General features: G+C 45.4%; 22 protein-coding genes and 1 pseudogene. 8 read left to right on the top strand and 15 right to left on the bottom strand.

The genetic code is table 11. The features are described from left to right. The 3 genes from QUB08_RS23170 to ppsA form a co-directional block, all read right to left on the bottom strand. Positions 1-4,037, bottom strand: a 4,037-nt coding sequence (locus QUB08_RS23170; protein WP_333227494.1) for a DUF4347 domain-containing protein, incomplete at its 3' end; no start/stop codon positions are given. A 1,615-nt stretch (positions 4,038-5,652) separates the two neighbouring features. Further along, positions 5,653-5,973 (bottom strand): DUF6464 family protein, encoded by a 321-nt coding sequence (locus tag QUB08_RS23165; protein ID WP_333227492.1) that lies wholly within the window; start codon positions 5,971-5,973, stop codon positions 5,653-5,655. 552 nt (positions 5,974-6,525) lie between these two features. Continuing rightward, positions 6,526-9,003 (bottom strand): phosphoenolpyruvate synthase, encoded by a 2,478-nt coding sequence (ppsA, locus tag QUB08_RS23160; RefSeq protein WP_333227490.1) that lies wholly within the window; start codon positions 9,001-9,003, stop codon positions 6,526-6,528. A gap of 262 nt (positions 9,004-9,265) precedes the next feature. Here ppsA and QUB08_RS23155 point away from each other — a divergent pair, with 262 nt between their 5' ends. The 4 genes from QUB08_RS23155 (at position 9,266) to QUB08_RS23140 (ending at position 23,575) form a co-directional block, all read left to right on the top strand. Then, positions 9,266-9,397, top strand: a complete 132-nt coding sequence (locus QUB08_RS23155; RefSeq protein ID WP_333227488.1) for a hypothetical protein — start codon at positions 9,266-9,268, stop codon at positions 9,395-9,397. 510 nt (positions 9,398-9,907) lie between these two features. Beyond that, positions 9,908-16,399, top strand: coding sequence for a PAS domain S-box protein (locus QUB08_RS23150; protein WP_333227486.1), 6,492 nt, complete (start codon positions 9,908-9,910; stop codon positions 16,397-16,399). 266 nt (positions 16,400-16,665) lie between these two features. Then, on the top strand, positions 16,666-17,871 hold the full coding sequence (locus QUB08_RS23145; protein ID WP_445300949.1) for a hybrid sensor histidine kinase/response regulator: 1,206 nt from the start codon (positions 16,666-16,668) through the stop codon (positions 17,869-17,871). A gap of 682 nt (positions 17,872-18,553) precedes the next feature. Further along, on the top strand, positions 18,554-23,575 hold the full coding sequence (locus QUB08_RS23140; RefSeq protein WP_333227482.1) for a PAS domain S-box protein: 5,022 nt from the start codon (positions 18,554-18,556) through the stop codon (positions 23,573-23,575). A gap of 362 nt (positions 23,576-23,937) precedes the next feature. Here QUB08_RS23140 and QUB08_RS23135 read toward each other — a convergent pair whose 3' ends face one another. The 9 genes from QUB08_RS23135 to QUB08_RS32205 form a co-directional block, all read right to left on the bottom strand. After that, positions 23,938-25,599, bottom strand: coding sequence for a diguanylate cyclase domain-containing protein (locus tag QUB08_RS23135; RefSeq protein WP_333227480.1), 1,662 nt, complete (start codon positions 25,597-25,599; stop codon positions 23,938-23,940). A 128-nt stretch (positions 25,600-25,727) separates the two neighbouring features. Next, positions 25,728-26,180: a response regulator gene (locus QUB08_RS23130; RefSeq protein WP_333227478.1), complete on the bottom strand. Its 453-nt coding sequence runs from the start codon at positions 26,178-26,180 to the stop codon at positions 25,728-25,730. Further along, positions 26,177-26,347 carry a hypothetical protein gene (locus QUB08_RS23125; RefSeq protein WP_333227476.1) on the bottom strand — a complete coding sequence of 57 codons (171 nt, stop codon included), beginning with the start codon at positions 26,345-26,347 and terminating at the stop codon, positions 26,177-26,179. The genes QUB08_RS23130 and QUB08_RS23125 overlap by 4 nt, the downstream gene beginning before the upstream one ends. 319 nt (positions 26,348-26,666) lie before the next feature. Then, positions 26,667-28,574 carry a PAS domain S-box protein gene (locus tag QUB08_RS23120; RefSeq protein WP_333227475.1) on the bottom strand — a complete coding sequence of 636 codons (1,908 nt, stop codon included), beginning with the start codon at positions 28,572-28,574 and terminating at the stop codon, positions 26,667-26,669. Then, positions 28,575-30,515 carry a response regulator gene (locus tag QUB08_RS23115; protein WP_333227473.1) on the bottom strand — a complete coding sequence of 647 codons (1,941 nt, stop codon included), beginning with the start codon at positions 30,513-30,515 and terminating at the stop codon, positions 28,575-28,577. It abuts the gene before it with no gap. Between the two features lie 289 nt (positions 30,516-30,804). Further along, positions 30,805-33,963: a PAS domain S-box protein gene (locus tag QUB08_RS23110; protein WP_333227471.1), complete on the bottom strand. Its 3,159-nt coding sequence runs from the start codon at positions 33,961-33,963 to the stop codon at positions 30,805-30,807. Next, a complete protein-coding gene (locus QUB08_RS23105; RefSeq protein WP_333154485.1) occupies positions 33,960-34,358 on the bottom strand; it encodes a response regulator in 399 nt (132 codons plus the stop codon). Before QUB08_RS23105 ends, QUB08_RS23110 begins: the two co-directional genes overlap by 4 nt. Before the next feature lie 60 nt (positions 34,359-34,418). Next, positions 34,419-36,983, bottom strand: a complete 2,565-nt coding sequence (locus QUB08_RS23100; RefSeq protein ID WP_333227469.1) for a CBS domain-containing protein — start codon at positions 36,981-36,983, stop codon at positions 34,419-34,421. A 158-nt stretch (positions 36,984-37,141) separates the two neighbouring features. Further along, entirely contained in the window at positions 37,142-37,312 is a 171-nt protein-coding gene (locus tag QUB08_RS32205; protein WP_445300948.1) for an ATP-binding protein, read from the bottom strand. A gap of 1,768 nt (positions 37,313-39,080) precedes the next feature. On the opposite strand from QUB08_RS32205, the gene sds reads away from it, so the two are divergent. Next, complete coding sequence (gene sds / locus QUB08_RS23095; RefSeq protein ID WP_333154483.1) at positions 39,081-40,052, top strand: solanesyl diphosphate synthase; 972 nt, start codon at positions 39,081-39,083, stop codon at positions 40,050-40,052. A gap of 100 nt (positions 40,053-40,152) precedes the next feature. Here sds and QUB08_RS23090 read toward each other — a convergent pair whose 3' ends face one another. Beyond that, positions 40,153-40,617 carry a hypothetical protein gene (locus QUB08_RS23090; RefSeq protein ID WP_333227467.1) on the bottom strand — a complete coding sequence of 155 codons (465 nt, stop codon included), beginning with the start codon at positions 40,615-40,617 and terminating at the stop codon, positions 40,153-40,155. Between the two features lie 553 nt (positions 40,618-41,170). On the opposite strand from QUB08_RS23090, the gene QUB08_RS23085 reads away from it, so the two are divergent. The 3 genes from QUB08_RS23085 (at position 41,171) to QUB08_RS23075 (ending at position 43,633) form a co-directional block, all read left to right on the top strand. Next, positions 41,171-41,521 (top strand): hypothetical protein, encoded by a 351-nt coding sequence (locus QUB08_RS23085; protein ID WP_006635783.1) that lies wholly within the window; start codon positions 41,171-41,173, stop codon positions 41,519-41,521. 107 nt (positions 41,522-41,628) lie between these two features. Continuing rightward, entirely contained in the window at positions 41,629-43,149 is a 1,521-nt protein-coding gene (gene ycf46, locus QUB08_RS23080) for a stress-responsive protein Ycf46 (RefSeq protein WP_333227465.1), read from the top strand. 130 nt (positions 43,150-43,279) lie between these two features. Beyond that, positions 43,280-43,633 (top strand): DUF1257 domain-containing protein, encoded by a 354-nt coding sequence (locus tag QUB08_RS23075; RefSeq protein ID WP_006635781.1) that lies wholly within the window; start codon positions 43,280-43,282, stop codon positions 43,631-43,633. Between the two features lie 170 nt (positions 43,634-43,803). On the opposite strand, the gene QUB08_RS23070 is transcribed toward QUB08_RS23075, so the two are convergent. Together QUB08_RS23070 and QUB08_RS23065 are read right to left on the bottom strand one after the other, a co-directional pair. Beyond that, the gene (locus QUB08_RS23070) at positions 43,804-45,054 is read right to left on the bottom strand and encodes a glycosyltransferase family 4 protein (RefSeq protein WP_333227463.1); all 1,251 of its coding nucleotides are present in this window, start codon (positions 45,052-45,054) and stop codon (positions 43,804-43,806) included. Between the two features lie 346 nt (positions 45,055-45,400). Beyond that, positions 45,401-45,541 (bottom strand): annotated as a pseudogene (locus tag QUB08_RS23065) (IS630 family transposase); the annotation flags it as partial.

Raw genomic sequence — 45,541 nt, 5'->3', positions numbered from 1 at the left:
GCCGGTGTTGGTGGTGTGGGTGTTGGTTCCGGCGCGGGTGTTGGAGTTGGCGCCGGTGTTGGTGGTGTGGGTGTTGGTTCCGGCGCGGGTGTTGGAGTTGGCGCCGGTGTTGGTGGTGTGGGTGTTGGCGCGGGTGTCGGCGTCGGTATCGGTTCATTAAGGGGAATGAGAGAGACAGTGGCGACTGCCGCACTGGTGGCGCCGAGGTTATCTGTAGCGCTATATGTGAAGTTTGCCCCTGTGAAATTGCCGGATGCCTGGAAGAACAACTGGGTAATTTGCTCGGCTGTCAGGGTTTGACCTGCCGTGACCCGCACTCCCTGGCTGGGGTCGGCCAAGAACAGCGTGCCTTCATTGGCTGGCGGCAGGGTGCTGATGGTGAATGTAACCACTGTGCCGTCTGAGTCTCTGCCTCCGAGCCCGCTAATTTGGACAACGCTGTTGGGCGCTAGCGCTGCGTTGCTGCTGTAGGCTGATGGAGGTTGGTTGGGTGTGGGCGGCGCGAGTAAAATGGCGGTGGTGACAGTGGCTCTGGACTCGGAACCGTTGTTATTGCTGGGTTGGGGATCAAAAGTGGTCGATCGACTCTGGGAAGTATTGCTAATGCTGTCCGTCGCTGGAACGACTACTGTTACCTCGCGGTTGATGTTGCTGCCGCTAGTCAAACTGGGAATTGTTGGGAAGGTGACAACCCCTGTCACGGGGTCGTAAGTGCCGCCGTCCGATGCGCTGACTCCCGTTAAACCGGGAATGATGCTGTCTGTAATCACTACGTTTTCCGCAGCATTCGGCCCATTGTTTGCGGTAGTTATAGTATAAGTAACGGAACTACCAGCCAAAGCAGATGTGAGACCGCTCTTGGACGTAACCAGGTCGGCGCGGGCTGCCTCGATCAAGGTGATTACTCGCCCCCCCGCCTGACCGGGCACTGCGACTGTCGAGCCGTTGTTATTCGTCAAGTCCGGGTCAAAAGTGTCCGATCGACTTAATACAATATTGGTGATGCTCGTCAGGGTAGGCGGCGGTACAAAAATCAGGGTGCGGGTGACGCTGCTGCCGCTGGCTAAAGTCGCGATCGCTGGGAACTCGATCGCCCCTGTGTCTGGATTGTAGGTTCCGTCATCGGACACGCTGACATTAGTTAAGCCGGGAATCAAGCTGTCAGTAATGACTACGTTGGTCGCAGGACTCGGCCCGTTGTTGGTAGTAGTAATTGTATAAAGTAGCGTGTCGCCCACCTGGATGCTGGCCGGAGCTGTTTTTTGGGTGACAACATCGGCCACAGCCTCGATCGAGGTGGTGACGGTGGCGTTGGGGTTTGTACCGTTGTTGTTGGCCGGAGTGGAGTCGGGAGTGATGGAGGTACTTCTGGCCGTGTTGCTGATGGAAGTTAGAGTAGGCGGTACTGTGAAGTCGATCGTCCGGGTGACTGTCTCCGCGTTGCCTATTGCCACGGGCGCGAAGGTGACAATCCCCGTCACTGGATCGTAAACGCCACCGTTAGATGCCGTGACTCCGGTTAACCCCGGAACTATGCTGTCAGTGATGGTTACGGCTTCTGCAGGACTCGGCCCTAAGTTGACTGTGGCGATCGTATAGCTGACCGAACTACCGGCCGTAGCACTCGTAGAACCCGTTTTCGTGGTAACAATATCCGCGTTGGGCGCAATACTTGTCGTAACCGTAGAGTTAGTGGGAGTGCCGTCTTTGTTGGTTGTCGAGCCGTTGTTGTTAGTGGCGATCGGATCGAAAGTCGCCGAGCGGCTCCGGGCCGTGTTGCTGATGTCGGTACGGGTGGCTGGGGCAATGAAACTGACGGTGTGGGTCGCAGTAGCCGCATTGGCCAGCACCGTCAGTGCTGGGAAGGTGACAATGCCCGAAACTGGGTCGTAACTCCCCCCGTCCGATAGGCTGACTCCTGTTAAACCCGGAATAATGCTGTCCGTGATGGTCACATCGGCAGCGGGGTCTGGCCCCATGTTAGTCGTAGTCAATGTGTAGGCGACGCTTGACCCAGCCGAGGTAGTCACAGGCCCACTTTTGGTAGTAACTAAATCCGCGACTGTATCGACAACTGTGGTAAACACTACACCAGGCCCCTCGATTTGCCCTGGCGCGAGTATACCGCTGTTGTTGCTGAGGTCGGGGTCGAAAGTCGAGCTAGTGCTGAATGCAACGTTGGCAAAACTGCTACCGCTGGTTAAACCGGGCGGCAAATCAATAGTCAGGGTGTAAGTCAGAGTCTCACCCGCATTGAGAACCGGAATTAACGGCCAGGTGACAGCCTTGGTTTGGTTCACGTAAGTGCCGTTGTTGGAGGCACTGAGAACCGGGGGCAATCCGCCCGGAAGCAGCAGTTCAAAAGGTATTTCATCTTGAATCAGAACATTTGTAGCCGGCGCTGGCCCCTTGTTTACAGTAGTAATCGTGTAGGTAATGCTGCCTCCAGGCTTGACGAACTGCGGGCCAGTCTTGATAGTGGCAACCTCAGCGGCGATAGTGGGAGGATTGATAGTTTCAACTACCACGTTTTGAAGTTCGTGAATGTTGTTGGCGCCTCCTGTGGAACTGCCAAAACCAAATTTAAAAATTGGCGGTACTGGGCCGTTTTCGGTTGCCAAGTTGGGGATGTCGATCAATGTAGTTTCGTAGATGCCGTCGAATTCTTTATCGAAGGCAACGGTGAGGCGAGAGGGATTGACCGGATCGTTAGATGGATTCAGCGTAATTTGAACGGCTCTTTTGGCTAAATTGCGATCGCTCGTGAACGTATTGCTGAAATTAAAATTGTTGCCGGCAACAGGGCCACTAAAGTCAATGCTCGTAGGAATGTTATCGATGCCGAAGGGAACGATCGCATTTGTTAAAAACCGATAACCATTTGCTTGATTTCCTCTAACAGTCACCGAATCAGGTCTGAAAGAACCAATAGAAGAACCCGGAATCGGAGGTGGCTCAGGGCCAGAGCGCCCTTCTGTAGACGTTGAAAAATTGCCAAACTCGTCAAGCCCAATGCCTAAATAACCTCCCTCAATACCGGGTATATTCGTTCGTGGAGCGTAAGCCAGAGAACCGCCATAACCCCCAGTCCTTGTTGGGCTAACAGTGCCGTCAATCAAGAAGAAACCCAGCCCGTCCCCTGGCTGAGGGCTAATAAATGGTTGCGGAGAATTAAATTGCTGGCTTGAACCGTAAGAATAAAAATCAAACTGGACTCTGAGACCGTCCGTTGAAGGAATAGGATTGTTGTAGATAACAAAAGCTTCCCGAAGATTTACCGCAGGAGTTAATCGCAGAGCGCCATCGCCGGGACTCGAACCGCCCAAAGCCGGAAGTAAGCCGGATACAGTGCCTCCGGTAATGCCGGGGATACGTTGATTGGCTGCTGCAACCCCGTTGCTCGGATTGAACAGTGCCCCGTTGTTTCCCCCGTAAATCCAAGGCCCCCTAACTGTGGAGTTTTTGAAAGTTTCGTTAACTAATGTGCCGAGCGCGTAAGGGTAGGCTTCGAGCACTTCTTTTTCAATGGCGATTTTCGCCTTTATTTCCCCGGTCGCAAATTTTAATTCCCAGTCGCCACCGAGTGCCGCACTCCCCGTTAAGTTGTCGGAAGCTGCAATATCTGCACCGACCATCAAGCTCAGCCGCCGCACGAAGGCCTCGCCGCTTTCCCCCGCTGCGACGCTGCACCCGAATAACAAGATATCTCCTCTCTCGCTGAGGGCTTTTCCCCACTGCTGTAACAAATGGCTGTAGGTTTGTAAGTTGTCGCTGCAAAGTTCGATCGACCCTAGCTGCACCAGAGCTTCTCGACCGTGAGAAATTATCTGAAGGCTGTCTAAATCGCTGTAATTAGCCAAAATTCTAGTAATTTGCTCGACTCCATCCCGCGTCGAGTCCAGTACAAATACCTCTGTATCGGCTGTTGCTCCTCTTGCCAAGCTGTCACCGTTCTCTACTCTGGCATCGAGGAACAGTACATTTTTTATAGTCCGAGGGGGCAACCACGGGGGGTTTTCCCTTACGGTTGCTCGCAAAACTTCTCTGTGGGAATCCCCAATTCTCGTGCCGCCACGAAGTTTCTGGGACAGGAAACACTCCTCTATTTTTACTTGTTTTATTGATTTTTTATGATAATAAGTTGCTGTTGTTCGGGAGTTTGTGTCCGCAATCATTTCAGTGGAATCACATATTTGTGGGTTGAGAAAAATTGGTTTGTTGCAGATGCTTTGCATGGTCAAATTGGCTCACGAATTGTAGATGATGTACCCACTTCAAGATGATAACTATCACCTATTGACAAGGTTTAATTGCAGAGTAAGAGGCTCTGCTGCTTGACTTGGATCAAGAGCAAAAAGCAAATTTTACTCAGCACAAAGCAGTGCTATATAGATATTTGATAGCATTGCAAATATCGCCGGCAGAAGCGCTGAGGATTTGGGGTTTCAATCCCAATAATCTCTCTATCGGGTGATATTTTGCCTTCGGCTTTTTTCTTTTCTTTTAGGGAGTGTATCTGTTACACGCCTACAGCATTTCTCAATCTTGGTGAGGTATGCCCACGGAGGCCACGGAGGCCTATTCCCACGGAGGCCACGGAGGCCGCTTATCAAGCGTGCACCTCATGTTACTGAGAAAGGCTATATCTCTTACATCGCGCAGTAGATAATAACAGGAGTTCTCAAAAATTTACTTTATGAGGTTTTCTGTACATCGTCTAATGCACTTTATTTGCAGAGAAAATTCACTATTTCTGGACGTATAAACCTGGTTTGAGGGACTAAAAGACTTCTTTGTAGCCTTCGCTCCCGGTAAAAAACTCGGTTTCTTTGGTTTTGGCGCGCAAACCCTGTTCACAATAGCAACTAGACATTAATTAGGGAGTGATAGCCGTCACATAATTATGTCGGCCGTGCCCGAAGTGTCATTCAACTGAGATCTTTTACCATTCTCAATAACTCTTCTATGGGGGGTTCTCCTGCCCAGCCCATAAGCAAATTCACTTGTTGTGGAACAGGTCGGAAAGCCTATTCTTGAGAATGGTGCAACATATGAGATTCAATTGAAATTGGCATACCCTGTATCGACGAGGCGTCTTAAAAATTCATGACTTGGAGTCTGGAGATAGCAATCTAGGTTTGAGACTGTTTTGCTACGATCGCAAAAACAGATTATTGCCGCCCACAAGCAACTTCTCAAGTTGTCAACAACCGAGTCTTCGAGCTGGTTTCTGTTTAAGATAAATGCTCGGGACAATGTTTCGTGCAGAATTTTTCATGATGTTTTGGAGAAACTGATTTGGAGATTTGCCCCTGGGCTACTTACGATTTTTGTTGGCTAATTTTCTGAACGGCAGAGGTTACGCCCAGGAGACTATAAACCCAATTTATGCCTAGATTCCTCGCCGCCCAACCAAAATTTATCATCTAAACTTCGTTTCTGCTCGTAAGTCTTCAACTAGAAAAACACCTAACGCAATTCGCGTGTTATAGCAACTGTAACCAAGCAATAATGCTCGATTAGGTTTTAATTGCTGAGTTTGGGCGTGGGTCGTCCAAAACAAGCTTCAACAATAATCCTTACACTTAAGTACATCTTAACTCATTGATGATTACATCCGCAAATAGGCGTAGATACAAGCACCAATATAAGCTATATCTTTTCACCGCTAGCGTCAAGAGTTCTGGCTTGGTAGTACCTACAATCTTGACAGGGCCCAGAAGGATTGACAGCACAGCGAATGTAATTTGAGCGGGCGTTGTACTCGCAAGTGATATCGCCGATCGCATAACCGAGGCTTTGTATGTAAGTGCGATCAGCAGTTGGTAGTTGAGTTGGCATGGGTCTATTCGCTACCGCAAGTCGGGCCGCTGCAATTCTGTCGCTGGCTTGTCCCTGGGCAGAGCGCATCACCCACAAAGACAGTAGCGACGGAGCTAAACCTATGAAAATAATCAGGAGAGCAGTTAGCACTTTTTCAGAGCTTATGTGGAGAATATTAGTTTTGATTTAGGCGATGGCCAGAAAAAAATCCTCCTCGAAAAGACGGTTTTAAATAAGAAAAGTTCCCGATCAAGTCTCAAACTAGGCCGCCCCTGTGTTAACCGTTAGCTGGCGGCTGAGGATGGCGATCGCTGTTGGCGACACTTTTTTCGTAAAGCGCAGCGCCAGGGTTCAACAAAGCCAGAAGCGCAGATAGGATGTGATATTATAGCAATCCTAAATCATTTGTGAATTTCTTACTCCCTCCCCGCGAGTTCGGGGAGGGTTGGGGTGGGGTAAAAAATTTACGACTCCTGCAAGGATTGCTATATGTCAGGTCAATTACTAGCAATCAAATAGATTTGTAGTGACGAATGCAAGTCCTGATAAAAATTAGAGGACTTGGATTCATCACTACAAACGCGATATGGGTTATTTGACAGGACTAGATATGAGAAACCGGGTCTAGTTCAAAAACAACCAAGCCAGAACATGGGGCAGCTATTGTTTGAGAAACCCCGTTGCTCTCCAAAACCAAAACTGTTAAACCTTAGCAATATCCCCCGCTAAATCCATCAACGAACCCGCACCTTCCACCTTAGCAACATCTAACAAAGTCTTCAAAACCGAATCGGGATTCAAACTAATCGAATCAATTCCCAACTCAACCAAGAATCGAGCAAACTCAGGATAATCGCTGGGCGCTTGACCGCAAATTCCAATCTTGCGATCGTACTTCTTGGCGGCTTTAATGGCAATTGCTACCATGCGCTTGACAGCTTCATTCCGTTCGTCAAAAATGTGTGCGACTAAAGCAGAATCCCGGTCTAATCCTAATGTTAGCTGAGTTAAATCGTTAGAGCCGATCGAGAATCCGTCAAAAACTTGGGCAAATTCGTCAGCAAATATGACATTGCTTGGCAATTCGCACATCACATACACTTGCAAGCCGTTTTCGCCCTTGACTAAACCGTGTTTTGCCATCTCGGCTAACACTTTTCGCCCTTCCTCCGGGGTGCGACAAAATGGAATCATCGGAATCACATTTGTCAAGCCCATATCGTCGCGAACTCGCTTTAATGCTTTGCATTCCAAAGCGTAAGCTTCGCGGTAATTCGGGTCGTAATAACGAGAGGCGCCGCGCCACCCGATCATCGGGTTTTCTTCCTTGGGTTCAAACTGCCGCCCGCCCAAAAGATTAGCATATTCGTTGCTCTTGAAATCGCTCATCCGCACGATAACTGGATTTGGATAAAATGCGGCGGCAATTGTGGCAATTCCGTGGGCGAGTTTGTCGGTGAAGAAATCGGGTTTGTGTTGGTAAAGTGCTGTCAGTGCTGCAATTTCTTCCTTGACTGATTCATCCACCAATTCGTCAAAGTGAATCAGTGCCAGCGGGTGTGCTTTAATGTGATTGGCAATGATGAATTCCAACCGCGCTAAGCCTACGCCGTCGCAAGGAATGGCTGATAAACCAAAGGCTTCTTCTGGGTTCCCGACATTCATTAAAATTTGAGTGCGGGTGCGGGGTAAATTCTCGATCGCAGTTTCTTGAATTTCAAAAGGAAGCAAACCGGAATAAACTTTTCCTTCATCTCCTTCGGAACAAGAAACAGTGATTTCTTGCCCGTTTTTCAAGATTTGGGTGGCATCGCCGGTGCCGACAATGGCGGGAATTCCCATTTCTCTGGCGATGATGGCGGCGTGACAAGTGCGGCCACCGGAATTGGTGACGATCGCACTTGCTTTTTTCATGATCGGTTCCCAATCCGGGTCGGTTTTGTTGGTAACTAAAACTTCTCCTGATTGAAATTCAGCAATTCTGTGAACGTCTAAAATCACGCGGGCTTTTCCTTGTCCGATTGATTCGCCAACGGCGCGTCCTTTTGCCAAAATTGCACTGCTGCCTTGCAATTTGTAGTTTCGCAAAACTTTAGCAGACTTTTGAGATTGTACTGTTTCGGGTCGCGCTTGGACAATAAACAATTCGCCCGTATTGCCGTCTTTTGCCCACTCAATGTCCATCGGGGTATAAGTCCCGCGCACTTTAGAGTAGTGTTCTTCTATGATAACTGCCCATTTTGCTAGTTGGATAATTTCATCATCTTGTATGGCAAATTTATTTTTTTCTGCTGCGATTACGGAGACGTTTTTGGTGTATTTAGAACCGCCGATATCGTACACCATTTTGAGTGTTTTGCTGCCGAGGCGTTTGTCTAAAATCGGGCGAAAACCTTGTTTTAATGTTGGTTTAAAGACGAAGTATTCGTCGGGGTTGACGGTGCCTTGGACGACGTTTTCGCCTAATCCGTAGGCGGCGGTGACTAATACGGCGTTTTTGAATCCGGTTTCGGTGTCGATGCTGAACATGACGCCGGAGGATGCTAAGTCCGATCGCACCATTTTTTGGACGCCGACTGATAGGGCGACTTCAAAGTGGTCGAAACCCCGCTGTTGGCGGTAGGAAATTGCGCGATCTGTGAATATGGAAGCAAAGCATTTGTGACAGCATTCGAGGACGCCAGCGCAAGCTTGGACGTTGAGGTAGGTTTCTTGCTGTCCCGCGAAACTGGCGTCTGGTAAGTCTTCGGCGGTGGCGGAGGAACGCACTGCTACGTCTGTACTGTCGCCGTAGCGATCGCACAATTTTTCGTAAGCATCGGCGATCGCCGCTTGGAGTTCTCGCGGAAATGGTGTGTCGAGAATCAGTGCCCGCGCTTGCTTGCCTTTTTGTCGCAGGTTCTGCAGATCTTCTACGTCTAAATCGGCAAAAATTTCGCGCAATTTAGCTTCTAAGCCCGCTGACTGGATGAAGTATCGGTAAGCGTGTGCTGTAGTTGCAAATCCGTTGGGAACTCTGACTCCTTGGCCAGTTAATTGTTGAATCATTTCGCCCAAAGAAGCATTTTTACCGCCTACTAATGGGATGTCGGCGATGCCGACTTCATCAAACAACAATACTAAGGCTTTTTCTTTGGGAATTAAACCGGCTTTTTGATCAATTGCTAAATTTTCGATCATTGCTTTTTTCCTCTCCACTTCATCTCAGTTCGGTCAAAGGACAGTAAACAAAAGACAGTTTATTGGAAATTGTAATTTTGTTACAAAAATTCTCAAATTTTTTCCTAGGCTGTATCAACCGAGTTTTCGATTGCCTCTATTTCAATATTATCACTTTTTGGCTAAATAGCAAGACCTGTGGAGATATTTTATTTGATTGCAAAAAGTAAAGAAATCGCAGTAATGAGTTTATGTAAGGTATTATAAAAGAAGTGGTAAAAATATGAATAACGAAGATAGTTCCCACCGCTTTTTTTGCGTTGAGCGCTCATTGGTGTTGGGATATCGCTCGGATTGTGTTGGTAGCGGAATTGAAGGGCAACAAAGGGTGGGGTTCGATCGCGCGATCGGCTGAACCCGCCCAAAAAGCCGATACTTACTTTCCGATAGGAGTCGTGAGTCACCAAAAATAGGAGATTCTAGTTCAATCTCCCCGATTCATCTGTGGACTAAATCTAAAATCTAAAATCTAAAATCTAAAATCGGGTGACAGGGGCGATCTCCTCAAAAAATACTATGCAGCTTAGTTTCCTCCTGACACCGAGATTCTAAAAACCTTAAAAAATTTACCCCTGATTGCGTTAGCCTACTTAGAGGAAAAACACAATCGCATAGATATCAGATATTATATCATTTTCAATAAGCCTTTTAAGAGCTGGTTAGAAGAAACCCTCCCAAGAAAATTTACTCTTTCTGAAATGGGCCAGAAAGCCAGTTATTGAGAACCGTTCAACATCTAAGATAGAGTGCATTGTAATTGTTGAACCAAATAGTTTTCAACTGGGAACGGCGGATTTTGTGGCTATACAATTGTTTATATGCTATAATAGGTGGCTAAACTGCCTTATGACAAAAAACAAGGTATATGATATCAGTTTTGAGCCCACCCGCAAAGCGAAACGGCTTTAAAGTTCTTCTGGTCGAAGACAATCAAGCAGAAGCCGATCTGATTGAAGAATTATTATTAGAAACAAACGTCAGTAGAGCCGAACCCCAAAGGCTATCAGTAAGTTGTACAGACCGTCTCAGCAAAGCGCAGGAACTTTTGGTCAGCGAACATTTTGATGTGATTTTACTAGATCTTTCGCTGCCCGACAGCCAAGACTTAAGTACAATTGTCAAAATACAAGAATACAGCCTAAATACTCCGATTGTCGTATTGACCGGACGCAACGATGAAGAGCTTGCCCTGCAGTCAATCCAAGCCGGAGCTCAAGATTATCTAGTCAAGCGAAAAATTGACAGCGAAGTGTTAATTAGATCGCTTCGCTACGCAGTCGAGCGACAGCACAACCAAGAAGCTTTACGAAAAAGCGAAGAAAAATATCGCTCGGTAGTCGAGAATTCTCTCGTCGGAATTGCCATTCTCGCTCCTCCTATTTCCCCCTCAGCACCAGAAAAATGCGAGTGGTTGGAAGTGAACGATGCTTTGTGCGATTTACTGGGATACGAGCGCCAGGATTTTTGGCATGAGAATTGGGAAATGTGGGTTTTTCCTGAAGACTTGCAGCCTAGTTTAGAGCAGTTAAATAGAATTTTGGCAGGGCAGAGTGAAGGCTATGTTTTAGACCAAAGGTGGCGCAGAAAAGATGGAAGAACCGTTTATACTAGAGTTTACCTTCGCTGTATCCGCGCCCTAGACGGCTCGATAGACCGCCTGATTAAAGTAGTCTTGGACGTGAGCGATCGCTACCGTTACGAAGCTCAATTAAAAGCATCAGAAGAGTTTTTAAATCACACGATAAATTCAACTCCTGATCCAATTTTTGTCAAAGATGATCAGCACAAATGGATCGTTGTAAACGATGCTTTTTGCAATTTGATAGGAAAAAGGCGATCGGAACTGATTGGCAAGTCAGGATACGATTTTTTACCCCCAGCACAAGCGGCTTTTTTTTGGCAACAAGACGAGCAAGTATTGCAAAGAAGTCTGGCTCAGAAAACAGAAGAAATTTTTACCGATGGCGACGGTCAAGAACGCATTATTTCTACTAAAAAAACAGTATTTAGCAACGCAGATAATCGTCAAATGTTGGTGGGAACAATGCGAGATGTGACCGAATACAAACGCCAGCAAATTGCGTTGCAGGAAAGCGAAGCTCGATTTCAAATAATGACCGACAACGTGCCGGGAATGATTTATCAATATCGGCTTTATGTAGATGGTAAAACATCTTTTACTTACGTTTCTTCCGGCAGTTGGCAGCTCTACAATTTAAAGCCAGAACAAATAGAAGAAAATGCCACTTTGGCTTTTGCAACAGTTCACCCAGACGACATCTCAGGCTTGCAGCGATCGATGGCAACTTCAGCGGCGACTCAGCAAGCTTGGCAACACCAGTGGCGGCAAGTTATGGGAGATCGAGTGAAATGGCTTCAAGGCGCGTCGAAGCCAGAAAAGCAAGCCAACGGCGATATAGTTTGGGACGGTTTGGTGATGGATGTTACCGAATTGAAACAAACCCAGCAAGACCGCGATCGATTTTTTAATCTCTCGCTGGATTTACTTTGCATTGCAGGTTTTGACGGCTATTTCAAACGCTTAAACCCCGCTTGGTCTACTGTATTAGGTTATAGCAGTGATGAAATCTTAGCCAAACCTTTGATAGAATTCGTCCATCCAGAAGACCTAGAAATTACTGTAGCGGAATTAGAAAAACTTAAAAAAAGCCACCCCGTTATTAGCTTAGAAAACCGCTATCTTTGCCAAGATGGTACTTATAAATGGCTGTCGTGGACAGCATCGCCGTTTGCAGAAGAAGGTTTGATTTATGCAGTGGCCCGCGACGTTACATTTAGCAAGCAAGCTGAAGCTGAATTGCGTAAGAGCGAAGCCACTAACCGCGCTCTTTTAAATGCGATACCAGACATGATATTTCGCTGTCGGGCAGACGGCACTTTTGTAGATTTCAAGCCTGCCAAAGATTTCGATAATATCCTATCACAAAAATCACTAATTGGCAAAAAAGCACAAGACATATTGCCGGCTGCTTTTGCTGAGAAAATCTTGTCGGGCAATCAACAAGCGATCGACACTGGCGAGATTCAAGTCGTAGAATATCAAATGCCAGTTAATGGTGAACTGTACGATTTTGAAGCGAGAATTGTCTTCTGCACGGATGACGAAATTATCGCGATCGTCCGCGACATCACTCAACGCAAACGATCCGAGTCAGTCCTCCACAGGCAAGCAGCAGCAATGGCCCAAGCTTCCGAAGGTATCGCCATATTCAATGCCGCCAGAGAGGTGATTTATTGCAACGCAGCACGACTAAAAATCTACGGTTACGACTCTCTCGAAGAAATCTTAGATAAAAGTTGGAAAATGTTCTACCAAGGTGCAGAACTGCAAAGGTTCGAGCAAGAAGTCCTGCCGACTTTAGTGAATAAAGGTTCTTACAGCACCGAAGCAGTAGGATGCCGCCGCGACGGATCGAAAGTCCCTATAGATGTCTCGCTGACAATGCTGCCCGACGGGGAAATCATTTGCATTGTTCGCGATATTTCCCACAGAAAAAAAACAGAAGCAGCACTGCGGGAAAGCCAGCGGTTCGCTCAGCAAATTGCTGGGGCCAGTCCTAATATTTTGTATGTTTGTGACTTAATTGAAAAAAAAAATATCTATGGGAACGCTTCTATCTACCACATTCTTGGCTATACAGTAGAGGAGATTCAGGCAATGGGGCCGTGGATGATGTCAACTTTAATCCACCCCGAAGATTCAATCAAAATGCCTGATTATTTACAGCAAGTTGAAACAGGCAGCGAAGGGGATATCTTTGAAATTGAATACAGAATTAGGCACAAGGATGGTTCTTGGCGCTGGATGGTTAGCCGAGATACTGTATTTGCGAAAACAGCAGACGGTAAGTTAAAACAAATTCTCGGCACGGCAACTGATATTACAGAAAGCAAGCAAGCAGAAGATGAAATAAAGCTGTTGCTGGCAGCAACTCAAGCCATTAGTCAGTCGGCAGATTTTCACAGCGCCCTCCCAGAGATTCTGCGGTTGCTGTGCAATGCGATCGGCTGGAATTTTGCAGAAGCTTGGATACCGAGTGCGAATGGTACTTTTTTGGAACACAGCGAAACTTGGTACGCTAGCGATCGCGATTTAGATATGTTCGGCCGCGAAAGTAAAAAAATTAGATTCGCCGCCGGAGTGGCAGTACCTGGACGGATTTGGTCCACCAGAAGTGTAGAATGGATTGAAGATATTTCTTTAGCCAAAAATCATCTTTTTGCCCGATCGCAAATGGCGAAATCAGTAGGATTGAAAGCTTGTTTCGGAGTGCCAATTCACACTCGTTCAAAGGTGCTGGCAGTTTTAGTATTCTGCAAGCGCGATCGCTCGATTATGGAACCGCGTATTGTAGAGTTGGTCAAGGCTGTAGCGACTCAGTTGGGCGATCATATTCAGCGCAAACAAGCCGAAGAAGAATTGCGTAAAAGTGAAGAACGCTGGCAGTTAGTTCTCAAAGGCAATCAAGACGGAATTTGGGATCTGAATCTTCAAACAAATGAAGCTTTTCGATCGGCCCGCTGGCAAGAAATTATCGGTTACACAGACGGTGAAATCGACAGCACCAACAGCGCATGGATCGATCGCATCCATCCAGACGATCGCTCACGAGTGCAAGCAGCGATCCAAGGTTATCTCGATCGGCAAACACCCAATTACGCCGCCGAATACCGCTTGCAGTGCAAAGACGGTAGCTATAAGTGGGTGCTCGCCCGTGCTCAAGCAGTGTGGGACGCAGCCGGAAACCCTCTGCGGATGGTGGGTTCGATGACGGATATTAGCGATCGCAAAGCAGCAGAATTAGCTTTACTGCAGGTCACTCAAGCCGTCGAAAGTACCAGCGACGCGATCGTGATAGCCGACTTGAAAGGGCGGTCTATTTACCACAATCAAGCCTTCATTCAGCGCTACGGCTACACGGTGGAAGAACTCAATGATATTGGCGATATGACCGCGTTTTATGTCCGGCATAAAAATTACAAACAAATCTATAAAAGCCTTCGCCAAGGTCGCTCTTGGTGTGGCGAAGTTGCGCTGCAAACTAAAAGCTACGAAGCAGTAACTGCTCTGGTGCGAGCCGACAGTATTCAAGATATTAATGGTAATTCCATCGGCTTAATTGGAGTAATTACCGACATCACAAAACGCAAAGAAGCTGAACTGATTTTGCGGCAGAAGTTAAAGCGCGAACAGTTGGCTGTAGCCATGCTGGAACGCATTAGGTCTTCTCTCAATCTGGAAGAAATTCTTACCAAAAGTGTCGAAGAAGTGCGACATTTTTTGCAAGTAGATCGCACTATTATTTACCAATTTAATCCGGATTGGAGCGGGTTTATCGCTGTTGAGTCGGTTGCCGAAAATGTCCGACCAATTGTAGGAATGGAAATTTATGACCCCTGTTTCGGGGCAGCCTACGTTCCTCTTTACCAAGACGGCAGAATTAAAGCTATAGAAGATGTTCACAATGCCGGCCTGGCAGACTGCCACTTAGCTTTGTTGACTCGGCTCGATGTCAGAGCGAATCTGGTAGTGCCTATTTTGCAAGGCGAAAACTTGTGGGGGCTGTTAATTGCCCACCACTGCACGGGCCCGCGTCCCTGGCAGCAATTGGAGGGAGAGTGCCTAAAACAATTGGGGGTGCAGTTGGCGATCGCCATTCAGCAATCGATGCTATTTGAACAAGCACAAACCGAAATTGCCGATCGCAAACTTGCAGAAGCCGCCCTGCAATTAGCTAAAGAAGCCGCCGAATCCGCCAACCGCGCTAAAAGCGACTTTCTCGCTAACATGAGCCACGAATTGCGGACGCCTTTGAACGGCATTTTGGGATACATCCAACTGCTCAAAGTCGATAAAAACTTTACCGTCGATCAGCAGGAAAGTCTTAACAACATTCACCAGTGCGGCAACCACCTGCTGATGCTGATTAATGACGTTTTAGATCTCTCAAAAATCGAAGCTAGTAAAATGGATCTGTCGCTGACCAACGTGCATTTTTCCAGTTTTGTGAAAAGTATTATTGATTTGTTCCAGATGCGATCTGCTCAAAAAGGAATTGCCTTTAATTATGAGCAGATTTCAGCGCTTCCAGACGGCATTTTGGCAGACGAAAAAAGGTTGCGTCAAGTTTTGATTAATTTGCTCAGCAATGCCGTTAAGTTTACGAACAGCGGCAGCGTTACCTTCAAAGTCGGTTATGCAGAAAATTTCCCCAATAACTATCCTCCAACCAACTGCGAAAGTTCTAGTTTGACAGCGGAAATTGCCAATCCAACAATCAATTTGACCGCGAATATAGACGCGCAGCAAATGTCTAACCCGCCGCTGGGAACAACAGAAGCGCGCGATGTGATAACCGCAGACAATATCGGCCGTACCCCTACCCCTAAAATTCGCTTTCAAATCGAAGATACGGGCATTGGCATCGGGCAGAATAAATTAGAAGAAATATTTTTGCCTTTTCATCAAGTGGGCGATCAGAACAATTTCGTCGAAGGTACGGGACTGGGACTTTCCATCAGCCAAAAATTAGCCAAAATGATGGGCAGCCAAATTCGCGTCCAAAGTACCTCCGGCAAAGGCAGCATATTTTGGTTGGATCTAGACTTACCCGCAGTCGCGCAGTGTTCGGAACTTCCCTCCCGACAAGAAAAAAGGCGGCTTGTAGGTTTTATCGGCCCCCAGCGGAAAGTGCTAATCGTGGACGATCACGAAGTAAATCGCGCCATGTTGCACAGGCTGCTTTTTCATTTAGGCTTTGAAATTGCAGAAGCTACAGACGGCGAAGACTGCTTGCATAAAGCACAGGAATTTCTACCGGATATAATTTTAATGGATTTGCTGATGCCCGTAATGAACGGTTGGGAAGCTACCAAGAGGCTGCGACAGTTGCCGGAATTAAAAGATACGGTTATCCTTGCTTTGTCCGCTAACGTTTACGAGACTACCAAGCAAGAGAGCATACTTGCAGGTTGCGATAATTTTCTCACCAAGCCGATTCAAACTAACGAGCTTTTAGAATTATTGCGCCTGCATTTGAGACTAGAATGGGTTTACGAAGAAGGATCGCAAACCAGAAAGCGGACAGATCAAACTGCCAAAGCATCTTCTGAGATTGCGGCTGCTGACTCAACGATGGTGTCTCCGGCCTCAGAGTCAGTCTTGGCGTTGTTAAGATTGGCTGCAATGGGCGATATTGAAGCTATTCTGGAAGAAACTGCTAAACTCGAACATTCTGACCCGACATTAGTGCCTTTCGTTCATCACCTGCGCCAACTTGCTAAAGGATTTCAGCTCAAGCAAATTCGAGATTTTTTGAAGCAACATTTGTCCTAAAATTGACGGTAGCTAACAGACCACTCAAAATCAGTTAAATCTCGCGCCCTGGGTACCATTCTCAATCTGGGGTTCTGGCCTCCCGCGAAGCGACAACTTAATTCGCTTGGGCGGCCCGGACTCGCAGCCGGCTCCTCAAACGGTTATTGCAAATAGAAGCATCTAGGAAGCAACCGGGTTTCTAGAGCCGGCAAAAATTCATTGAATCCGATTTAACGTCACAACCCACAACTCAAAAATCAAAAATTTGAATGTTTCCATTGAATATGAACGATAAGAATTCCGAAAGAAGCATCATACTAATTGTCGATGACAACCAAACAAATCTTGACGTACTTTTCGAGTTGTTAAGGAATTACGGCTTTAAAGTATTAGTGGCTCTAGACGGCGAAAGTGCGATCGAGCAAATTGACTACATCCATCCAGACTTGATTCTTTTGGATATCATGATGCCAGGAATTGACGGTTTTGAAACTTGCCGACGCTTGAAAGCAGACCCGTCAACGCAAGATATTCCCATCATATTTATGAGCGCCCTTTCCGATACGCCTGATAAAGTAAAAGGCTTTCAGACAGGAGCCGTTGACTACATCACTAAGCCTTTCCAGCACGAAGAAGTTTTGAGCCGGATTCAAACCCACTTGACAATCCGCAGCTTGCAAAAAAAACTCGAAGAAAAAAACCTCGAACTTGCCCACCTCAACCAAAACCTTGAAAGACTTGTTGAACAAAAAACCAAGCAATTAATAAACCAGGAAAAAACAGCCATCATCGGACGTTTGACTCAGGGCATGGTTCACAATCTCAAAAGTCCGCTGCAAGTGATCCAGACTAGCGTCGATTTGATTGAAACAAAAGCCACACAAATTCAAGAAGACTCTCTGTTTAATTATACTAAGTATATTTTTCAAGCTGTCACAAAAATCAATCAGATCATGGATACTCTGATGATGAAAAGCCGAAACGAGCAAAAGCAAGATTTGCACCCGGTGAATATCAACGATTTAGTGCAGCGAGAAATTCAGCTATTGGAAGGCAACCTGTATTTTAAAAATAAGATTAGAAAAAAATACTTTTATGACGAAGAAATTGCCAGCATTCCCTTAATTTATTCCTATCTTTCTCAAGTATTTTATAATTTAATCAATAATGCAATGGATGCTATGTGGGAAAAGAAAAGCAGAGAAATAACTATCGTGACTCGGCAAGACGACTCGAACATATACATGGATATTGCAGATACGGGATGCGGCATATCATCTGAAGATTTGTCAAAACTTTTTGACCCTTTTTACACATCAAAGCCACCTAAAGGCGAGGAAAAAACCGAAGGCGAACCGACAGGAACGGGTCTAGGACTTTATACTTGTATTGAACTTTTAAAACCTTTTAACGGTGAAATTGCTATTAGCAGCAATGTCGGTCAAGGCAGCGTGTTTACAGTTGTGCTGCCCAAGCCGCAGCAAAATTGAGCGACTCAACTGAGTAAAATTGTGTCCGGTTAGACAACCGTAATTAAGTTTGTAATTAGGTTTGTAGCAAAAAATGCAAGTCTTGGTTCCTCGATCGAGAGAGGACTTGTATTGCTCAAAACAAACAGGCGCTAATTACGCGCAATTAACCGGACACAATCTCAGGCCGTATCTTGTAAATCAACGGTAATTCTCCTAGCTTAGTAGTAATACCATTTTAAAAAAATAATGCAACTTTAGGCAAGCTTTAAACGGCAATTTATAATCTAAAGTTTCAAAGGCTATCAGCAATGCAAATCCTGATTACTCCGCGCTCTTTTGACTTGCCTCTTGCTATTCCCCTGCCAAAGGTTGTAAATTAAAATAGAGTTGAGTTGCAATATGGGTAAGAGGATAATAGTTTTGGGCCACTAGGTTTGGGGCGAGGCGGAAAACTTGCAGCGAACAACTCAATTCTACAAATAAATCTGCGGGGTTTGCAAGCACACAGCGCACTCTAAAGGCTGCGCTTCAAGTTCCCCAATCATGAGCTAGGTAGCTGCATCCGCTGCTGAGATTTTATAATTACTAAAAAATAGCAAAAGGATACCAGTAAAAAAAATGCCACTGTACGCAAGAACCAAACCGCGATAGTCATCAGTCATTCCAAATCTCCAATCTCAAATCTAAAATATAAAATGGTATGACATCTGTTTTTGAGTCCACTTTAACGCCTGGTTTAAAAATTCTTTTAGTAGAAGACTGTGCAGAAGATGCAGAACTCATTCAAGAACTGCTGTCTGAGGGCCAACTAGGACAATCAATTGATGTCACCAATGTAGTCCGCCTCCGGGAAGCGATAGAAATTTTAAGCGACAAAATTTTTGATGTAATTTTATTAGATCTTTCACTTCCTGACAGCCCAAAATTTAATACTTTTTTCCGACTTCAAGATTGCGGTATAAATATTCCGATCGTCATTCTGACAGCGGCCGATGAGGAAGAACTGGCTGTCGAGTTAATTGCCGCCGGCGCCCAAGATTATCTGGTGAAAAGACAGGTAGACAGTCGGCTGCTGGTACGGACGCTCAGGTGCGCGATCGCCCGCCAGAAACGGCAAGCAGAATGGCAAAAAAGTCAAGAAAAATACCAGCAGGTTGTTGGCAATATCAAAGAAGTAGTTTTTGAAACAAATACTGCGGGCAATTGGACTTTTCTCAATCCGGCTTGGACGGAAATTACCGGATTTACCGTGGATGAAAGCTTAGGAACTTCCTGTTTGAGTTACATTCATTCTGAGGATCAATACCAATATTTAAATTCGTTGACAGGTTTGAGCGAAAATCAAGAAACATCCAATTGCTATCAAATTCGATATCTTACAAAAAATGGCGAAATTCGGTGGGTAGAAGTGCAAGAATTTTTTATTTGGGGCGGGAACGGCGAGGCGCAGGGGACGACAGGAACTATCAACGATATTACAGATAAAATTTTAGCACTTTCCGAACTCGAAGCTAGTAAAAAGTTTTTAAATCATACAATCGATGCAGTTGCAGACCCACTTTTTGTCAAGGATGAACAGCACCGCTGGATACTGTTAAATGATGCTTTTTGCAAGCTAATCGGAAAGCAGCGCAAGGAACTCCTGGGCAAATCGGATTATGACTTTTTCCCAAAACAAGAAGCTGAGATTTTTTGGTATACTGACCAACAAGTGTTTAGGACGGGGAAAGAAAACGAAACCGAGGAAATATTTACAGACGGCAGCGGTACAAAGCACATTCTGTCTACTAAAAAAACTGTCTTTGAAAATACCGACGGCCGTAAAATTCTCGTGGGGATAATTCGAGATATCACTGAGGATAGGCGCAAACAATTAGCGCAGCAAGAAAGCGAAGCTAGACTTCGGCAACTTGCTGCCAATTTACCGGGAATAATTTATCAATTTCGTCTCTCAACCGACGGCCAAAAAAGTTTTCCTTATATTTCTTCTGGCAGCCGCTATTTATTTGAATTGGAACCAGAAAATATTCAGCAGAATCCTCAACTACTTTTTGATTTTATTCATCCAGATGATCGTCAAAAATTTGAAGAATCTATTGCTGTTTCTGCAGCAGATATGCAGCCCTGGCAGCAGGAATGGCGCGCGATTGTACCGTCGGGAAAACTTAAGTGGATGCAAGGCGGTTCGTCGAGACCGGAACGAGTTGATTGTCCGACGGAAATAGGGCAGGAAGGGGATATAGTTTGGGAAGGCATGGTGCTGGATATTACTGATTTAAAACAGGCAGAAGCAGCTTTGCGGGAGAGCGAATCCAGATTTCGATCGCTCGTTGAGAATATCCCCGGCGCTATCTGCCGCAGCTTGTACGATGCTGATGGGACGATGGTATTTATTAGCGATGAAATTGAGGTAATTAGTGGGTATCCTGCTGGGGATTTTATTGGCAACAACCGCTTGAGTTTTGCGACAATTGTCCACGATGCCGACAAGGAAATGGTCGATCGACAAATCAGCGCAGCAGTAGAGTCGAAACAGCCGTACAATCTAGAATACCGGATTGTTCGCGATGACGGGGCGGTGCGGTGGATGTCGGAAAGAGGTAGGCCAACTTACAATCTAGAAGGGCTAGTTTTGTGGCTCGACAGAGCGATTTTTGATATTACCGATCGCAAACAAGCCGAACTGACTCTATGCCTAGTAACTCAAGCTGTAGACAGTGCTAGTGATGCGATCGCGATCGCAGATTTGGATGGTTATTCCGTTTATCACAATCAAGCATTTATTCAGCGCTACGGCTATACAGTTGAGGAACTAAATAATGCCGGCGGTCCAGCAGTAATGTACCCCAAATCTCAAGATTTGAGAAAGTTATTTAAGGTGCTGCGGAAAGGTTTTTCCTGGGAAAATGAAATTGAAATAAAGAGTAAAAATGGCGATATCATAGAAACTTTTTTGCGAGCTAACTGCATTAAAGATAGCGCTAGTCAACCGATAGGAATGATAGCCATAATTGCCGACCTCACAGAAATAAAACGCACCGAATCGGCATTAAAACTAAGTCAAGAGCGATTGCAGTTGGCGGTTTCAGGCAGCTCTTTGGGGCTGTGGGATTGGAATATAGCTACTGGCGAAACTTATTTCGACTTTCATTGGAAATCAATGCTAGGCTATGCAGAAACCGAAGTTGAAAACAACCTCAAAGGTTGGGAAAGTTTGCTGCATCCCGAAGACCGAGGGAAGGTAATGGAATGTTTAAATTCCTATTTGGAAGGTGAGACTGATATCTATGAATTTGAATTTAGGATGCTCAACAAAGCGGGCAATTGGCAGTGGATTCTGGCGATGGGCAAGGTAGTCGAGTACGACGAATGGGGTGCGCCGTTGCGGATAACAGGCACTCACAAAGATATCAGTGCCCGCGTTGCAGCAGAAGCCGAAAAAACGCAGTTGATCGCATCTCTGCAACTACTTGCCGAACAGTTGCAAGCAGCGCAAAAAATAGCCCGCATCGGCAATTGGGAATTCGATAGGGAGGCAGGAGTTATTACTTGGTCGGAAGAACTGTTTCGAGTTTACGGCCGAGAATTGAATCGACCGCCGACAATGGAAGAACTTTTAGAGCAAATTCATGCCGATGACAAAGAAAAGTTTGCAGAAGTTGTACAAGAAGCAGTGACTGAAGGGACAGCTTACGATATCGACCACCGCATCTATTTTCCATCAGGAGAAATTAGGCACGTTAACGCTAAAGGACAAGCTATTAAAAATGAGTTTGGTCAGGTGGTGCGGCTGTTTGGCACGGCAATGGACATTAGCCATCGCAAAAAAGTAGAAATTGCTTTACAAGAAAGCGAACAGCGATTTCGCGCTGTATTTGAACAAGCGGCAATCGGCATTGTTAAAGTGTGGCGCGATGGTCAATTTTTGAATGCAAATCAAGGGTTTTGCAATATTGTCGGATACTCTGACTTAGAGCTAAAATCGCGAAATGTTGGGGATATTTCTCACCCTGAAGATGTAGCGGCAGATGTCGAGTCGCGCGACAGACTGTTAGCTGGGGAAATTTTTAATTATTCCATTGAAAAACGCTTTATTCGCAAAGACGGTTCATTTGTTTGGACTAATATGACTGTATCTTTAGTGCGGGATGGGTTTGGGGAACCTAGCTATGTAATTGCTGTGATTGAAGATATTAGCACTCGCAAACTTGCCGAGGCTATCTTGCGCCAGCAATTAAAGCGCGAACGCCTGGTGGTAAAAATGCTGGAACGCATTCGCTCTTCTCTCAATTTAGAAGAAATTTTGACAAAAGCTGTTGCTGAAGTACGGCAATTTTTGCAAACAGACCGGACAGTTATTTATCGATTTAATCCCGATTGGAGCGGTTTTATAACTGTCGAGTCGGTGGGCGAAAATTGGCAGTCGATTCAGGGAATAACTATTAAAGATTCCTGTTTTGAAGACAGCCATGCTTCTGCTTACGAAGACGGTCGCGCTGTACCTGTAGATGATATTTACAAAGCTGGTCTTTCCCAGTGCTACATTAATTTATTAGGTCAATTTCAGGTGCGAGCTAATTTGGTAGTGCCGATTTTGCAAGGCGAGAAGTTGTGGGGGCTATTGATTGCCCACGAGTGCGCGGGCCCCCGCCTCTGGCTGGAAATTGAGGTCGAGTGTCTCAAACAAATTAGCGTGCAGTTGGCGATCGCGATCCAGCAATCAATGCTGTTTGAGCAAGCACAAAGTGAAATTGCCGATCGCAAACAAGCCGAGTCAGCTTTGCAGGAATCGGAAGCGCGAGAACGTTCAAAAGCGCTAGAGTTAGAAGCGGCTATTAACAAACTCCGAACGACTCAAGCTCAGCTCGTTCAAAATGAAAAAATGGTGAGTTTGGGTCAGTTAGTTGCTGGTGTTGCTCACGAAATTAATAATCCTGTTAGTTTTATTCACGGTAATCTCAATCCGGCTCGCAATTACACTTTAGATTTGCTGGAATTGATTAAAGTTTACCAGCATTACTGTCCTAATCCTCCCGCCAAAGTCTTGGAGAAAATTAATGAAATAGACTTGGATTATATTGCTGAGGATTTCCCGAAATTGTTTAATTCGATGCAAGTAGGAACCGAGCGAATTGTCGAGATTGTGAAATCGTTGCGTAATTTTTCCCGATTGGACGAGTCGGCTGGGAAGTCGGTTAACATTCACGAGGGAATTGATAGCACTTTGATGATTTTGCAAAATCGGTTAAAATCTCACAGTAGTCATGGAGAAATTAAGATAGTTAAAAATTACCAAGTATTGCCACAAATTGAATGTTTTCCAGGCGAGTTAAATCAGGTATTTATGAATATTTTAATTAATGCGATCGATGCTTTGGAAGAACGGGACAAGCAGCGTTCGATCGAGGAGTGCGATCGACATCCCAGCACGATCGCTATTCGCAGTTATCAGGTGGCTGCCGGCTTCGTAGCGGTATCGATTGCCGACAACGGGGGGGGGATACCAGAGTCAGTGCGATCGAGGCTGTTTGACCCGTTTTTCACGACTAAGCCTGTGGGCAAGGGTACGGGTTTGGGATTGTCGATTGCTCACTCGATTATTGTCGATCGCCACGGCGGCAGATTGAGTTGTATTTCGACACCGGGAGAGGGAGCGGAGTTTTTGATTGAAATTCCAGTGCTGCCGAATTTAACAGGTAGGAATTCAAAGTTGGGGCAATAAATTAGCAATTGGTAATTAGAAATTGGGAAGGGGAAATGGGTAATCTCTCACATTTTGCACCATTCTCCGGAACAGGCAAGATGCCTGTTCCACAAAGACTGAATTTTCTTGTGGAACAGGCATCTTGCCTGTTCCTAAACAACTAATTGAGAAGGCTGCAACATCTCAGTAATATCAAATACCGTAATATCTGAATTATACTCTGCAAGTGAGAATTCTCCTTACTCCAGGTCACTCGATCGCATTCCGCTGGCAGTGCAGTCAGAAAATTATTATTACGATGCAAAGGTCAACAATATGAGCTGGGAGTTGTGAGTGGTGAGTGAAAAATCAAACACGATCTTACAAATTACCTTCAACTTTTACATAAAAATCGGGGAAGATTCCGAGTTATTGCTAGCGTGACAAATGCGATTTTTGCCTTCGGTTTTGGCTTGAAAAAGGGCGCTGTCAGCACTGCGAATTAGGGTGTGGGGAGATTCCTGGGCAGAAGGAATCGCTGTCGCAATGCCGCAACTGAGGGTAACGTAGGGGCCGATCGACGATCGCGCGTGGGGCAGTTTCAAGCTGGCGATGCCGTCGGAAATTTTCCGGGCGACAGCATTTGCCCCTTCGGCGCTGGTGTTGGGCAGCACTAGGGCAAATTCTTCGCCACCGTAGCGGGCAGTCAAATCCCCAGCCCGGTTGGTGACTCTGGCTATCGCCCCGGCAACTTGGCGCAAACAATCGTCCCCGCCGAGGTGCCCATAAAACTCGTTGTAAAGTTTAAAAAAGTCGATGTCAAACATAATTAAAGACAGCGGTAGTTCCTCTCTGGCCAATCTGCGCCACTCTAAGCTCAAAACCCGATCGAACTGGCGGCGATTGGCAATGCCAGTCAGTCCGTCAGTAGTGGCCAGTTGCTGCAATTTTTGATTGGCTATTGCTAGCTTGCGGTAAAGTTGAGATTGTTCGATCGCGATCGCCACTTGATTTGCCAAGTGCTGTAAAAAATCTATTTCCCACTGCTGCCATTCCCTGACACCGCTGCAATTGTATGCTGTCAGCATTCCCCACAAACTATTGCCATTTTCTGCGATCGAATCCGGCAAACTTTTCCCCTGCGCCTGCGGTTTGCCACTCGCCTGGTGCCAGATATCATTTTCCGCTGCATCTTGATTGTTCTCGACTTCCCAAACAGTGGCTTCTTGTGTTTCTTTTGCCGTTTCCCAGTCGCCTGATTGCCAAATTGGTACGCTGATAACTGCTGCAATTTCACAATCTGCCAGCAATTCTTTGCAACTGCCAGCCAAGGGGGCAGTGCTGACATCTGCTATTGCTTGTACCGACTGGGATTCTACCAAAACAAAGCATGACACCGCCAAAGCAGCACTAATATTTTGGTTTTCAATATAACCTTCTGGCAAACCGTCACCGGCGACAATCCCACCTTTTTTCTCTTCCCCGTCCAATTCAGACACCCAATCCTGACAGCGATAAATTAAAACGCGGTCTGTTTGGAGAAATTGGCGCACTTCTGCGACGGTACTTTGGAGAATGCTTGCCGGATCTATTGACGATCGAATATGTTCGATCATTTTGCCCAACAGCCGCTGTCGGAGAGCCTGCTGCCGCAATTGTTCTTCGATTTGCTGGCGTTCGATCGCATAATGGATTGCCCGCACCAGCAGAGTTCTGTGAAATCTTCCCTTTACCAAACAATCTTGAGCGCCCCAGCGCAATACTGAGCGGGCAATATTTTCATCGCTGATATCTGTCAGCACCACAATTGGCAATGTGGGCCATCGCCCTTTCAAAACTGCGATCGCCTCGCTTCCCTTCAAACTGTCTGACACTGACAAATCTAATAGTACGGCGTCAAACTTGTCTACTTCCAGACGCCCAACTCCTATCTCCAGAGACTTAACTGTTTGGAGGAGAAATAGAGACTCGCTGAATGACCCTAGAAGGTCTTCGATCATTGTCGGATCTCCGAGGTCATCCTCAACCAACAAAATTTTCAGACATTGGTGACGTGTTAACACAACTATAGCGTTCGGAGCGGGTCGAAGGCAACTTTTTTGTTTTGAGAGCGATACTTGCGATCGGCAAATATTTCGGCTTATCAAATTCACTATACACTCAAACTATCGATTTAGCCCTACATTAAAGTTTACATATCCGGCGGAAGTGAAACGATTTCAAACCAATACTCACATAAAGTCTTCATTACTTCAAGCAATCCTTCAAAAGTGACTGGTTTGGATATGAAAGAATTGGCTCCCAAGCGGTAGCAAAGCAAGATATCTCCTCTGCGGTGGGAAGTTGTGAGCATTACAACCGGAATTTGTTGCAAATGGGGGTCAGATCTGATCAAAGTTAGTGTTTCGCGCCCGTCCAGCCTCGGCATATTCAGATCCAAAAGTATCAAGTCGGGCTGATGCCAATTGCTGCTAGCAAAATATTGACCACGACGGTACAAGTAGTCTAGCACTTGTTCTCCATTTTCCACAAATTCGCTCGTAATTGCTAATCCAACTTCTCGCAGTGCTTCCTCCATCAAAAAGCGCGTATCCTCGTCATCGTTTGCTATTAAAAGAGTAAATTTTTTCTTTTTATAATTCACCGCTTTGCCTCACTACGAACGTCTTTTGTGAGGTTGCGGGACTTTGAGCCGTGTCTGAGTACCTGCAAAGCATCTCTTGCCATCATCCGGTAAATCTGGCTGAGAACACTGAAATTGTGTTGCAGCAATTTACCGTTTTTCTCCATTTGCAAAGGTTTGCGAATCATGCTTGTTTCACTTGGCAGTCTGTCCGAGAACCTGCAAACTGCAAACACATCACAAATCCTTCTCCGCGAACTACTAGGGAAACTATTGCATCCCAAAGCAAGATGCTCTGGATACAGTTGAAAAAAATTAACAAGTCTTGCGCGCACCGCTGATTTATAAGTTGTATAAGAATAGAGCTAATAGATTTATATTGATAGATTTTTAGCTCCATGTCATCAGTGAATATGCTACACTTTATAAGCATTTTTGTAAAGAAGACATAAAGATATTTAAAGCTTAAGTAAAGGACGGGTGAGTGCTTCAGGCGGAATGCTGACTTCACTTTGGTATAGGAATAGAAAAATAAAAAGTTGAGCCTTGATTCGGTTCTGATTCTACCCAAAGGCTGCCGCCGTGCCGATCGACAATTCTTTGACAAATAGCTAAACCGATACCAGTTCCCGAATACTGTTTTTGGGTGTGCAAGCGCTGAAAAATCTGAAAAATTCGCGGATGGTACTGTGAGGCAATCCCAATACCGTTATCCTGCACTGAAAACACCCAGCTATCCCCCTGATGCGAAGCGTCCACCTGCACCACCGGCGTCTCACTGCTGCGGTACTTAATAGCGTTACCAATTAAATTTTGAAACAGTTGCAGCAGTTGAAAACAGTCACCTTTTACCCTTGGCAAATTCCCCCTAGTAACTGAAGCTTGATTCTCACGGATTGCCAAATGCAAATTAGCACAAGCATCCTCAAAAACCCGATTGCAATCTATCATCTCAAAAGGTTTCTGACTGCGACCGACGCGCGAATACTCCAGCAAGTCATCAATCAGCGCCTGCATCCGCTCGCAAGAATTAACAATATTGCGGATAAATTTATTCCCTTGGGCATCAAGTTGGTTGGAAAAGCGTTTTTCTAAGAGTTGAGCGTAGCCGGCAATCGTGCTCAAAGGCGCTTGCAAATCGTGAGAAGCCACGTAAGCAAACTGTTCTAGTTCGGCATTAGAACGAGTTAATTCTTGAGCGTAGCGGGTTTGAGTGTCTAAACTCTCTTGCAGCAATTCTTGTACCAGCTTGCGTTCGGAAATATCCTCGATCGCACAAATCAAATACTGCAGCGTCCCCTTGACATCGCGCATTGCCGAAACAGTAACATTTGCCCAGCGCACCGCCTCATCTTTGCATAGCAAACGCTTTTCCACAGAAAAAGTTTGAATCTTCCCGGATAACAGCGATCGCAGGTATTCTCTGTCCGCTTCTCTGTCCTCTGGGTGAGTAATTGCCTCCCAATTTTGCTGTAACAATTCAGATTGTGCATAGCGGACAATTTGACAAAAGCCGGGATTTACCCGCATAAATTTACCGCAAAGCGCGGTTTTAGCTATGCCGACCGCAGCTTGCTCGAATATCGCGCGGAAGCGTTCTTCGCTGTCTCGTAGGGCAATTTCTGCTCGTTTGCGATCGGTAATGTTGCGAAATGTTACTGCCAGACCATCGTTTAATTTGACCGCCACAATGTGCAGCCAAACAATTGTATCTCGCTCCTGTTCGTAATAAAATTCTTGGTCTACAGTTTCTCCTGTTTCTACTACAGAAACATACAAATCAAATAACCCCTTATTGCTAACTTGGGAAACTTGGGCTAACAAATTTTTGCCAACTATCTCATTTAATAGCAGACCATAAAATTTTTCGGCTGCAGGGTTGATCAACAGCCACTGGAAATCTACAATATTTCCCTCACTGTTGCGGACGGCAGAATAAGCCACCACACAGTCTAAGGAACTATTTAATATGCTAGCAAGCAGCGACTGCGACTGTTGCAGTTGATAATTTTGCTCTTTTAATTGCTGTTGCAGTTTTTGCAAGCGGACTTGCTTGTCGATGCGCGCTAAAACTTCTTCTACTTGAAATGGTTTAGTAATATAGTCGGCGCCTCCTACTCGAAAAGCTTGTAATTTATCGTTCATTTCATCTAATACGCTTAAAAAAATTACCGGAATTTCTTCGGTTTCTGGTGTCGCTTTCAGTCTCCGACAAACTTCATAACCGTTCATTTCCGGCATTCTAATGTCGAGCAAAATTAAATCCGGGCAATGGGCGATCGCAACATTCAACGCCAGTTGACCGGAAATAGCTCGGTAAACTTGATACCCCTGGGATGTTAGCAGTTTGGATAAGAACCGCAGATTGCTCGGTTGGTCATCAACCACCAATACTTTAATTTCGCTATTATCCATTTATTTTAAACTCGATTGAGTTAAATCCATTATCTTGTCGAGTCGGTAATCGGCAAGCAAATCTTTTAAAGCCTCAGCTAAAGTTGGATGACTTTCCCAAATGCGATCGACAAGTTGAATCGCCAGCTCTTCATTAACATCATTAGCTGCGTCATAGAGCTCCTGCACCCAGCTTTGAGGCATCTGAGCCAGCAGCCCTCCGAAAAATGAATCGGGTTTTTCGTTCACACAATAACGCCGTAAAGCCCCGACAGGGAGCCGGGGCAACTCTTGATAAAGATAGCGCACTCCCAAGTAGCAAGCCATCTTATCAAAAAGGATTTGTTCTTGAAAAGGTTTCCGCACAAAATCGTCGCAACCTGCGGCGAGAATTTCGCCTTTTTTTTCCTCAAAAGTGCTAGCAGTCAGAGCAATAATTATAGTTCGCCAGTGAGTTTGTTTCTCTTTCGCTCTAATTTGTCGGACAGCTTCAAAACCGTCCATTACTGGCATTCGCGTATCCAGCCAAATTAAATGAGGCTGCCAACTTTCCCAAAGTTCAACCGCTTGGTAGCCATTTTCCGCTTCTCGGACTTCAAAACCAATTGGTTGCAACATTTTAACCAGCAGCAGCCGATTTTCTTGATTGTCGTCAACTGCTAAAATCCGATAAACCGGTTGATCTGCTTCTAGTCCGATCGCCCGCTGCAATGTCGCCACGGTTATTTCAGACGAAATAGCCGCAAATACTCGGATATTAAATTTAAAACTGGTTCCCTCACCTAAAACACTTTTTACCCAAATATCCCCGCCCATTATCTGCACGTATTTTTTAGTAATTGTCAAACCCAATCCCGTACCATCACCCGCTTTTCTCCCCGCTTGTGTTTGCACGAAAGCATCAAATAAAGTATCAATTTCTGCTGTTGCTATGCCAATTCCCGTGTCTTCAACTTCAAACAAAATTAACAAGGGTTCGACCGAGGTAGAGTTAGGATGACTTTCCGATTCTGCCGGCTGCTTCTGGTTACTTTCCACGCTCACCCGCAGCCAAATACTGCCCCCGTTGTGAGTAAATTTCATGGCATTTCCCAGCAGGTTAATTAAGCAGACGCGCAGCTTTTTTTCGTCACTTTTTATATATTGGGGAACATTAGACTCGACGGAAAAATTCAGTTGCAAATTCTTAGTTTCAGCTTTGATTTGAAACATTTCCTCGATAGAATCGAGGAGTTGATAAAGGTCAAAGCTGCGTTCATCTAAGCCAATTATCCCGGCTTCTATTTTCGACAAGTCTAAAACATCGTTAATTAGTTCCAGCAAATGTTGACCACTGCGGTTAATAATTCGGAGATTTTCGAGATTTTCGTGGCTGAGCAAAGAGTCGCGGCTCATGACTTGGGTAAAACCCAGGATGGCGTTCAGGGGAGTCCGCAATTCGTGGCTCATGTTGGCAACGAATTGACTTTTTGCGAGCGATGCAGCGGCCGCTGCTTCTTCGGCTTTTTTGCGTTCTATTATTTCTTCTTGCAGTTCTTTATTGCGAGCGAGCAATTGTTTTTTCAGTCTCTGGATAGTCAGTTGGTGTTCGATTCGCGCTAAAACTTCTGCTACATGAAACGGTTTTGTGACATAATCAACCCCTCCCACTTGAAATGCGGTTAGTTTGTCCAATACTTCATCTAAAGCGCTGATAAAAATAACCGGAATTTCGGATGTCTTCGGATCTTCCTTGAGCTGTGTGCAGACTTCGTAGCCGTCCATTTCTGGCATTTTGATGTCGAGCAAAATCAAATCTGGAGAACCAGAGCGCGCCGCTCTGATTGCCATTTTGCCGTTAATTACGCCGCGGACTTTGTAGCCCCGATCGCACAGCGTTGCTGATAAAACTTGCAAATTTTCTGGAGTATCGTCAACAATTAATATGTTGCCTTTATTTTCTTCTATTTGATTGTTGGTCATCGCTGGCTATTTTTTGTTAATTTAATAATTATTGAAATTATGAAAACTGGTTAAATATTAATTATAGCACTCCCTCCTCAATCAACTCCTTTTATATTTACAGAACTTATCCTAGTTAAGATTTGAGATGTGAGATTAAAGAATTGGGAATGACTGATGATTACCAGGGTGTGGAGCTGGGCTACAAGTAAATTAGCCGATCGCCCGCAGGCGAGTTTACAAATAGGCGATCGACCTACATCATCAATAATCCTGAACCTGCCCCTATTATCTCTTCTTCTTTCATCCTTCAACAATTTCTAAACTCCTCAATCAAATCGATAATACGATCACATCGGAAGTTATTCGCCAAATCAGCGATCGCGCTGCGGAAACTAGAATTAATAGGAGGAATCGACAACAACAGCCGAAAAATTTCCTCGTTATCAACCGCATCCGCCGCAGAATATAATTCATCAATCCATTCAGCAGGCATAGCTTCCAAAAATGAAGTATTGAGCGTAAAAGCCAAATCAGCCGTTTCAGTTGCCGTGGAAACCTCGGCGGACACCGCAGCATCAGAACTTAGCGAAGCTTCTCGATCGTAAACATAGCGGACTCCCAGATACTTAGCCATCTTTTCCAGAATCACTTGCTCCCGAAAAGGCTTCGCTACAAAATCATCGCAACCAGCAGACAAAATCAGCGATCGCTCCTCATCAAAAGCACTTGCAGTCAGAGCGATAATCACCGTTGCTTGACCTTTTAAATGCGCTTTAATCTGTTTAGTAGCTTCGTAACCGTCCATCACCGGCATCCGCATATCCATCCAAATCAAATGAGGTTCCCAACTCGACCACATTTCCACAGCTTGAACGCCATTTTCAGCTTCCTGCACCGCAAAGCCGAGGGATGCCAGCATTCTGACCAACAGCAAGCGACTTTCCAGGCGATCGTCAACAGCTAAAATCCGGTATTCTGGCTGTCCGGGTTCCAGGCCCACCACTCGGCGAGCTGTTTGAGCCACCTGAATTTCCACTGCATTAGGGAGCGAAACTTTAACATCAAATCTAAAAATGCTGCCGCGACCGAGGGTGCTTGTTACCGTCATCTTGCCTCCCATTAACTGAACGAACTGTTTGCTGATTGGCAAGCCTAAACCGGTTCCTTCTTGAGCTTTTTTCCCGCTTTCTGTTTGCGCGAAAGGTTTAAACAAATTCTCCATTTCTTCCGCAGAAATTCCTGAACCAGTATCTTCCACTTCAAATAGCAAAGAGCAACAGTCACTTGCCGGAATCTCTCCATGAGTTTTAGTTTTTAACAACTCATGTTTGATTCTCAAATTAACACCACCTTCAACCGTAAACTTAATAGCATTTCCGACGACATTTATCAATACTTGTCGCAACTTGCTTTCGTCAGTTTCTATATATTGAGGTAGAGCGGGTGGGCAATCAAAAATTAACTGCAACCCTTTTTTTTTGGCTTGCAGCTTCAGCATATTTTCAGTATTTTTTAGCAGTTTGTGCAAGTCGAAGGTGCTGTTATTAAGTGTCACCAGCCCGACTTCGATTTTTGACATTTGCAGAATATTGTTGATCAGAACGAGCAAATGTTCCCCGCTCTGGGTAATAATTCCTAAGTATTGCTGTTGGTCGGCACCGAGGTCTGGGTCGCGGGCCAGCAGTTGGCTGAAACCGAGAATTGCGTTGAGGGGAGTTCGCAATTCGTGGCTCATATTCGAGAGAAATTCGCTTTTGGCCCTGTTCGCTCTGTCGGCTTCTTCTTTGGCTTTTTGCAGGACTATTTCAGCTTGTTTGCGTTCGGTAATATCGCTAGCAGTGCCTGTTGTGCCGATGATGTTTCCTTCAGCGTCCATGCGCGCGATCGCCTTGGTATTTACATCAATCTTTCTGCCGTCTTTTCCTAATACTATATTTTCGTACTGAAACACAGTTTTTCCCGTCAGCAAGCGCTGCTGAAGTTCCCATTTCCAGTCTATTTCTCCTGGAGCCAAGAAATCGCTAAAAGAACAGCCGAGCATTTCTTCAGGGTCGTAACCGTAGATTTGTTTAACGGCTTGGTTCACAAAAGTAATGTGCCCTTCAGCATTGCAAGACCAGATAATATCTTGGGAAGTTTCAACTAAATGACGGTATTTTTCTTCGCTCTCTGCTAGGGCTATTTCTGCCACCTTGCGTGGGGTAATGTCCATCAAAGTTGTGAAGAGTTTTGTCACTTGCCCTTGTTGGTTGACAACTACTTCTCCTCTGGCTTCGATGTAGCGGATGAAGCCGGTTTCACTTATTTGTGACGGGCAATTATCCGCAGTAATTTTCGGTTCCGGTCGCAGAATTCTATATTCCAAAGTGTAAGATTGCCCGGTAGCAATAGCAGTGTCGATCGTTGTTTGCCACTTTTGTCGATCGTCCGGATGCACGTATTGCGAAAACTCAGTTAGTGTTGGCGCAGGTTGGGTTGGATCGAACCCAAAAATCCGAGATAACTCTTCCGACCAAGTAGTTGTGTTGGCAGAGAAATCGCATTCCCAATTACCGACACGGGCGATTCTTTGCGCTGCTGCTAAAGAAGCCGCTACAGCTCGGAGTTTTTCTTCGGCTAATTTGCGATCGCTAATATCTTGAATCACAGAAATCACGCAGGTTTCGCCATGAATGTCAATGATTTCAGCAGACAGCAGCCCTGTTCTGAGTTCCCCTTTTTTAGTGCGAAAATCAAATTCGTAGTTGAGAACAATTTTTTTTTCATCTAACATTTTAAACAACTCGGCGCGGGCTTGTATATTTTGCCAATGATTCAAATCAAGCGCCGTGCGATCGAGAATTTCTGCGGCTGAATAACCGATTGTCTGGCAAAAAGCCTCATTAATTTCTAAATAACGACCGTCATTAAATCTGGTAATAGTAATCGGGTTGGGAGAAGAACGAAAAGCTTTAGCAAACTTTTCCTCAGACAAACGCAGTTGTGCAGTCCGCTCCTCGACTAAAGTTTCCAGTTCTTGATTCAGCTTTTGGAGTTGAGCATTTTGTTCCGCTAATTGCTTCTCCATAAAATAGCTGTTGATCGCTTCTTTTACCGTCAACTTCAAATCTTCTGACTGCCAAGGCTTCGATATGTATCGGTACAATTTAGCATATTTAATAGTATTCGCCACTGCTTCTAGGTCTGCTTGCCCCGTCAGCATAATTTTGATAGTTTTTGGCGAAATTATGTGAATCTGCTTCAGCAATTCGTCACCTTTGATATTCGGCATCAGATAGTCGGAAATTACTGCAACGATTTCGCAGCCCTCTGCCAGTAATTCCTCGATTAACTCTAAAGCATCTTCGCCGCCTTCAGCCGTTTCTAATAAGTGTTCTTCCCCCAGGGTTTTTTTTAACTCAATTTTCAAACTTTCAAGAATTATCGGTTCGTCATCCACGCAAATAATCACAGGTTTATTGTTCATATTTTTGTCAAACCAGATTTTATAGTTTCTACTAATTCTTTGCGTTCCCAGGGCTTGTACAAACAACGGTGCAAGTTTGCTTGCTCTTTCACCCGTGCTATTGCTACTTCGTCTGCTTGCCCGGTCAGCATGACTTTCACAATCTTAGGATATTTTTGGTGAACCATAATCAAAAATTCATCTCCTTTAATCCCTGGCATTAACCAGTCAGACACTATGACCAAAATATCACTTTCATCTTCTTTTTGAATTTCCTCCATAATTTCCAGAGCTTCATCTGCATTTTCTGCTACTTCATAGAGGTAAGCATCCCCAAATTCTTTTTTAAGTTGAATTTTTAAACTATTTAAGACCACAACTTCATCGTCAACGCACAAAATTACTGGTTTCGGCATAAAACTTTACTTCTATTAAATTTTAAGACTGGGTGCATTTACCTATTTCTTTAAGTGCTATCAAGGGATTCCGACAGGCAAGGATATAGTAAATTTTGTTTGACCAGGCACGCTTTCTACTTGCAGTTCACCTTGGTGTTTTTCCAGAATTTTTTGAACTATATCCAATCCCAAACCGCTGCCTTCCCCTGGAGGTTTAGTTGTGAAAAACGGTTCAAAAATTCTCGGCATAATCTCTGGAGGAATGCCGGGCCCACTGTCGGTAATACTGACTGATATTGCGTTCGCTTCGTGTTTGATATCAATTTTTAACACGCCTTTGTTGCCCATCGCTTGTAAAGCATTGTGAACTAAATTTGTCCAAACTTGATTTAGTTCATCAGGATAGCATAGCACAGAGGGCAAATTAGTACCATAGTTTCTGACTACTTCCACACCGTGTTTGATTTGGTAGTGGTAAAGCGTTAAAACAGTATCAATACCGTCGGTAATATTAGCGATTACTTTGGAACCCGACTGGTCGTAACGAGAGTAGCTTTTCAAAGCAAAAACGATTTTTGCTGCCCTATCGGTGGCAGTAGAAATATTTTTAGTGCTTTTTTGTACCGTAGCAAATTGGTAGGCTGTTTGTACAATATTTCGACTTTTACTGTCTTTCAACAAAGGTAAAAAAGGTTCTAAATTATTGCCGATGCCGATATCTAATAAAGTACAGGCAAGACTGGCGGCGTCGTCAATCTTTTCTGATTCTAGTTGCCCCTGCAAAACTTTTTTTAACTGACGTTTTTCTTTACTAGATAATGTATCTGTTTCTTGGCTGGACTTGTGTAGCAAAGCAAAGAAATCCTGCCGCCGTTCCGGGGATAGTTGTTGAAAAAATATCGGCAACTGCTGCAATTGTTCCGTCCAGAAGTCGGCGATGTTCTGCACAGAAGAGCGAATCGCCCCTAAAGGAGAATTGATTTCATGAGCAACTCCGGCAATTAACTGTCCGAGGGCTGCCATTTTTTCTGATTGAATAAGTTCTTTTTGAGTCCGCTTCAGTTCTTCTAAGGTATGAGATAACTCTGCATTTTTTTGGCACAGCGCTGACTCGGCTATTTTGCGGTCGTTGATGTTGCGGGCTACCCAAATAACTGCATCTTTTGAGAACAGAGAAATGCAGGCCGAAAACCAAATTTCGCGACCACAAACTGTTAAGCTGTAGTCAAAATTGAGAGTTTGTTGTGTTTCTAACACTTGCTCAACTAACACCCACCAATCATCCGGGTGGTCGTCGTCAAAAAAATGTTCGATGGTCAAGCTGACTATATCACAATCAGGCTCAGAAACCGCTGCCACATTTGTTGGAAGAATTTCTATGTTCCGCTGACTGTCTAGCACGAGAACGATGTCTGTCATCGCTTCAAAAACGGCGCGGACTTTCCTTTCAGAAAAGTGCAATTTTTCTTCGAGCAATTTTATATCGCTAATTTGTTGCTGCAATTCTTCGTTACTGGCTGCTAGTTGAACCGTGCGGTCTAGAACTCGCTGTTCGAGTTCAGTGTTGAGGCGGCGAACTTCAGCTTCAGCGGTGGTGCGGTCTTGTATTTCCTTTTTTAACTGACTGTTGGCATTAATTAATTCTAAAGTTCGCTGTTTGATTTGTTCTTCCAAATTATCATTTAAGAGTCGCAACTTTTCTTCTATTTCTGTTCTCCGTAACGCTTCTTTTTGCAATTCTTCGTTCATTTTGTTCAACTCCTGAATTTTGTCAGCAACTGTTTCCTGCAAAAGCTCGACATTTGCGTGCATTTCTACCGGATCTAATGCCCGCAGCAGGCTCATTTCAGTCACAATTCCAGCTAAATATCCTTCCTCGTCCACCACCACCAAGCGCCGGATGCGGTGCTGCAGCATTAACTGGTGAGCCTGCCACAAGGTGGCTTTTACCTGCAACGGTATCAGCGGAAAACTCATCGCGGCGGTGACGGGAGTACGTGCGAAATCTAGCCCCGAAGCTTGGAATTTAACAATATCGCGTTCTGTAATTATGCCCACAGGTTTCTGATTTTTGTTGTCGCTGTCAGTGCAAATGACTATGCAGCTTTTTCGCTGGGTTCTCATCTGTTTAGCGACTTCTAAAACTGAGGCGCTGCTTGAGGTAACTATTAATTCTGTAGTTATAATTTCTTCGGCACGCCACATTTTCAGCAAGTCGGCCGGTTTGAGGATTTGACGGATGCTTTCGCAGGTGATAGCGCCTAGCAAGTTCCCACCTTCGTCTAGGAGGGGTAAATGACGGATTCTTTTCGTTAGCGCAGCCCTCGAAGAGGATCGCAATATGCTCAATACCTTGAAGATATTCCCCCCTTGATCGAGGTTCAGGGCGATCGGGTTTTCAGTCATCACCTCAGAAATTGCCACCCCTGCTAGCGGTATTTCGCTAGCAGTTATTTTCACAACATCGCGTTCTGTAAAAATTCCGAGCAATTGCTGCTCAAACGCGATTAAAATGCAACTGGCACTCGCCTGAGTCATGGCAGCAATTGCGACTTTCAACGGTGTGTCTGGAGGCAGCACCGGCGGTTTGGGGTCGATCGCCTGTTTTAGCAAGCTTTGGGTATCAGAAACTGTTGTTGACATGGGCAAATCAAGGGGGATAGATGCAGGCGGAACCGCCAATTCATACCATTTTAGATTTCCGATTTTACAGTCGCGGTACGCTCACCGCAATCGAGATTTGACATCGGTCTAAAGTTGCATTTTAGTCGCGCAGTGGTATGATTTTTACTGCGCTCGCGCTAAACGGCGATCGGAATTGACACAATACACGTCCTTTGACCGATAACTGATGTTACTTCTATTTTACCCGAATGTTTTTCCACACTTTTTTTAACAATCTCCTGTCCCAACCCGCTGCCTTCGTCGGCGGGTTTTGTGGTAAAGAACCGATCAAATATTCGTGGTAAAATTCCCGGCTAATTCAGTTGCCACTGACGAGCAGGCTCTGATTTTCTGCTCTCACCTCTACTTTTAAAACTAGGCAATTCTCTATCGCTTGTAAAGCCTTGTGCATCAGATTTATCGAAACTTGTTTTAGTTTGTCGGGTTCAGACAACAATTTAGGCAGTGGATCTTGATAATTTCTGACAACTTCTACTCTGTGTTTTTCTTCTTTTAATCCAAAGTTAATATAGTTTTAATGCGATAAGTAATATTGGCAATTACTTTTCTTCCCTACAGTTATAGCGAGAATATTTTTTTAAATCACGAATTACTTTGGCGGCTCTATGTGTAGCAGATGAGCTTCTTGGCAAGCGGTGAATAAATTGCAGAGACTATCTGCCTGACCAGGAATTTCAAAGGTGGTACCCGCCACGTGATTTATCCGTGGAATCAATCCCAAATCTCAAATCAAAAATCCTCAAGAAAGAGCATTTATCCGTGGGGTCGCCTCTAAAATCTAAAATCTAAAATCGATTGACTCAGCAATTTAAGCACCCTTTGATGAAATATTTGATTGCAGTTCAAGTTTATGGATTCCTTCTGTTAATCAAGCTGGTGGCTAGATTCAGAAATTTCGCGTTTTATTTCTGTAAGTTCTTGACCTACCAAATAGGAATATTGAGATTTTTGGCACAATAACCGACAACTTCCTACTCAGCTTTTTGGAGAGTAATTTAATAGCTTTATTGGAACATTGGCAGGGTTTCCCTGACATGAAACTTGCTGTGAGCAATACAAGCTGGTACTAAATATAATATCCCGCCTCAGAGGCTGTGGGCATTGAACATCGATAACTGTAGCTACGTGTTGCAGTAACTAGCAGCCCAGAAAATCACGGTACCCGCAATTGTAAATAATAACCCTGCCTTGGCGCGCAAGCATTCAAGGCAGGGTTATTATTGAGTATTCCGAATTCTCAAGGGTGAAGCGAGGACGCTGCTGCCGACTTCGGCTGCCCAGCAGTACACTACTCGCCTAATCGAGTTATTTTAGCGCTGCGTTGGGCCAACATCAGCAGTACATAAATAGTCATTACATAGCCGGCTGCCAGAATGGGAATAATTAGAGGAATATCGCGATAAATCATAATTAGAACCAAAAGTCAAGGACGATGAGGAGGAGGACAAGTTCAAGACCTACTACATTAAGTCAGCACGCAAGACCATGCCTTGGTTCTGAAGGCTGTTTTTCCATATCAAGCCTGCGGGAACATTTAGGCGTTCCCGGTCATCAATAATGATTTACTGCTTTACAGATGCTTAAACAGCCTAAAACCATCCACTTTAGCTGCTTTGAGCTACCGTGCACATAAGATGCGCTACTCTTAACTTCTGAAAACTTTTAGTCGCGAGGAACTAAAAATCTGTCCCAGAAATTTTGGCTGCGATCGACTAACAAGGCTGGCTCTACGAAACTTTTACAGGCACCTAAAAGCTACCTGCCAGTCTGGCTGTACTTAATGTATAGAATTGTTTAAATCCTTAATACCCATAATAACACAGGGTTTCTGAGATTTAGAGATTTTTTGGCAGTGTCCTTAACAATTCGATACAATAGGGGCAACCCCTCTGGCAGCCGGCTACTGGCCTCTGGCAGGCGGGTGACTCCCATCGGGGGCAGATGACAAATAACTGCCGATCGCCTAGATTTTTCTTTTCTATTGCAGAGAATTACCTTAAAATAAAGATATGATATGTAAAATTTTGTTACTTTACGGCTTGAGTCGGCGTATCCATGATCTCTAGCACTCTCCTATTTTCCTCGGTTGAAGAAGACCTGCGACTGTTGACAGAAAACTTAAAACAGTTAGTGGGTGCCCGTCATCCCATCTTATACGCGGCTGCAGAATACTTATTCGGCACAAAGGGAAAACGAGTGAGACCCGCGATCGTTCTGTTGATGGCCAAGGCGACTATGCCCGATCGGGAAATCACGGAAAAACACCGTCGCCTCGCTGAAATCACGGAAATGATCCACACAGCTAGTCTAGTCCACGACGACGTGGTGGACGAGTCGGATCTGCGGCGGGGAGTGCCGACGGTTCACAGTCGGTTTAACAACCGAGTGGCAGTATTGGCGGGAGACTTTCTGTTTGCTCAATCTTCCTGGCATTTGGCAAATCTCGACAACCTGCCAGTAGTCAAACTGCTTTCAGAAGTGATTATGGATTTAGCTGAGGGGGAAATTCAACAGGGACTAAATGGATTTGACACCAGCTTGTCGATCGAAGCGTACCTCGAAAAAAGTTATTACAAAACAGCGTCTTTAATTGCCAACAGTTCCAAAGCAGCGGGCTGTTTGAGCGAGGTTTCAGCGGAAATAGCAGACGATTTGTACAACTACGGTCGCAACATTGGTTTGGCATTCCAAATAGTAGATGATATATTAGATTTCACCGCTTCAACGGAAACTTTGGGGAAACCTGCAGGCTCGGATCTCAGAAGCGGTAATCTGACAGCACCCGCACTATTCGCCCTAGAAGAAAAACCTTACTTGGAAGTTCTCATAGAACGCGAATTTGCCCAAGAAGGAGATCTAGAGCAGGCCCTGGCACTGGTAGAAGATTCTAGAGGCATAGATCGATCGCGAGAACTAGCCACAAATCACGCACAGAAAGCCGTCGAATACTTAGCGGCGCTGCCCCATTCAGAGTCCCGTCAAGCTTTGATTGATTTGGCTGAATACGTTTTGAGTAGACTTTATTAGAGGCTAAAAAGTTACACTTTATTGGTAATGGGGAATGGGTAATGGGGAATTCCCCATGCCTAATGCCCTGTTACCAATAAATAATAGAAAATGGAGTTGTTTAGGCAATATCCGGCGGTGGAGCCGATCGATACTGTTGCAAGTAAACGTTAATTAAACTCTGTACTTGCTCGCGAGGGATTTCCGTCCCGACTTCCTGATTTCCGGGACTTTCAAAAAAAACAATGCTGTCAAGACCTTCCAGAGCTATCATCTGAAATAAAATGTGAGTGACAGGCAAAAGCACCGGTCTGAGACGATCGCCCCCAGCAGCCGCAGCCTGCGACGCATCTTTAAGACTGGTCCAAGCATAAATCACCCTCTTTTCCCGTCCCGGTTGCTTGAGATTGCTCAAAACCACGATCGCCCAACTTTGGTCTACCGCTTGCAGGATCGAGTATTCGAGGTGCTGTAGCTGTTGGGCAATTAACACCAGGGCCGGGGCGATCGCCTTTAAGATTTGTGGCGTCGAACCGTCGGGCGGAGCTTTTTCGATCAATGCTTGAATCTGTTGATCTAAATCCATCAGTCAGTTCTTTGATATCTAAAATTAAAAATTTCAGGTTAGCAGGTTGGCATCCAAGTATATATTACCCAGCACTGACCATCAGCAGCCAGCCCGCTCATGAATGCAATCAAGGTGTTTGCGTCATTGTAGCCGTTGGGGATGGGCAATAGATATTATTTATTGCGATTAATCTATCTTATGAAGAAGATTTATCGATCGCCCGCTAGGACATTTCAAGCCTTTGGGGGCATTCTTCACCACTCATGAGCGGGCTGGGTGCTGATGGCACACCTTACCCCAGATGGCGACTCAAAGAATTTGTTGGCCCTACTCCTATATATCTATTGTTCATATTTATAGTTGGTCGATCGTCCTTGACGCTACCCATACCTGCCGCTACACCTCGGCCTCATCAGCTACACCCCTAACTTTTTCGTTGTTAAGTGCCCCAGAGTCACCTCAAATGTAACGAAATATTACAAGATGACGCTAAAGCAGCATAGAGGCTTGACAGCAAAGAATTTAGCGGCTAATCTGATATACATACCCGGGTAAGTCAATTCACTGTCATATGCAAGAAAAGCAAAAAGTTACATTGTATCTTCCACCAGAACTGCATCGCCAGCTCAAAATCCGAGCCGCAGTCGAAACTGAACCGATGTCATCAATTGCAGAAAGGGCAATTGTCTTCTACCTAGGAAATCCCGAACTGGTTGACGAAGTAGAAGCCTCCTACGGACAAACCCATCGGGTATACAACTGTCCAGAATGCACGGGTTCAGTAGTAATGCGAGATGGAGAACTGGCATCCGTAACAAGTCAGCCGAGCGTATTGGCTGAACAGGATCTTCCAGTAAAGCAGGTGTCGGGCGTCAGTGCCAGCACCGCCAAACCGGGAGAGGAAGAATTGGTTCCCTGCTAAGAATGCCTTGCTTCCCCAAAAAGCTAAAACTGAAATTTTCAGTAAGAGGGCTAATGGCAGCATTGAGATTCAGCAAAGATAGCACCGTCTCTAGTGGGTCGAGGACTATGCAAGAAGAGATCAGTATTCTAATCCAAGCTCAATATCCTCTGATCTACCTCGTGACATCCGAGGAAGAGCGGTGTGAGCAAGCAATTTCGACAATAGCTCAAGCAAAACCACAGCGACGAGTATTTATCTGGACTGTAACTCACGGCATTGTGGAGTATGGTCAACCCCGCACCACCACCCAACACAACACCGTCTCGCCAGAGGCAGCAATTGAATGGGTGATCAGGCAGCGAGAACCCAACAGTAACGCTAGCATCTACATTTTCAAAGATTTGCATCCTTTTATAGATTCTCCTCCGGTAACAAGGTGGTTGCGCGATGCGATCGCCAACTTCAAAGGAACGCAAAAGACAATTATACTGATGTCTCCTTTGCAGCAAATTCCGATCGAGCTAGAAAAGGAAGTAGTGGTATTAGACTTCGCGTTGCCAGACATGAAAGAACTAAACCAAGTCTTGTCTGGTCAGTTGGAGCAAACGAAATCGCGACGAATTACCACAGAAGGGCGAGAAAAACTTTTAAAAGCAGCCTTGGGATTGACCAAGGACGAAGCTGAAAAAGTTTATCGCAAAGCCCAAGTTTCGACTGGGCGCCTCACAGAAGAAGAAGTAGACATAGTTCTTTCGGAGAAAAAGCAATTAATTCGCCGCAACGGCATTCTAGAGTTCATTGAAGAAGACGAAACCCTGGATGCAGTCGGCGGTTTAGAAGAGCTGAAGCGGTGGCTGAGACAGCGTTCCAACGCCTTTACAGAAAGGGCGAGAGAATACGGTCTGCCCCAACCAAAAGGGATGTTAATTCTCGGCGTACCGGGATGCGGAAAATCGCTGATTGCCAAGACAACCTCCCGCCTATGGGGACTGCCCCTGCTGAGGCTAGATATGGGTAGAGTCTACGACGGCTCGATGGTGGGTCGATCGGAAGCCAACCTCCGCAATGCCCTCAAAACCGCAGAATCCATCTCTCCAGCCCTCCTCTTCATCGACGAACTAGACAAAGCCTTTGCAGGAGGCACTGGTTCTGCCGACTCAGACGGAGGAACATCCAGCCGGATTTTCGGTTCCTTCCTCACTTGGATGCAAGAAAAGACTTCCCCAGTCTTCGTAATGGCAACAGCCAACCGAATCGAGCGGTTGCCGGGAGAATTCTTGAGGAAAGGTCGATTCGACGAACTCTTCTTTGTTGATCTGCCTACCAAAGAAGAACGCCAAGATATATTTAAGATTCACCTGTCAAAGCGCCGTCGGGAAATTACTCGCTTCGATTTAGAGCAACTTTCCAATGTTTCCGAGGGCTTTTCAGGTGCAGAGATTGAGCAAGCGCTAGTAGCCGCAATGTACGAAGCCTTCGCTCAAGATCGAGAGTTTACGCAGCTAGACATCATCGCGGCCATTAAATCCACAATGCCACTGTCTAAAACAATGACCGAACAGGTCACCGCCCTGCGAGATTGGGCTAGACAGCGTGCACGGCCCGCTGCGTCTTCCGTCGCTGAATACCAGCGAATGGAATTCTAAAAGCTTTCTCCTGGTCCAAACAGGAGCAAAGGCTAGCAACAGCTAGCAGTTCGATTCAAGAGCCGCCCAGCGGCACCGTTAAATCCAGACCGTTGTTGTTTCTCTCTCAGTTTTATTAGGAGGAAATCCAATGTCTCACTTTAGCACTCTGCGTACCAAAATCACCGACGCCGAAATCCTGAAAGCTTCCCTGCGTGACTTGGGCATTTCAGTCAAGTCAGAAGCTGATGTTCGTGGCTATAATGGTCAGCGCGTTCGCTCCGACATCGTGGCGATTCTCGAAGGCGAATATGACCTAGGTTGGTCTCGCAATAGCGATGGTTCTTTTGATCTGATTGCCGACCTCTGGGGCGTCGCCAAAAAGCACAATCAAACTGAGTTAATCAACTCCATCAACCAGAAGTACGCAGTTAACAAGACCTTGGCTGCAGTCAAGCAGCGCGGTTTGCAAAATGCCAACGTTAAGCTGGTAGTGCAAAACTAATTGATCTGCATGTTTCCAAGCTCGCGGGTTAACCAAACAAACGGGTTAACCCGTTTTTAGCTAGCTAGGATGTAGAGGGGGGTCTTTGGGCCGCCACATACTTTTTTAGCACCCCCAAGCAGCAGCTTTCAGGTTGAAAGCTGCTGCTTTATGCTTTAATTCTCGGCTACCTAATGCTTGGGGCAATCGTCGATCGTTTGTTGATAAATTTCAAGTATTCGATCGACTTTGCGTTCCCAATCAAAATGCTGCCTGACTCGTTCCCGTCCCGCACAACCCATACTCTGCCGTAATTCTGGTGACTGAGCGAGCTTGAGCATCGCATCTGTCAGTCCTTGGACAAATCCTTCTTTAGAAGTCGGTTCTACTAAAATACCGCAAGTGGAATTCAGATAATCTGCGGGGCCGCCCCAGTTCGTTGCTATGACGGGCAAGCCCACTGCCATTGCCTCCAGCACCACTGCTCCCCCAGGCTCCCGCAAACTCGGGAACACCATTGAATCAGCTTGTTTCATTTTGAGAGCGCACTGCTCCTGAGACAGCCAGCCGCTGAATACAACGCTACTCTCGATACCTAAACGAGCTGTTTGAGCTTCGAGTTCCCCTCGCATCTCCCCATCGCCGATGATTTCCAAAACCGCATCAGTTTGAGTGGCGACAGCGGCGAAGGCTTCCAGCAGCAAGTCTACACCTTTCCAGTCTGCCAGTCGCCCCAAGAAAACAAAGTGAACTTGTTTATTTGGCTCCTTTGATGCGGTCGAGTCCGATCGCCACACCGAGAAATCCACGCCGTTTTCCACAAGTTCAATAATTTTACCACGCACTCCTGATGGAAGTGCCTGCTTCGTGCGATCGTTTGCCACTAACAGCGTCTCGGCTTTGATTTTACCGGGAAAAAGACGATTGAAGAAATCGACAAACTGGTGGCCGATCGCGATTAAAATATCAATCGTAGGATTTTGGCGCGATCGAAAAGCCAGAGGAAATTTAACCGACGTGTTCATCGGCCCGATAACTACCGGCACTCCCAATCCGAACATCAACGAAGGAACTGTTGCCGAGACAGGTGTCGGTTCGTGTACAATATCAATCTCGTGTTCGCTCACCAGCCGCCGGACAATACGACGCTGTAGCACTTGGGTGTACAGGTGAGAGAGCAGCCCAAAAGTAAATTCATTCACTCTTACAGGAATAAATCGCGCGCAATTGTTAAGCAGCCGGTGCAGCCAAGTGTCGGGTACAAAGTGCATTCGATCGCCCTCTTCTGGAAACAGCGTGGTGAGTTCTGCCTGGGTGCGCGCGTGCACCACTAACCATGTCTCTATTTGGCGCGATCGAAGTATCCGGAAGTAGTTGACCGGCAGCAATGACTCGCCGCCGAATTTAGTTGAGGCATTCTGAGCAACAATTAGAATTCGCATAACTTCTTTTGGGCCCAACTGGATTTATATAATTTTAGATTAAATTTGTTCTGTGGAATAACTAAGGAATGAAAAATCAATAACTTGATGAATTATCAGATACAAGGAAGAACAAGGCAACAATGAACAAGGCTAGAGCGCTGAGTTTACCAAAACACCAGAGCAACTTGCAACAGTTTTTTTATTACCGTACACTATTTTACCTTTAAACCCATGTTTTACTCGATTTCAATTGAGTCGGAAATGAAGAAGTTTTATAACTCTTTCTCAGAGAAGGATAAAAGAAGGTATAGCCTTTCTCATAAAGATGAGGTACAATAACAGCAGTGAGTAAGCTGTTGCACATTTAAACTGTGATACAAGCATTGCCCTTATTTTTGATTTTGCGAACCCATTTAATTATTAATTGCCCTTCATTTAAGAGGCGGTGCAATAAATACTCTAACTCTTCAATAGATGCAAAAAGTCGATTGGCAATATATTCTTT

The organism is Microcoleus sp. BR0-C5, from assembly GCF_036705045.1.
Taxonomy (GTDB): domain Bacteria; phylum Cyanobacteriota; class Cyanobacteriia; order Cyanobacteriales; family Microcoleaceae; genus Microcoleus.
Note: the sequence above shows the minus strand (reverse complement) of the source record. Positions and strands in the feature narration are given on the sequence as shown.

What these genes read in the sequence shown, in the direction of transcription:
- QUB08_RS23145 (WP_445300949.1), top strand. Translation starts at nt 16,666, where the DNA reads ATGAACGATAAGAATTCCGAAAGAAGCATCATACTAATTGTCGATGAC.
- QUB08_RS23125 (WP_333227476.1), bottom strand. Translation starts at nt 26,347, where the DNA reads ATGATTCGCAAACCTTTGCAAATGGAGAAAAACGGTAAATTGCTGCAA.
- QUB08_RS23070 (WP_333227463.1), bottom strand. Translation starts at nt 45,054, where the DNA reads ATGCGAATTCTAATTGTTGCTCAGAATGCCTCAACTAAATTCGGCGGC.
- QUB08_RS23105 (WP_333154485.1), bottom strand. Translation starts at nt 34,358, where the DNA reads ATGCCGAAACCAGTAATTTTGTGCGTTGACGATGAAGTTGTGGTCTTA.
- ycf46 (WP_333227465.1), top strand. Translation starts at nt 41,629, where the DNA reads ATGCAAGAAGAGATCAGTATTCTAATCCAAGCTCAATATCCTCTGATC.
- ppsA (WP_333227490.1), bottom strand. Translation starts at nt 9,003, where the DNA reads ATGATCGAAAATTTAGCAATTGATCAAAAAGCCGGTTTAATTCCCAAA.
- QUB08_RS23120 (WP_333227475.1), bottom strand. Translation starts at nt 28,574, where the DNA reads ATGGATAATAGCGAAATTAAAGTATTGGTGGTTGATGACCAACCGAGC.
- QUB08_RS23085 (WP_006635783.1), top strand. Translation starts at nt 41,171, where the DNA reads ATGCAAGAAAAGCAAAAAGTTACATTGTATCTTCCACCAGAACTGCAT.
- QUB08_RS23155 (WP_333227488.1), top strand. Translation starts at nt 9,266, where the DNA reads ATGAATAACGAAGATAGTTCCCACCGCTTTTTTTGCGTTGAGCGCTCA.
- QUB08_RS23075 (WP_006635781.1), top strand. Translation starts at nt 43,280, where the DNA reads ATGTCTCACTTTAGCACTCTGCGTACCAAAATCACCGACGCCGAAATC.
- QUB08_RS23090 (WP_333227467.1), bottom strand. Translation starts at nt 40,617, where the DNA reads ATGGATTTAGATCAACAGATTCAAGCATTGATCGAAAAAGCTCCGCCC.
- QUB08_RS23100 (WP_333227469.1), bottom strand. Translation starts at nt 36,983, where the DNA reads ATGTCAACAACAGTTTCTGATACCCAAAGCTTGCTAAAACAGGCGATC.
- QUB08_RS23110 (WP_333227471.1), bottom strand. Translation starts at nt 33,963, where the DNA reads ATGAACAATAAACCTGTGATTATTTGCGTGGATGACGAACCGATAATT.
- QUB08_RS23140 (WP_333227482.1), top strand. Translation starts at nt 18,554, where the DNA reads ATGACATCTGTTTTTGAGTCCACTTTAACGCCTGGTTTAAAAATTCTT.
- QUB08_RS23115 (WP_333227473.1), bottom strand. Translation starts at nt 30,515, where the DNA reads ATGACCAACAATCAAATAGAAGAAAATAAAGGCAACATATTAATTGTT.
- sds (WP_333154483.1), top strand. Translation starts at nt 39,081, where the DNA reads ATGATCTCTAGCACTCTCCTATTTTCCTCGGTTGAAGAAGACCTGCGA.
- QUB08_RS23150 (WP_333227486.1), top strand. Translation starts at nt 9,908, where the DNA reads ATGATATCAGTTTTGAGCCCACCCGCAAAGCGAAACGGCTTTAAAGTT.